The following is a 57,671-nucleotide window of genomic DNA, read 5'->3' as shown; positions in this document are numbered from 1 at the left end:
CATACTTCCGTAAAATGGAGGAGATGCGGACAATGGTATAAAGAATATAGGGGCCGGTATTTCCTTCAAAGGCAGTAAATTTCTCCAAGTCGAAGATATAATCCTTGGTGGCTTGGTTGGAAAGGTCACCGTACTTTAAAGCAGCTAAGGCTACGATTCCGGCGGTTTCCTCTTTTTCCTCTTGACTCAAGCCGTTGTCCTTGGATTCCTCCATGCGCTTTAGAACGGAATCTCTGGTCTCGGAAATCAAACGCTCCAGTCTTAAGACTCCACCCTCTCTGGTTTTAAAGGGCTTTCCGTCCTTTCCGTTCATAGTACCAAAGCCGATATAGCTTAACTCTGTTTCTTTTGGAAGAAGCTCCGCCCGTCTTGCCACACGGAAAAATTGCGTGTAGTGAAGGGCCTGACGACTATCTGCTATATAAAGATATAAATCCTTCGGATAATGCTCTTCTCTATCCATAATGGTTCCCAGATCAGAGGTGGCATATAGGCTTGCTCCGTCGGATTTCTGAATCATACAGGGAGGATATTCCTTACTGTCCCCCTCCTCCGTAATATCCACCACTAATGCTCCCTGAGAACGATAGGCTAATTTCTTCTCTTCCAGTAAAGAAATCAGCTTTGGAATATAGGGGTCCGCATCTGACTCCCCCTTCCACAGATCAAAGTGCACATCCAGAGCTTCATAGTTCTTCTTTAAATCCGCAACGGAAACTTCCATAATTCTTTCCCAAACCTTATGAAATACAGGATCTCCCTGCTGTAGCTTTAAGGTATTTTCCTTGGCACGGTTAGCATATTCCTCATTAAGCAGATTTCCGGCTTCATCCTTTTCCTTGGCTTTCTTGGAAGCAAAGGGGTAAATCTCTTCCAGCTCGGAAATCGTAAAGGGCTTTTCCAGCTCTCCTCTGTCCTCTAATTCTGTGATAATGAGTCCCATTTGCAGACCCCAGTCTCCAAGATGCACATCTCCTACCACATTATTTCCAAGTCTTTTTCCCATTCTTTTCAGGGCTTCTCCGATTACAGCAGAACGAAGGTGTCCTACATGAAGAGGCTTTGCCACATTGGCTCCGCCGTAGTCCAGTAAAATCTTTCTACCTTCCTTTTCATGAAGGCCATTCTGCTCTTCCGTCTGCATCCCCTGAAGATAAGCTCCTAAAAATTGTGGGGAAAGCTTCACATTTAAAAATCCCGGCTTTACCGCTTCAACAGAAGAAAATAAAGGAGTATCTTTATAGCTTTTCTTTTCCAAAAACCCCTTTACCTTCTCGGCCAAAGCAATGGGATTCTCCTGATATTTTTTTGCTCCCATCAAAGCCCCGTTACTTTGATAGTCGCAAAGGTCAGGACGGTTGGAAACACTGACCTTAGCTAAGTCCTTATCATACCCCGCCTCCACAAAGGCAGATTCCATAGCTTCCTGTAGTATTGCTTTTAAAGCCTGCATAGCGATCCTTTCTACAAAAAAAGGCTTCCTTTTAGGAAGCCTTAGTCTCAATTTTCTTCTAGGAGAAGCATTCTTCCCAGTGCTTATTCTCTACACCAGTCCTGCACTTATGCTCTGGACTCGTAGTCACCTGTCTGGGTAGAAATAATAATCTTATCTCCGATATTTACAAACAGAGGAACCTGTACTTCAACACCTGTCTCAACAGTAGCAGGCTTTGTTGCACCGGTGGTGGTATTACCCTTAATTCCCGGCTCTGTATGAGTAACCTCTAAGGTTACCTTCAAAGGAGGCTCTACAGAGAATACATTTCCCTGATAAGATACTACCTTAACGGTTTCGTTCTCTTTAACGAACTTCATGGAATCTGCAATCTGCTCATGAGACAAAGCAATCTGCTCAAAGGTCTCATTGTTCATGAAGTTGTACATCTCTCCGTCATCATAGAGATACTGCATATCTACACGGTCAATACGTGCTGCAGGAAACTTCTCTGTGGGACGGAAGGTCTTATCGGTTACACCACCGTTAATAACATTTCTTAACTTGGTACGAACGAAGGCAGCTCCCTTACCGGGCTTAACGTGCTGGAACTCCACGATCTGAACTACCTGTCCATCCATCTCAATTGTAACACCATTTCTGAAATCACCTGCAGAAACCATAAATCCTCCTAAATCACTTTTCTTTGGGAAAAACTCCCCCTTCTCTTAGGCACTTGGCCATTAACTCGGGAACAATTCTAATATAAAACAAATAAACATGCAAGCTTTCCTTCCGGAAAATCCGGCGAAAAAATCGGAATTTTCATAGAAAATCAACGGAAATGTCCTATTCTCTTCCTTCTAAAAACGATGTCCCCCACCGCCGGAGGAATGGCCTCCTCCACCGCTGAAACCTCCACCGCTAAAGCCGCCACCGCCACCGCTACTTCCCCCGGAGCTTCCGGAAGATCTGGGAACATAGAGCTTATTTTGTGAGATCAAATCCTTTCGCCGCTGGGCAATGATAAAGTCCGGAGCCATAGCCGCCAGGATAGCCCCCGCCGCAGCCGTTTCATTTCTCTTTCCTGTAATCAGCCAGAGGAAATTCAGAAGTAAGGCCAAAGCGGCAGCAAGAAACAAATTGCTAATCCATCGCATCGGCGTCTCCACAAAGCGTCCCTCCATCTTGGCATTCATCTGCCGGAAGGCCATAGTGGCAGTTTTTCCGAAATCCCCATTGGAGGCATAGCGATAAATGTTATCCGTAATGCTGTCTGCCACATGATTATTGATAGTTTTATACAAGGTTCCCGAACTTTGAATTCTGATTTCCCTATTATACATATCAATCAATAAGAGGCTGGCACTGCCGTTGGGAAAGGAATCCTCCAACAAATCCTTGGCAGTGGACGCCGCAGAGTAGCCGCCCTCTCCGGAAACAAAGGCAATATTCCCGTATTTTGTTAATGGGATCATCGCCTCCTTAACCTGCGTCTCCTCGGAAGAACTAAGTAGGTCACTTTCATCCAAAAGGTAGGCTTTATAACCGGAACTACTATTCGTATATACAGAAGCTTGTAACAGCTCATCGCTGCTTAAGGCAAAGCTCTGAAAAGAAAGTGTCAGCAAAAAACTGAAAAATAGAAAAACAGCAGAATACTTTTTCAGGAAACTTCTATTCATCACTTCACCCCCTTCTTGTCAAAAAATTCCGGTATGGAACGGGTGGATAAAATATTGAACTTCTTAATCATCAAACGCAGGGAAAGAATCGACATAATCCCGCTTACCGCACTGGCCAGATAGTAATATTCATCCTGTACCGGATGCCAAAGCATAATGCCTAAGGAAAAGAAAACGGAAATAAGAGCATATCCTGTTCCATTATGCCGAAGAAGCTTCGCCCTCTCTTCCTTGGACTTATTTTTGTTTCCCGTAAGACTGTCTTCTCTCTTTTTGATTTTTGAAATCTGTCCCTGAGCCAAAACAATCAAGAGGGTGGACAAAGCCATGGTGTACCAGGGAAGATTCTCCGCCTTGATTTGAAAAAATAAATTCAAAATCAGGAATATGGGAATGGCAATCATCATGGATGCGTTATGAAAACGACTTTCACTTATAGGAATATCACAGTAAACCTTACCGGTCTCTCCATTTACCACTGCATAGGCGATTCGATTGTCCTTTTTATAGCTCAAAAACCAAACCGGAAACATTCCCCGCTCTACAGTAACGGTTTTGGCACCGATTTTTGTTAAAGATCGAATGCTTTCATTGTTTAGCTGCATGTCGCTTTCCTGAAAGCCCTGCCTTCCCAAGACGGAGGACCAAAGTTGTTGTTCCACCATATGAAGGGCTTTGGGCTCATATTGCTTGGCATCCGCATCCGCCACATCACTGTAAAAGCCTAAAAGGAAGTTCGGACTGAATTCCTTTAAATTCTTCTCGGTAAAGGGAGCAATACAGCCGGCAATCGTATCATCAAAGCGGGTGGAGGCATCATAGGGGATGTTGTTAAACTTTCCCTGCAGCTGTCCGGAAAGGGCATAACGTTCCTGATATTGATAGCTTCCGCTTCTATATTCCTTTAGTCCCTCCAATGCCAAGGGCTCATCCACCTCAAAGCTATAAAGCCAGTAGGGAAGATAATACCCCACAAACCTTTCCAGATACTCCGGATTTTCCAGTTCCTTATCATGGTAGATAGCGGAACGAACCTTGTCTTGATAACGCTTTTTACAATCCTCCTTGGTAAGCTGGAAGGGAATGATTTTCTGAGGCATCTCCGCCTGCTTCATTCGACTGGTGAACACCACAGAGGAACCGCAGTAGGCACAAAAGCCTGTACCGGAGAAATCCGTACTCTCTATCTCTGCCCCGCATTGGGGGCAGGTAAATACCTGGGTATCGTAGTACTCCTGTACCACTCCTTCAACGGTCTTATCCTTATCGTAGGGATTAAAAACGGAGTCGCATTGTTGACATTTCAGGCTTTGTGTTTTGATATCAAAGAGTAATTCTCCTGCACAATTCGGGCAACGGGCCATTTTTCCTCCTGTCTATTCCAATCTACTGTTTCTTAGGCTTTCGTCAGTTTTTTCTTTTTAAATCTTTGGTGTTCTCAGTAGAATTTCTTCTCTCTTCGGGCCATTGGACACCATGGTAATGGGAACCTCCAACTCCTTCTCAATAAAGTCGATATAGTCTCTGCACTCCTGTGGGAGATCCTCATACTTACGAATTCCGCGGATATCCTGCTTCCAGCCCTTCAATACGGTATATACCGGCTTAGCCTTTCTTAATAAGGGAGTTACCGGAAAATCACGAATCACTTCTCCATCGATTTCATAGCCGGTACAGATGGGAATTTCATCCAGATATCCCAGAGGATCTAAAACAGTTAAAGCTACCTGGGTTGCTCCCTGTAATGCACAGCCATAACGGGAAGCTACCGCATCGTACCAGCCCACACGTCTGGGACGGCCTGTGGTTGCCCCGTACTCTCCCTTATCTCCGCCTCTCTTACGAAGCTCCTCTGCCGCTTCTCCGAAGAGCTCGCTGACAAACTCACCTGCTCCCACCGCAGAGGAATAGGCCTTGGTGACACAAACCACATCGGTAATGGCATAGGGCGGAATTCCTGTTCCTACAGCCGCATAGGAAGCCAGGGTATGGCTGGAGGTTACCATTGGGTAAATACCGTGATCAGGATCCTTCATGGTTCCCAGCTGTCCCTCCATTAAAATCTTCTTTCCTTCTTTAATGGCAGTTCTCAGGAATAAGGAAGTATCCTTTAAAAATGGCTTAATCTCTTCTCTTTGCTTCTTAAGCTCTGCTAAAACTGTATTAAAATCCAAAGGCTCCTTGCCATAGAGATTGATAAACATAGCATTTTTGATTTCCAAAATCTTCTTTAGACGTTCCTCTAAAATATCATCAAAGTACAGCTCATTAAACTGTAAACCGATCTTGGCATATTTATCGGAGAAAAATGGAGCAATACCGGACTTTGTGGAACCGAAGCTATTCTTTCCTAAACGCTCCTCCTCATAAGTATCCTGCAACACATGGTGGGGAAGCATTACCTGGGCGCGGTCGGAAATGTAAATCTTGGGCTTAGGAACACCTGCCTCTTCCAAAGACTTCAGCTCTGCCAGGAATTTTCCGATATCCACGGCAACGCCATTTCCCAAAACGCAGGTTACATTGGGGTTAAACACTCCGCTGGGCAGAAGATGCAAAGAAAAACGTCCATAAGGATTGATGATGGTATGTCCCGCATTGGCTCCTCCCTGAAAACGAACTACAATGTCCGCAGATTCTGCCAAATAGTCTGTAATCTTCCCCTTACCTTCATCTCCCCAGTTTGCACCGACAATTGCTTGAACCATACTTGTTCCCCTTTCTTACATTTGAATTGTATAATGCAGTGCGATTGCACCCTCAAACAGTTAATCTCTAAAATCTAATCTTTTTTAATCAATCTTGTAATCCACTGATACACATAAAAAAGACTGGGAAGAATCATGACACAGAACAATAAGGCCAGCATATACTCCTTTTTTCCCCCGGTGAAAGCCAGAAACAATAAGGCTATTAGGGCAAGACAAAAAAGTATTAAAGTGAAAATGGCTATTCCTCTCTTCATATCTTTTCCTTCCTCAGTATACAAAATTTAAAAATATCACACAAGATGCTTGTTTTAATTCTTAAAGCTTGATTTCTACTGAAAGATTTAAAAGCTCTTTATTCTTTTCCAGCAAAGGCGCGATATCTGTTGCAATAAAATCCTCAACCTGCTCCTTACAACGGCCGATGTATTTTTCCGGGATCAAAAGCTCCTCCAAGTCCGTTTTTTCCAATGGGAATTCCGGATCTTCCGCAATTCTTTGCAGTAAATCATTGTCCAGACCATCTCTTTTCACTCTTAAACCGGCCTCCATGGAATAGCTTCTGATTTTTTCATGAAGCTCCTGCCGGTCTCCCCCTCTTTTTACCCCGTCCATCAGGATGTTTTCCGTAGCCATAAAGGGAAGCTCTTCCCGAAGATGCTTTTCAATCATTTTAGGATAAACCACTAAAGCGGAGGCCACATTGTAATAGAGGTCCAAAAGTCCGTCTGTAGCCAGAAAAGCATGGGGTATAGAAAGTCTCTTATTAGCCGAGTCGTCCAAGGTTCTTTCAAACCACTGGGTTGCGGCGGTAATGGGAGGATTCTGGCTCTCCGCCATTACAAAATTGGCAAGGCCGGCAATTCTTTCACAGCGCATGGGGTTTCTCTTATAGGCCATGGCACTGGAACCGATTTGCTTTTTCTCAAAGGGCTCCTCCACTTCCTTCAAATGCTGTAAAAGCCGAATATCATTGGAAAACTTATGGGCGGATTGAGCAATTCCGGAGAGAATCGCCAGAATCTTGGAATCAATTTTTCTACTATAGGTTTGGCCGGATACGGGATAAACTCCGGGGAAATTCATTTTCCTTGCAATCTTTCTGTCCAACTCTCTACATTTTTCATGGTCTCCTTCGAAAAGCTCCAAGAAGGAGGCCTGAGTTCCGGTGGTACCCTTAGAACCTAAAAGCTTTAAGGAAGAAATGCATTCCTCCACATCCAGAAAATCCAGATACAAATCATGTAACCAAAGACTGGCTCTTTTCCCAAGAGTAACGGTCTGTGCTGCCTGAAAATGGGTATAGCCAAGCATGGGCAGTCCTCTATACTCCATGGCAAAGTCCACTAAGACCTTCATGCAGTTTAAAAGCTTTTTCCGAAGAAGCTTTAAGCCCTCCCGCATGGTAATCAGATCCGTATTGTCTCCCACATAGCAGGAGGTGGCTCCCAGATGAATGATTCCCTTTGCCTTTTCACACTGTACGCCATAAGCATAGACATGGCTCATCACATCATGGCGAACCTCTTTCTCTCTAGCCATGGCCACATCGTAATTGATATCCTCTGCATGCTCCTTTAATTCCTGAATCTGCTCTTCGGTAATGGGGAGCCCCAGTTCTTTTTCACTTTCCGCCAAAGCAATCCACAGCTTTCTCCAGGTTTTAAATTTAAAATCGAAAGAAAAGATTTCCTGCATCTCTTTGGAAGCATAACGACCGGACAATGGGCTTTCGTAGCTTTGATGACTCATGATTCCCCCCTTATTATTTCAAAACATCCGCCATACTATAGCTTCCCGGCTCCTGCTTTTCCAGGAAAAAGGCAGCGGTAATAGCTCCCTTTGCAAAGATTTTCCGACTATAGGCGGTATGATTTAAGCTAATGACCTCATCTTCACCGGCAAAAATCACCTCGTGGATTCCGGGAATGGTACCTCCCCGAAGAGAAGACATACCGATTTCTCTCTTCTCTCTTGCTGTATCTCTTCCGGAACGGTCATAAACCTTTACCAGTGCTTCTCCAATACCCTCTTCCACAGCCTTTTCCAGCATTAATGCTGTTCCGCTGGGGGCATCCTTTTTTCTACGATGATGCGCTTCCATAATTTCGATATCAAAGTCATTTTCATAAAGCTTTTTTGCGGCAATCCGTAAGAGCTCCTGTAAAAGATTAATGCCCAAAGACATATTACCGGAGCGAAGAATGGGAATCTGTTTGGAAGCCTCCTGAAGCTTCTTTTCCTGTGCTTCATTTAAACCTGTGGTGCAAAGCACAAGGGGCTTTTTTTTCTCCACTGCAAAATCCAGAAGAGCATCCACAGCCTCTTTTACGGAGAAATCAATAATACAGTCAAAATCTTCTTTCACTTCCGCTCCGCTTCCGTAAACCGGAAATCCGGGGTGCTTCAAATCTGTATGGGAATCCAGACCGGCTACAATCTCCATTCCCTCCGTCTTCTTCGCTACCTCCTGCACATTTTGTCCCATCACGCCCTTCGCACCATGTAATAATACCCTCATCTTTTCCTCCTTCAGCTCCGGAAAACCACTCTACTTTTTCTTGTTTATTCTATTTCATTTTTCCGCAGAAAAAAAGAGGGGCGGAAAAGAAGAAAATAAGAAACAGTTTATCCTGCATTTATTTTCTTTTCTTCACAGCCCCCTCTTCTCTATTAGGATAAAATCCCGTAGCGGCGCATTTCTTCTTTTAATACCTCTTGATGTGCTTCTTCCATCTCTGTCAGCGGAAGACGCATTCCTCCCACAGACTTCCCTTGTAAATTCATTCCTGCCTTTACCGGAATGGGGTTCACTTCCATAAAGAGGCTATGAATCAAAGGAAGCGCTCTCTTCTGCTCTTCCCAAGCCCCCTTCACATCTCCGGCAAACCACTTCTTGCAAATATCCGCTGTCTGTCTCGGTGCCACATTGGACAACACGGAAATAACGCCGGAACCTCCGATGGAAAGTAAGGGAACAATGATTCCATCCTCTCCTGAATAGAGTAAGAAATCTTCATCCACTAAACGCATCAGCTCTGCAGTGCCTCCTACATCTCCGGTAGCTTCCTTTACGCCTACAATATTTTTTACTTTATAGTAAAGATCTGCCATGGTCTTCGGCTCAATCTTCATACCGGTTCTGCCCGGCACATTGTACAGAATACAGGGAATGGAAACCGCATCCGCAATAGCCTTGTAGTGGGTATATAAGCCCTTCTGGGTTGCCTTATTATAATAAGGTGTCACCAAAAGCAGTCCGTCAGCTCCGGCCTTCTCTGCTCTTTGGGAAAGGTCAATGGCGGTTGCCGTACAGTTGGAGCCTGTACCTGCAATAACGGGAATACGGTGATTTACCACCTTCACGGTATGGGCAACCACTTCAATATGCTCATCCTCCGTAAGGGTTGCAGCCTCTCCCGTGGTTCCTACTGCTACAATGGCATCCGTACCTTCTGCAATCTGTTCTTCCAAAATCTCCGTCAGCTTCTCATAATTTACACTTCCATCCTCATGAAAGGGGGTAATCAAAGCAACGCCAGCTCCTTTAAATAATGCCATAGTCTCACTCAACCTTTCTTATTATTTTCTGTTAAATCCGGCTCTCTTTCTAGCGGTAGGATCCAGAATCTTCTTACGAATACGGAGATTTTCCGGTGTAACCTCCAAAAGCTCATCCGTATCGATAAAATCAATACACTGCTCCAAAGACATAATCTTCTTCGGTACCAGCTTCAATGCCTCATCAGAGCTGGAGGTTCTGGTATTACTTAAATGCTTGGTCTTACAAACATTTAACTCGATATCCTCAGACTTCGGACTCTGTCCGATAACCATACCGCTGTAAACCTTCTCTCCCGGGCCGATAAAGAGGGTTCCACGGTTCTGTGCCTGGAATAAGCCGTAGGTAACCGCCTCTCCCTGCTCGAAAGCAATAAGGGAGCCCTGATGACGATAGTTCAAATCCCCACGATATTCACCGTAGCCCTCAAACTCTGTATTCAAAATACCGTTACCCTTGGTGTCGGTAAGGAACTCTCCTCTGTAACCGATTAAACCTCTGGAGGGAATTTCAAACTCCAAACGGGTATAGCCGGAAGCCAAAGGGCTCATGCCGTTTAAGGTACCCTTTCTCTGGGTAAGTTTCTGGATTACAGAGCCGGTAGCATCCTCCGGCACATCGATATAAGCAATCTCCATAGGCTCCAGCTTTACGCCCTGCTCATTTTCCTTATAAATAACCTCTGCCTTGGAAACCGCAAACTCAAAGCCCTCTCTACGCATGGTCTCTACCAGTACGGAAAGGTGAAGCTCTCCACGGCCGGAAACCTTAAAGCAATCTGCGGATTCCGTCTCCTCTACTCTGAGGGAAACGTCCGTATTCAGCTCTCTGAAAAGACGATCACGGATATGTCTTGAGGTAACAAACTTTCCTTCCGTTCCTGCCAAAGGAGAATCATTAACCATGAAATCCATGGAAATAGTAGGCTCGGAAATCTTCTGGAAGGGCAATGGCTCCGGATTCTTCTCTGTACAAATGGTATCACCCACATGCAGGTCTTCAATACCGGAAACCGCAACGATATCTCCAAAGGAAGCTTCCTCCACATCCACTCTCTTTAAACCGTCAAAGGCATAGAGTTTGGTGATACGTACCTTTTTTCTCTTGTCCGGATTATGGTGGTTCACAACCAAGGCTTCCTGATTCACCTTAATCTTGCCGTTCTCCACCTTACCGATTCCGATTCTTCCCACGAATTCGTTGTAGTCAATAGTAGAAACCAGGAACTGGGTTTCCGCATCCGGATCTCCCTTCGGGGCCGGAATAAAGTCTACAATGGTTTCAAACAAAGGCTTCATATCCACATCCGGATCTTCCAGCTTAAGCTTTGCATAACCGTTTTTGGAAGAAGCAAAAAGGAAAGGACAATCCAGCTGTTCATCGGAAGCATTTAAATCCAGCATCAATTCCAGTACTTCATCCACCACATCATTGGGACGAGCCTGAGGCTTATCAATCTTATTCACTACCACAAGAACAGGAAGACGAAGATCCAAAGCTCTTTGTAAAACGAATCTGGTCTGGGGCATGGGACCTTCAAAGGCATCCACCAATAAGATAGCACCGTCCACCATTTTCAAAATACGCTCTACCTCACCGCCGAAATCTGCGTGTCCCGGAGTATCTACAATATTGATCTTGGTATCTCCATAGCTTACCGCGGTGTTTTTTGCCAGAATCGTAATGCCTCGTTCCCGCTCGATGGGGTTGGAATCCATCACTCTTACACCAACCTCCTGATTGTCACGAAAAACACCGGACTGCTTTAAAAGCTCATCCACTAAAGTCGTCTTACCATGGTCAACGTGGGCAATAATGGCAACATTACGTACATCTTCTCTATTCTTTAACATTTACTTCTCTTTCCCCTTAAAGAAACTTAAAAGCCTCTTTAAATGATTCATTTTTATCTACAGTTCATTAACTTAGGAAGTATACCACCGGCTATTTTTGATTGCAAGGAAAACCACCTCTTGTCCATACTCCCCAATGTGCTTTTCCAAGGACAGATACTGTTCCTCCTCCATTTGCAGGAAGAGCTCTACTCTATCCGTGTAGCTTTTTTCCAAAATCCGAATCCCCATTTCCTGAAAATCATATTCCAGTCTCCCCAGTAGTGTGTAGGGAATACTTAGCCGGATTTCTTTCCCCTCTTTTCGTTCCAAAAGCTGCGCTTCCGCAAGCACCTGCTCTGCCGCATCTCCATAGGCTCTGGATAAGCCCCCTGTTCCCAACAAGGTTCCTCCGAAAATACGGCTTACCACGCAGAGAACATTTTTCAGTTCTTTTCTTTCCAACCTTTGCAGAATAGGAGCTCCGGCGGTTTTCGCCGGCTCTCCGTCATCGCTTTGCTTTTTCTGCTCCTGCAAAAAGCCTTCCCGCTCTTCCAGGAAAATGTAAGCATAGCAGTGATGTCTTGCCTCGGGATAAGTCTTTTTACATTCCTGTAAATAAAAACTCACCTCTTCAAGACTTTGAAGTGGAAATAAAGAAGCATAAAATTTTGATTTTTTCACTTCCAGCATGGAGGTAAAACGATCTTGGATAAATTTCATGCTTCTTTTCCTTTCTCTTCTTAATCTTCTCGTTTTTGCTTTTCTTCCTTAGGCTTCTCTTCCTTCGTCTTTTTCTTGGAGGAGGGACCCTGTTCGGAAATAATTACCTCATCTCCGGAAGGTTCATCCTCATCCGAGGATTTTTCCTTTACCTTATAACGGAAATAACGATCATCCGTATCCAAATCCCGTAAATCCTCAGGCACCAACATAGCGCCCCAGGAGGTATGATAGGTACATTTGTCAGTGGGAACCGTACCTTTAGCAAAGAGCTCTGTAATCACTGCACTACCGCGATAATCCGCAAAGCAACCGGAAATGGGAAGCTTACCGGATTTTCTGCAAACCTGCTCCTCCACAATGTCCTCCGGTCTCTGGAAGCCCGGATCCGTCTTTCCTTCATGAATTCTTGTCATGATTTTCCGCCAGATATCCTTGTGGAAACCGGTACCGCCGTTATATTCCCCGGAATTACTATCCTTTAATACCTGATTATCATCGCAGCCCGCCCAGATTCCTCCTACATAATAAGGAGTAAAACCGATAAACCAGATATCTCTGTTGTCACTGGTGGTTCCGGACTTTCCCGCCTGGCTCATACCGTCAAAATGAGCTCTGGTGGAAGTGGAGCTTACCCGAACACTGGAAGAAAAGGCTCGATTGCTTTCCATGGACTCCCGCATGGCATCCGTTAAGAGATATGCTGTACTGGACTTCATCACCTGCTCCGGCTCATCCTCAGTGGTATCAATAATCACCTTTCCATTTTGGTCTTCAATCTTGGAGAAGAACTTAGCCTTCTGAAACCGTCCCTTATTAGCAATCACAGAGAAGGCTTGCGTCATTTCCAAATTGGAAACACCTCTGGTCAGACCGCCCAGTGCCAAGGCAGGATTGGCATCCTCCGGTACAAGGGAGGTAATGCCCAGGGATTCCGCATAGCGAAATCCGTTTTCCACCTTTACCGTATCCATAAGGCAACGAACTGCCACGATATTCAAGGAATAAACGATACCGTCTCTGATGCTCTGAAACCCAAGGTAACCTCCGGAATACCAGTTTTTAAAGGTTTTCTTTCCAACCGTATACTCGGAATCATAGTAGGTGGATGCCAATGTAGCGCCGTATAGATCGATAGCAGGCGCAAAGGAGGAAAGAATCTTAAAGGTGGAACCGGGCTGTCTAAGCACATTGGAGGCTCTATTTAATGTCTTACTCTGCTTCTTCTCTCCCCGACCTCCTGTTAAAGCCAGAACCTCTCCTGTGGAAGGATCCATTAAGACAAAGGATGCCTGAGGCTGTAAAACATAGTCAATACTTTCTCCCAAAATCTTATCCGAATCCACCACAACCTTATTCTTAAATTCCTCAACTCGCTTGTTGGCCTGATCCTTGGAACTGAACAAACCGTTAAAGTCCAGTCCTCTACCTTCTTTTAAGTATTTCTCTAAATCCTTTTCGCCGTAGTTAACAATGCTGCCATCCTCATGCTGGATGGTTAATCGCCAGGTAATGGAATATTTCGCCGTATCATAGTTGTCCGGATTATTAATTTCCTCATCCACAACAGCCTGTAAATCCGGATCCTGGTTGGCATAAATCCGTAAGCCGCCGGAATAAAGCAGCTTGGTAGCGTCTTCCTTACTGTAATTGAGACGCTCCATAAGGCTGTCCACCACCTGTTCCGTCAGCTCATCGGTATAATAGGAATAGGGCTTATCGTCTCCCTGGCTCACGGAATTCACATTCTGGATTCTTTCATAAACCGGATCCTGCAAAGCCTCCTGGTAGCGGGCATCATCAATATAGCCCTGCTTTAACATATTTTTTAAAACCTGCGCTCTACGGATTGCATTCTTATCAGGATGGGTAATGGGATTCAAGCCGGAAGGATTCTTGGTAATCGCCGCAATAACTGTACATTCCGAAAGATTAAGCTCCGTAACTTCTTTATTGAAATATCTTCTTGCGGCTACCTTTACCCCTAAGGTATTGGCGCCCAGATTAATAGTATTCAAATACTCCGTCAGAATACTCTTCTTCACTTCCTTCTTGCTTAAATTACTCTGATCCTCCAGCTCCAGGGCCAAATACTGCTCCTGAAACTTTCGAACATAACGCTCAAACTTTCCTTCATGCAAGCCTCCGCCGAAAACATTGTTTTTCAGAAGCTGCTGGGTGATGGTAGAGCCTCCACCGGCAGAACTGTCATCGGAAACCACACCCTTGATAGCACGCATAATGGAACGAAAATCGATACCGTTATGGCTCCAAAATCGCTCATCTTCTATGGCTACAAAGGCATTGATTAGATCCTTGGGAAGCTCCTCATAACTCACTCTTTCCCGGTTAGAGCCTTCCGTAACCAAGGTGGACATAAGATTTCCCTTTTTATCGTAAATCTTGGTAGCATATTCTGTAGGTCCTACGTGGATCTTATGAATATCCGGTGCGGAATCTAAAATTCCCCGGAACAAGCCATAGGAAAAGGAGGCTCCCAGGAAAAGACTTGCCAGCAAGAGAAATAGGCATAGACTCTTAATAATCCCTGTGAGTCTATGCCAAATACGAGCTCTTTTGCTCTTCATTTCATCTATGCGATTCTCTATATTATACCGTGTAAAATTCATAATCTTCCCTAAAATCACAAGCTCCGACGGGATGCTCCTTACATTTCCCATCCTAAAATATATACCGCTCTATTTTAGCATAAAGTATAGAAAGAAAACACAGTATTTTCCCTTAAGCCTTCCAAATTCTGTCCGGCATAACAAATTGCTGTTCTCCCTGAGCCATAGGAGCCACTTCTCCCTGAGGGAAAACCAAAACCAGCTTTCCTTCTCCATTAATATAGAAGCTTTGATCCTTCTTTACCTCAGTAAAGCCTTCATCATCCTCTCCGTCTTGGATAAAGTAGGGAAAGTCTCCCTTCTGATTATGAGCCTTCATCTGGGAAACCACTTCCTCGGACAGAAGCTTCTGATAATCCGTTCCTTTCGGAAACAGATCGGAAAGCTGCAAAAGTTTTCCGCTATGCTTATCCATAGTATAATAATGATTCTGGGTAAAGCTGTCTCCCTCCTGTTGCAAAGCGCTCAGAGCCAAGACATAATAATCCTCGGAATCCAAAATCACTTGAGAGGAAACGGACAAATTCTTATATTCACTGCTTTGAATTTCCTGCTTAAAAGAGGCAATCAGTTCGTCGGTTTTCTTCTCTATATCAAAATTAATAGCCTGAGCGGAATTAGCCTTTTCCGATTCCTTGGAAGCAACACTTCCGGCTTCCTTCCCATTAGAAGCGTTCGCCTCTCCGCTATTCTTAATCTCGCTTTCTTCGCTTCCCTGTTCCAGCTTCGGCACTACCACCTCTGCCTTATGATTTCCGTCCTCGAAGGAATATTTTCGGAAAGTAATCAGCTGAAAATAAGAGCCGATTCCCGGTATGCTTTGCAAAGCATAGGCAGTTTCTTTCGATAGATTAGGCAGTAACAAAAGCAGACAAAAGCAAGCCGCAATTGCAGAAGAAAAATATCGAATAGGAAATTTTTTTATTTTTTTCCTTGTTCTCTCATCTTCCGCTTCCTCTATGAAGCGCTCATCGATTTTAGAAAAGGCTTCTACAAAATCCCAGTCTTTCATGCGATTCCCTCGTCTTTTAAATACTTTGCCAAAGCTTGTCTGGTACGGTGCAGGCTAACTTTCACCTTGCTTTCCGTAACTTGAAAGGCTTTTGCTATTTCCTGTATCTCATCATGATAAAAATATCTTCTTACAAAGAAAACTCTCGTTTCCTTCTTTTGCTTTTCCAAAAACTGATTTAAGGCATCCACCAAAGCCTGTTGATTCACATGTTCTTCCACATTGTCCGATGAAAAATGCAAATCTTCTCCAAGCTCTTCTACGCTTTCCGTAAAGCCATCGGAAAAACGCTTTTTAGCCTTCAACATTTTTAGTTTATTAATAGAAGTATTCTTTACAATTTTTCCCAGATAAGCTCTGAGAAATTGAGGGCGTTCCGGAGGAATGGCCTGCCAGGCCTTCAGCCAGGTATCGTTGAGACACTCCTCCACATCCTCTCTTTGGGACAGCACCTGAGAAGCAATCTTTCCGCAGTAAGCTTTAAAATTCTCCTGCAGGGCTGTCAAGCCCTCTTCCTTTCTTTGCCATAATAAGTCTATAATTTCTTGCTCTTCCATAGTTCTCCTTTAGCTTTTTATGGGACTTAGAAAGGATAAGGCAAAATATTGATTTCTTTGTGAATTTTCTATTAGGCCTTCTTTACAGATAGGATGGTTCCGGTAAAGGAATCCACTTCAGATAATTCTCCGGTGTACTCTACGGTAACCTCATCTCCCTCTTTTACCTCACTAAGCCCTTCCGGAGCCTTATCAAAGTTCAGAGCATACTCCTTGCCATCATCGGTTTTAATGGAGAACATAAAGTCCTTTACTTCCAAAATGCTTCCTTTAATTTCCTTGGCATCCTTTGCTTTCTCTGCTCCTGCCTTCGCACTTTCCTGTGCTGCGGAAGACTCTGTCTTAGCGCCCTCAGACTGCTTTGTCTCTTTTCCTCCACAAGCCATCAGTCCAATACTCATCATTAAAGCTAATACAACAATTCCGGTCTTTTTCATAGTAATTCCTCCATCTTTATCAATGTTTCGGAAGCGAATTCTTCCGACATTTGGAAAGACAGAGGAAATCTCAAAAAGGTTACAAATTATTTTTATTTATTTTTATGACTGCTTTTTCCCCGCCGATTCGGCCGCTGCTTTGCAAGGTTTTCCCCCGAACCAGGGTTTCACAAAGACTGATATTATTTACGGTACGATCAAAGAGGCTTAAAGTCTCTTCCACCACAGTTTTCTTTTCCGTAGCAAGCTCTCTGTGAATGAAATCCGCCGCGTCCTTTTCCAAGGGACTAAGTAGTAAATCATCTCTTCTGGTTCCGGATTTTAAAATGTCTATAGCCGGGAAAATTCTTCTTTCCTGAAGTTCCCTATTCAACACCAGCTCCATATTTCCCGTACCCTTAAACTCCTCATAGATAACATCATCCATGCGGGAGCCGGTATCTACCAATGCGGTAGCTAAAATCGTTAAGCTGCCTCCCTCTCGGATATTTCTGGCTGCACCGAAGAAACGTTTGGGCATATGGAGAGCCGCAGAATCCATACCGCCGGACAAGACCTTTCCGGAGGATGGAACAATCAGGTTATAGGCTCTTGCCAGTCTGGTGATACTGTCCAAAAGAATACAAACATCCTGTCCCTGCTCTACCAGACGTTTTCCCCGTTCAATAGTCATCTCCGCCACTCTTTTATGATGCTCCGGCAACTCATCAAAGGTGGAGTAAATCACCTGCACCTTATCCCCCACAACTTCTTCCATCATGTCCGTCACTTCCTCGGGACGCTCATCAATCAGAAGAATCATCAAGGTCATATCCGGCTGATTTTTTAGAATAGACTGGGCAATCTGCTTTAAAAGAGTGGTTTTTCCTGCCTTGGGAGGAGAAACAATCATTCCTCTTTGTCCCTTTCCGATAGGCGCCAAGAGATCCAGCACTCTTAAAGAGGTAGGCACTCTTTTCCCTTCTCTTTCCATATAGATTCTTTCATCAGGGAAAATGGGAGTCAGCTTATCAAAATCCGGTCTTCTAAAAATGGCGGAAACCGGTAAATCATTCACCGTTTCAATATACAAAAGAGCATTGTATCTTTCCTGGGGATTTCTGGACTTGGCATAACCGTAAATCATATCCCCTGTTTTCAAATGAAAACGACGAATCATCAGAGAATTCACATAGACATCCTGCTCTCCCGGCATAAAGTTTTCGGAACGAATAAAACCATAGCCATCTGCCATAACCTCCAGGATTCCATGGGCTTCCTTGGCATCCGTGTCTCTGGGGCCTTCTCTACGAACTTCTTCTCTGGGCACATTGTCCCGGGAAGAAGTGTCAAAAGACTCTTCTCCCCCATCAGTGTTTTGGGAGCCTTCTTCATAAGTCTCATTAGAAACAATTTCTTTCACTTTCGTTGCTTCAATTTTCGCTGTTTCAGTTTTTTTTGCTTCTGTCTTCTCTTTATTCGCTACAGTCTTCTCTTTTTTTACTCTCCCCTTTTCCGCCTTCACTGCGTCCCGGTCTTCCTTCACTGTCGCCGTCTCTTCTGTGACAGACTCATCCTCCAAAGGGGACTTTTTCCTGCTTCTTGTTTTTTTCTCAACGGATTGCAGCTCCGTCTCCCTATCCGCTGATAAGGATGCATCTTTCTTTTTTGCAGAGACTTTGCGCGGTTTTGTGCCGGCTTTGCTCTCCTCTGTCACAGTCTGCAGCAGTTCTTCTTGAATCTCCGTGGATTTTTTTCTTGGCATAAATACTCCTTTGATGGAAAAAATGAAATATAATATAGAATTACTTTATTAAAATGAATAAGCTAGGAAGTTTGATTCAGGGGAAGCCCTGATAAGAAAAGAGGGACGGAAATCCGAGAAGATTTCCTCCCTATGTTTAGGATGGACCTGATGGGAGTCGAACCCATGTCCGAAAACGAATTCCCTCTCCTTCTACTATCATAGTACGCTTCAAGATTCCCCACTAGGATAAGATGCGCACGTCTTGTCCCAGCCGGTATCCTCTAAATACGCCCGGTTGCGGGAGGAACCGCAACAGTCGTTTCTCACAAAAATGAGGTCAGGATCTTCCCGTGTGAGTGCAGGAAGGCTGGCCAGCAGCGCTTAGGCTGCTAATGCGTAACTATCGTTAGCGTTTAAATTTAAGTTTGAAGTTTAACGCGACTTCTTTCGGATAGCTTCTAAAGCTGCATCATCCCCGTCGAAACCGGTACAAGCCCTAAAACAGTCTTATTGTACGAGGAAAATATCTATTTGTAAAGGATTAGCTTTATTTCTTTATCAACTGACAAAATCTTTACTCTATTCTTGATTCTCCATCATTTTGAAAGAAAAGAATACTGTTTAATGAGCGATTTTAGCAGATATTTTTCTATCCCCTCATAGAAGAAAGCAATAACTCCTCTATATTAGACAAATATACATTTTCTCCTTCTGTTTTTCCTCTTCCGTGCTACAATAAGATTGTTAAATAAATAACCATTCCTTTTCAGAACACTTTTCCCTAAAAGCTGTTCAAAAAGCTATGGACTAAGTTGTACAAAGAGTCTAGAAAAGAAATTGCTTGAAAGATGCCAAGGAGGTTCAAAATGAAAAAACTTAGAGAAATGAGAAATCCGTTGAAATATGTTCAGGGTAGAGACGCTTTGCTTTCCTTCTGTAAGGAAACAGAGTATATGGGAAAAAATTACCTCTTTGTCTGCTCTCATAGTGCCTATGAAGCCTGCCATGACAAATTAGAAAAAAGCTTCGAAGGAACGGATAAAGTTCGTCATTATGAAATCTTCGGAGGCATTTCCAGTGAATCGGAAATTTCCAGAATGCGGAAAATCGTAGAGGAACAGGGCATTGATACCGTGGTTGGTGTTGGTGGCGGTTCCGCCGTGGATACAGCGAAGGCAACAGCCTTTTATGAGAAGAAGCATATTGTCATTATCCCTACCGTTGTAGCCACCGATGCGCCCTGTACCGGTCTTTCCGTGATTTACCACGATGACGGCTCCTTCAAGGAGTACCTCTTCTATCCCACCAATCCGGACTGTGTTCTGGTAGACAGCACCGTAATCGCCAATGCACCGGTTCGCTACCTGATTGCCGGTATGGGAGATGCACTGGGAACCTATTTCGAAGGAAGAGCCTCTCTTCGTACCGAATCTCCCAGTTTGGAAAATGCAGGAATTCCCGGAGCAGGAATGGTGCTTGCCAAGTATTGCTACGATAACCTGAAGAAATACGGAGAAGCCGCTCTTCTGGCCTGTGAAAATCATGTAGTCACCAAGGCCTTGGAAAACATCATTGAAGCCTGTGTTTACCTCTCCGGCGTAGGAGCTGACAATGTAAATGTTGCCGCTGCCCATTCCTTCTACAACGGTCTTACTTCTTTAGGCGGTCACAGCGCTCCCCACGGAAATTGTGTAGCCTTCGGTACTCTGGTACAGCTTTGTCTGGAGGGTGTAAAGAAGGAGGAATTTGAGGAGGTTCAAGATTTCTGCGTTGCCGTAGGACTTCCCATTACCTTGGCAGAGCTGGGTGATTTTTCCGATGCAGACCTCCACACCATCGCCAAAAATGCCTGTGTTCCCGGAGAAACCATCCATAATCTGGCAGGAGATGTAACGGAAACAGAGCTTTATGATGCCATGATTGCGGCAGATGCCTTAGGTAAGAAGAAAAAGGGAAGCTGTTAAAAGATATAGAACTATTTTTTTCAATTCTTTATTATCAAATCTCCATAAGTACATGGATTATCACCGACATTATCGATAATCCATGTGTTTTTTTATCGCCGGCTATATCATATTCAATGTGCTTTTTTATCCCCATTTAAAATAGATTGTATAGCATCATTAATTGAGTCTGAAAATACATAAAATGCTCCATTTGGATAAGAAAAATCCTTTTCTATCCCCTTGAATCTCCACATTAAATATTGTAAATTGATAGAGAAAATTAAAAAATAAAATCAGGAGCTTTTATGAAACTTACAAAAATCGTCTGCCCTAATTGTAACGGTACCTTGGATATTCCGGAGGGAATGAAGGAAGGCTTTGTAACCTGTAAATTTTGTAATACCAAGATTTACCTGGAGCCTCACAAACCGGATATCACACAAAATATCCATATTGACAAAGTAAACTACAATACTCCCTATACAGCCCCCCCAAAAAAGGAATCTCCAAAATATCTATTAGGGATTCTTCTTGCGGTACTATTTTTACCAAGCATTATTATATGCCTTAGCTTAAGTCGAATTTTCTATCAAAGCTCCGACTCCTCCGCCCCAACTGCATTAGCTTCAAGCTACTGCACTACGCCGGAGGACAGTACTGTAATCAGCTTTGTGGAACAGGTCTTCGCTAAGCCTGTCTCGGAACTGACTCCTGAGGAATATGGTTCCATTCAATATTTGGATATCCGGAAAAAATCGGGAAAAAGTGACAATGCCGCTGAACAATGGGTATTTTCGTATGCTGAAAGCGTAGATGAAGCAGGAGAAGCTTTAGAAAAAAAGACCATTTTCCTCCCCTCTACAGACTCCATCGACGAATCCAGCCTTCAGGCTTTTACAGGCCTTGTGAGCCTGAAATTAGATGGAAATATAAGCTTCAGCTATGATAATACGAGCTATAGCCAAGATTTGAAAAATCTAGGCAATTTAAAGTATTATTCCGACCAATATATCTATGCCGCAGATTTAAAAAGGATTCTTCCCCATCCGGAGGAGATTTTAGGAATTTCCGGAGTGAATTTTTCTCATACTTTATCCACATATTGGTCTCAAGATAACGAAGAGATAAGCATTGAAAATATCTTGAGCGAATTCACTTCTTTGGAATCTCTTGGCGTTCGTGTAGATGAAGATTATGAGGGCGGGCTGCTTTTTCTAAGGAACCTTCCCTCTTTAAAAAGTCTCTCCCTTAATATTATAGGAAATGATGCGGTGGTTTTAGACCTTTCCCCCCTTTCTTCTCTTAGTAACTGTACCGATCTTTCCATTACCGGCCCCAATAATGAGCCTCTGGACAATGTTAGTGTTTTATCCGGTATGCCTCAGCTTGAAAATCTAAAGCTTAAGGATATAACAAGCCTAAAGGATTTAAGCTTTGTAAAAAACATGCCCAAGCTAAAGAGCTTGAGTTTAGATACCTTACCTATTCTTTCCTTAGACGGGCTGGCCAATCATCTATCCTTAAACAGCTTATATCTGGATTGCCATGATGTGGAAAACGTAAATGCTTTACCCACTCTGACTTCCTTACAAAAACTGTATATCAACTACCATACCTTTGACTTACCGGATTTACACGGCTTAACAGCTTTGGAAGAAGCGAATCTTTTGGTTTGGGATTTGGACAAGATTGCCCACATGCCCTCTTTAAAGAAGTTGACAATTCGAAACTATATGTCCGATTACAGTGCGGACGTTTTACGAGGAATGACATCCCTAAGCGACCTCTGCTTTGTAGGACGCGGAATCACCGGGCTGGTAGATACGGACTTGGGAAATGCATTGCGGGAGCTTCCCGCTTTGGAACGTCTTACCATGCTGGGAACCCCTATGGATCGCTATAAGGATTACACGAAAGCCCTTTCCAATATCGGGGTAAGGGAAATGTACTTTTATCCTGAGGATGACAGTAATGTAGCGGATGGTCCGGTTCTCAGTCTTTCCTTAAGTCGAATGGAAGAGGACAACAGCACGGAAATTCTAGCCCTGGAAAAGGCGGAGATTCACAATGTGGATGATGACAGCAGGAACTTTGATCAAAATGCCAAAGCTTATCTGTCTCATTTTAAGGCAGTAAAAAAACTGATGATTCCCGGAAACAAACTGCAAAGCCTGGATTGTCTGGAAGGATTAAATACTATTGAAGAGCTGGATATCTCCGACAATTACATTTCCGATATCAGTATGCTACGGAATCTTCCTAATTTAAAGAAGGTAAAGCTGTCCGGAAATTCCATCGCCAATATGGAGATCCTACCGGATACGGTAGAGGTTGTGGATTCCTTTGATTAGGAAAATTTGTGTACTGAAAGTTTAGAATGAGAACGTATCATTCAGGGCTATACGATTTCAAAAAAGGCAAAATTCTGTTTGATATCCATGGAAAATTCAAGGCAGAAAGAGGAAGCAAATGAAATTTTTTTACTATTTAATAGAAGGAAGTAGGAGTACATATCAATCCCCATTTTTAGTCCAACTTCTTCTCCTTTTCATAGGCCTTATTTGGCTGTTCCGACGTCTAATCATCTTAAGAACAGGGGGCAGTTTTTTTGCCCCCTACCATATCGTGGGAGATACTCTTTATATTCATGCAGGATTAATCTGTATCGGAAAACGGGCCATTCCCTTTTCCGAAATGCGTGCCGTCCATGTGGATCCTATCCATAACCGTCATGGAGAAAGATATTATGCTATTCAAATTCTGAGAAAGTCCGGACTGCATAAGTTCTTCACCATTACGAATAACGAACAGGGCAAGGTGTATCTGGAAGAATTGAAGGAAGCTTTGCGAAAGCATGGCGTAGGGGTGAGATATCTTTCCAAAGAATGATGAGGGAAAGACTACAATGATTGCAAATATTCGCTCTGATGCAGTATAGGGCTGTTAAGGGACACGCTCCCGCTAACCTCGCCTTCGTAGCAGTACTAACTTCAAGCTTCGCAATGCTCGCTTTCAGTAAGTACTGACGGGCTCAGATTGCCCCCATTGCAGCCTCCTACTGCATCATTCGCTTCATCTTTTTGACATTTGCAGTCCTTCACTTCGCTGAGCTTCTGCAAATACCGACGGGCTCAGATTGTTCCCATTACAGACTCTATTGCATTATTAGCTTCATCTTCTGAACCTTTACAGTCCTTTACTGTCCTGAATTACTGTAAGTTCCTGCCGTTACTTACTCAGGCTTTGTCTATATTTCGTAACGCTCTTCCCGGTCCATATTGTAAATGCTCTGAGGAAGGAGTTTTGCTCTGCATAGCCCAGCAAGTCAGGGTTGAAACTGAGAAAGCAAAATGACACCCTATGAAGCAATATCATAGAGTTCCAATATTTCATCAATTTACGCCATTTGTCATTTTAAGCAAATATCAAAAGAAACTCTTCTCTTTCGAATTCTTTCACCAATCGGAACTACAACTGCTATAAATTTTCCTCAACTATTCTTTTTTTGATTTTGCAAAACTTTATATGGTGCTAAATCTTCAGAAACCAATCTCCTTTCAAACATAGGAATACCATACTCTCGTTTCATGGCATCAACAGTCACCACCCATTGTTTTCCATATTTACAGGCATCAACACCATTAACCAGCTTTCCATAAGTAATAGCCTTACGAAGGGTACTCTCATTTAGTCCCCATAGCCTGGTAGCATCAGTAAATGCTATAATATTATCAAATGGAGTTTGTACAGATTTTCCATTTTCAAAAAGTTCATCACAAGATAAGTCTAATTCATCATTCCAAATGATTCCATACCCTCCCACGTCAACTTCCACAGCAGAGAATAACTTAGGGTTTTCTTGTAGCGCCTTAAAAGCTGCCCATTTTGAAAATAAGGGTTTTACGTCATATATTTTCGTAATCCCTTCTACAAATTGAATACTTAAGAAAAAATTTGGAAGTGCACTGATCGCTTTAACTTTATGCATCATTTAAACAACTCCTTACTCTAATGGAGCAAGAGATTTAAACTCCTGCGTATCCCACATTTGCAAAAGATCTATTTTATGTAGCTCAATCCATTCCTTAACCATAGTTAATGCCTTAGGGGGCAAATACCCCTCCAAAATCTCGCCAGTCTGGATTGTGATAGCTGCCATTTCTTCACCATACAATGCGTGAATATGAGGCGGATTATGTTCTGCCTGTTGAAAATACATTCTAATGATAATTCCATAAAATCTGGATAATACCGGCATGTTATAGCTCCTTTATATTCATAATATCCACTCTGAACAAAGTGTATTTTATACTGCTTATTGTATCACGTTTCCGTGATTTTTTGTAAATTAATTTCACAAAAGAAGACAGGGAATTCTCCCTGCCTTTTTATCTCTTAATTTCCTCTAGAAAGCTTTTCTGAAAACTATTACAGCTTTTCCTTACTAAGTTCCTTCTCGAACTCCCGCACATACTCCACAAAATACTCCACCCCAAGTTTTAAGACATTTTCATCTATAGCAAAATAGGGGCTGTGCTGGGGATAACGAAGTTCTTCCTCCGGGAAGCCGGCACCAAGGAAAAGAAGGCATTTTGGCGCCTTAAACTTGGCAAAGTCCTCTCCCCCCATCTGGGGCTCCCAATCCAGCACATTTTCTTCCCCAAAAACCTTCGCAGCTGCTCTTTTTCCCGTATCCACACAGGCTGTATCGTTAATCATGGGAGGCGGCCCAAGGTGGTAGTCAACGGTTATTTCCGTTCTCGTAGCCTCTGCCACACCCTTTGCTACACGATTTAGAATCTCCGGATACTGCTTACGAATCTCCGGGTTAAAGGTTCTGGCCGTTCCCTTTAAATGAGCCTCTCCGGGAATAACGTTGTAGGCATTGCCGGAGCTGAAAGAGGTGACACTGATCACTGCCGGCTCCAGGGGGCTGATTTCTCTGGATACGATGCGTTGCAAAGACATTACCAACTCCGAACCGGCAACAACGGGATCAACAGTCTGATGGGGCAGTGCGCCATGCCCTCCCTTTCCCTTTACGAAAATGCCAAAGGTGTCTGTAGCTGTCATCACCGCACCGTAACGAATGGAGGCTGTTCCTGCCGGAAGCTTACTCCAAATGTGCAAGGCTATCATTCGATCGCAGGATAATGCCTCAGGATCCTCCTTCATATAGCCGGCTCCGCTATCCTCAATGCACTCCTCTGCCGGTTGAAATAAAAGCTTTACAGTAACCGTAAGCTCCTCTTCCATTTGCTTTAAAAGCTTTGCCGTTCCCAGCAGGATGGTAATGTGAGTGTCATGACCGCAGGCATGCATCAAGCCCTCCGTCTTGGACTTCCAAGCACAGTCCGAAAGTTCCGTCACCGGAAGGGCATCAATATCCGCCCGAATCCCGATAACCTTTCCTGTTGACTTCTTTCCCTGAATGCTGGCAATAACACCGGTTTTACAGGACTTTTTATAGGGGATCCCCAGCTTATCCAGATATTCCATGATTTTTTCCTGAGTATGAAATTCCTGCCAGGACAGCTCCGGATGCTCGTGAAAATACCGGCGAAGCTTCACCAACTCTTCTTGAAAATCTTCCGGCCTAGCCGCTTGAATATCTTTTTCACTATCTGCTGGTTTATCTTCGTGGATATTTGCTTGGATATTTGCTTGGATATCCGCTTCGTTATTTACTTTATTATGAATGTCCATTGTTTTTGCCTCCGTCCTTACTCTTAGCTTGGATCTGTTTTCCTACAGTTCTTTCTTACTATTCTTTATTGCTATTCTTTATTGCTATTCTTTATTGCTATTCTTTTTTACTGACCTTTCTTACTATACTATCCTACTATTTTGTCTTGCCATTTTCCCATTCTATTCGCTTTGAAAAGCCATGACAATACGATTTTTTCCATGAATCCAGACAAAAACTCATATCCTTCAATATAATTATTTATTTTATAGCAATTTTATACAAATTTTAAGAGCTTTTCTCTCTACGATTTTCTGTCTTTTAGTTCCATTTCTCCATAAAATAGCATTGTAAAATAACGATATTATGATATCATTAATTTATTTAAACAATAAATTTTGCTTATCTTAGGAGGTATTTACAAATGAGGACAATTCCCCAATTCATTATGAAGAGGGTCCAGGGACGGGTTTTAGCTGTTGTGACATTTTTACTTGCACTTACCCTATCTCTTGGATTTATGCCATCCAACCTGCAGAGGGTATATGCCCAGGAAGAGAATCTCTATCTGGATGGTCAAAACGGTAACGACGAGAACGATGGAACTACACAGGAAACTGCCGTAAAATCCTTCGAAAAAGCAAAACAAATGGCAACGGAAAATCCTTATATCGAGGTTATTTACGTTGTAGACACTGTTCCTGTTGACGGTGAAGTAAGTCTGGACAATACCAATGCCATTCTTATGAGAAACCCGGGATTTTCAGGATATCTTTTAAGCATTTCAGCCGGAAAAGAAGCTACACTTCGAAATATTACCATCGACGGTGGCGGAGAAAATGACGGAAAAACCAGAGAATCTCTGATTAAGGTTTCCGGCAATTTAAATATTGAAGAGGATGCCATCTTAGAAAACAATTTTGTAACTGTTACTGAAGGAATCGATGCTAACGGAGGTGCCATCTACGCGATTTCCGATACCAAAAAGGTTGTTATTAATATGACCGGCGGAATTATCCGGAACAATAGCGCTTTCTTTGGCGGCGGAGTTTTTTTATTAGATAATACCACTTTCAATATGTCCGGGGGAGAAATCAGAGAAAACAAGGCCATTTCCCCAAATACTTTTAACGGCAATCCCTTTGTAAGTGGAGGCGGAATCTGCGCATACCGCAGTTCTACCATTAACCTAAGCGGCGATGCTTTGATTGCTGATAACTACTGTCATGAGTATGGAGGCGGTATTGCACTGGGCTCTATCATTGACGTTACCGAAGGGAATACCTTAAACATGACCGGCGGAACCATCAGCGGAAACAAAGCAGGAGCAAGCGGTGGCGGTATCTTTATCCAGTGCGGACTGTCTACCGGAAATTCCGTTGCCAACATTTCCGAAGGAAAGATTATTAACAATGCCATGACCGGTGAAGGCTATGGAAACAAGCACTTTGGCGGCGGCGGTATCTACGTAAACGGTAAGGCGGAAATCCTTCGCGGTAAGCAGGGTGTTTTAAACCTGACCAATGCTTTGATTACCGATAATACTGCAGAGACTGAAGGTGGCGGATATGCTTCCTGCCCCACTTCCAATACAGGAATCAATGTAAAGAACGGTGTTGCTATCTTCGGAAACCATTCTGAAAAGGCACAGGATATTTATATCGAGGCGGGTTACCGTTACGGTTATGTAAGTAGCGGTTCTCCCAAGTATGCTATCTCCTCCTTTATGCTGGGTGGAACTCCCTATAACTGGAAAAATGATGAAAATGAAGAGCTTCCCATCAACAAGTTAGAGGGTGAATTAAGCTCCGCTACAGGCGAAATCTTAGGATTACACTCTGACGTGACTGAAGACGCTGAGGCGGAAGGCTTGGCCAAGGTCATCATTTCCGGAAATACCTCTGCTACCCGTGGCGGCGGAATCGGCTCCAACGGAACCGTAAACACCGGAGAAAAGAAGGTCATTTCCATCAAGGTCAATAAGACCTGGAAATATGACAATCCGGAAACCCGTCCTACCAGCATTATCGTAGAACTTTATCGCGTAAATAAAGAAGATTCGGCAAATCCCATTTACATCGGCCAAGAGACCATGACAGAAGCCGATGATTGGAGCATCAGCTTTAAGAACCTTCCAAAGATTGATGAAAATGACGAACTTTATCAGTACACTATTAAGGAAAAAGGCACTGAGGGGTATTCTGTGAAAATGAGCGGAAATCAAACCAGCGGATTTAAGCTTGTAAATGTTCCCGGAATCATTCTTACCGTAGAAAAGAAGTGGAACGGCGAAAGTGCAAATCAGGTAGAGATTAAGCTTCTGGCAGATGGCGCCACCAAGGAGAAGGTAACTCTTACCGAAGCCGATCAGTGGAAGCACAGCTTTGTAAATCTTCCCAAGTTTGATGCCAATGACGGACACGAGATTGTTTACACCGTAGAAGAGGTGGCATTAAGCGGATATACATCAGAAATCAGCGGAGATGCAGCTAACGGATATATTGTTACCAATACAAAGACCATTACTCCTCCAAGCCCCACTCCTGAAACACCGCCAACACCATCACCAAGACCGAACAGACCTTCTACCCCCACACCATCCACTCCTACACCTTCTAATCCCACACCATCCACTCCTCCTACCCCGACGGTAGCCGGTGAGTCCAGACCTACACCTACTCCGGACTCCAGTGAAGTAACGGAAAATGAAGTAAAACCTGAGCTTGTTCCTCAGGTTTTAGGAGAATCCAGACCGGTAGCAGACAATAAGCGTGATACCCCAACCGGAGACAGCTCTAAGCTTCTCCTCTGGGCAGGCTTCTTCGGTCTATCCGTATTAGGACTTGCTTACTATGGATTAAAGAGAACAGTGAAGAGATAAGATTTCAAAAAAAGATGTCGTAGATTTTCTACGGCATCTTTTTTATATAAAAAGAGCTGCAATCGCTTTCAACTATATAATTTAATTTATACAGCTCTTTTTATTCTAATGATTGATTTGAAAAGTCTACGATATCTTATTTTGAAATTGCCTCTATGGAGGCTTTAAGCCCTCTTACAATCTCTGATAGTGCTAAGGATGGTTTGTCTTTTTTCTCTACTGTCTGTTCAGGGATATAGGGAACATGGATAAATCCTGCCTTGATGGGCAAAGCATTTATCTGAATAAAATACAGCACTGAATACAGCAAATGGTTACAAACATAGGTTCCCGCTGAATTGGATAGTACAGCGGGGAGTCCTTCTTTTTTGATAGCTTCCACCATGGCTTTTACCGGCAGAGTTGAAAAATAGGCATTTTTCCCATCGAGATAAATGGGCCTGTCCACCGGCTGATTGCCTTCGTTGTCCGGAATTCTGGCGTCATCTATGTTAATGGCAATTCTTTCCGGAGTAATCTCCGCCCTTCCTCCTGCCTGTCCTATGGAAAGGACAAAATCCGGCTTTTCTTTTTCTATGGTCTCTAGCACAAGTAGAGCAGACTTTCCAAAAACTGTTGGTACTTCTAACTTTAGAACTTCAAGATTTCCTATTTTATCCGGCAATAACTTCATGGCCTCCAGCGCCGGATTAATACTCTCCCCATCAAAGGGAGTAAAGGCTGTCAGTAATATTTTCAAGGATTAACCTCCGATTCTATTTCTTTTAAGAGCGTTTCATAAACATGACATGCGCTATTTACATTCTTTTCAAGGGAAGTTTAAGAGCCCTCTATCAAATATCTTTAAAACAAGAAATCCCCAACTCCTCTCCCGCTTTCTGAAGAGTTTCAAAGGGAATACTCCCCTCATCAAAGTATAGTTGATTTCCTGTTTCCGATAGTTGGGTAACAAGGATGGAGAGTTTGGGATGCTTGGGACGTTTTATTTCGTCCCTACGCTCTAAACAATTTAAGGAATCCCTATCCCTAAGTACCGGTGCAAAAAAGGCTTCCAAGCTCTCATGCTTTGCATAGCGTAAAGTTCCCTGCCATTCATTGGGCCGGTTGGTCAGATCCTCTCCCACTCCGGGAAGTTCAGAAGGGTCCACTTCACAGGGTAAAGGGCCATTTCCGTGACGGGTGACATAAGGGCGAGTCACATAGATAGCTTCCTCTAGGGATAAGCCTCGTTTTTCTAAAAAGACGGCCGAATTATGGATTCCGGTTTTGGAAGAAGTCAAATGAGGCGCATAAGCTTCATAGTCCTGATCCAAAAGTAAGCCCTGTCCTGTCTCAAAAATCAAATTTTGGAACTCCTCCAGCCATTTTCTATCCGCATCCACTAATTTCAGTAGCTTCACATTCTCCTTCACTTCTATCATAAAGTTTTCCAGTACCGTCTCATTATTTAGCATCTCATAGGATGGATTCGAGGGATATATTCCCAAGATTTTTGCTCTTCTTTCCGTATATTCTTTTCGAATCTGCTTTAAACGGTCTAATAAATCTTGCTTGCTCCATCCAGCAAGCTCTTCCACAGTAATTCCGTAACCGGCGGCATTTCGCTGCACACATTCCTCTATGCCCATACCGCAGGAACCGTGGCGATTCTTGCCTCTGGCCACCTCCGCTCCCATATTTAAAAGTACATCCTCTACAGTCGTTACTCGAACATTTTTTTCAGAATAAAGAATGGGCCGGAAGCCAAAGAGCTCCGTAAACTCTTTCACTTCCTTGCCCAGCTGAAATAAGTCCGGCATAAAGCTATCGGCAAATAAAGTAGGCACATGGTACTCCGCTCCGGCGCCAATCTGATGATGGACAAAACGCCATTTTCCTTTCGGATCTTCTACCGTGTGACCTGCCTGTCCGCCGCCATTATGTTTAATAATCAACGCATTCTTAAGGGATGAGGCAAGACGGCTACAAGTAAAGCCCTTTCCTTCATCCCCAAAATTCTTGCCGATAACCGCAATTGTTCTCATAAATTAATCTTGTTATCCTTTTGCTAATGACTGCTATTTCTTATAGGTATGAGTTCATTCCCTGCCATTAACTGCTATTTTCTCAAAGCTAAATATTCAGCCCTGTGCCTATGACAGTGATTATGCTTATAGGAAAATATCTTCATCCCTTTGCAAAGATAACTGTGCTAATGCCGCGCTAATCACAGGACGATTGATTTCATCCCAACGCCCAAGAACTTCCTCTAAAACAGCTCCCTTTTGCAGCTGAATGGCGCTGATAATGATTTCCGGAAGGCAGGAAATATCCTGTCTTTCCAGTACGATACAATGCCCCGGAAGCAGCTTCTCATTTTCCTGGTTGTGTCCGCCAATCATGATATGGAAAACATGGAAGGATTGCTTCACTTCATTCAATAAATCCTCTTTTGTGATACTCGTTCCGATATCATCTCCTATAACTCGGGCAATCGTTGCTCCCACCGAATCACTGCGAATCTCTGCCATATCTCCGATGGTAAAAAGAAAGCCCTTTTGCTGTCTCTTCTTCACCGCATCAATATTGGTATGGCGGGACAAGAATTCCCAAAGACAGGTCGGCACCACCTGACCATTTCCATGATTTTCAAAGTAAATGTCTAAGAGCTGCTCGGCAATACGAATATCCGACTCAAACTGGGTGACCTGCAATGGGGATGCATCCTGAAAATCCCCGTAAGCCGCACACATCAGAGCAGGATCCGCCACGGCGCCGGTGGAATACAGCTTGGTAATCAGCTCATTTAAGGCTCCCGTTGCCAGCTCCACCGCAAGATAGCCCATGGAGCCGGTCACATCCAAACCTACAACAATAGGAGTCGTATTGGGATGCTCCTCCGAGTCGAAACACTCTCTGGTTCCGATGAATTTCGGATTCATCTTGGGATTACATTCTCTTCTTGTAAATACTTCCTCTACTCTCTGCCCATTGGAGAGCTTTCTACTGCTTTTCAATTTCTGCCAATCTGATGCTGAATAACTGCCGTATCCCATATTTTCCTCCTATTTCATCTTCACAAACCGGTGACCGCCAAATCCCTCTTCGATCACCTTGTCCCATGTGCCGAAGTCCTGAAAGGCATCCCCTTCCGGCTCTGCCAATAAAAATTCCTCCATAAGAGCCGGACTATGGATATTTTCCGCCACGGATTTTGCGGTCTTTCGCAAATCCAGTAAATCCTGATTGCTGCGCTTCCTTTCCACATTTCTCCAATCCCCGAAGAGCATTCCCTCATGGGTAAGCGAATTCACAAAAAGACTGGACGCCGTAATATCCCCATGCTGAAGCTCCGAATACTCTAGGGCGCAACAGATATTTTCCATTCGGGAAATCACCCAACCCAAATGCTCGGAAGCAAAGGGGGCAAAGACCTCCGCGGGATAAAAGTAGGGCTTTCTGGTGAAGATCAGACAGTACTTTCCTCCATCTAAAGCAATCTTAGACTTTAGCATCGGAAAACACCTTGATAACTTTACATCCGCCTCCGGAAAGCTAAGACGAGCTAAGCCCTGTATAAAAGCATTTGCCCCATCCTCCCGGTCAAAGACATAGACCACCGACTCCCGACACAAATAGCAGACCATCTCCGGATAATGATAACGATCCATATAAGAGAGAGTTAAATTCTTGCCATTGGCCATAGGGTAGGTGGCTGTGCCCAGCTCTTCCCATAAAGTATCGCCGCTATAGTCATTTTCCTTCTCGCTGGCCTTCGCCTTGTAATAGGCCAAAAGCTTCTTTCGAAACTCTTGATTCCCTTTAAATTCCGCATCGGACAGGAAGGCTCTTGCCCCACAATAGGGACACTGAAATCCGCCGGCACTGCCTAGCTCCAACTGGGCGCCACATTGCTTACAACGATAGCAAATCATAGACCTCCTTTGATGAGCCATAACCATTAAGAACTTTCAATAAATAACAAAGTTTAATTACAGAGAAAGTATAGCATAAATGGAGGGGGAGGTCTATTTGAAGAGATAAAAATAGCTTCTTAGCAGAGTACATTTAAACTCTTGCCAGGAAGCTATGCTGTCCAAGATAAAAAGCACGAATAGAAGAATATTATTATACCACCAGCAATCTATACGGATTTCCGGCCAATTCCTCTTTTAAGATATCCAGGATAGATTCTCTGGATTCCAGATAAAGGTCTGTTTCTTCATCCATCAAGGCTGCATAAACAGTGGTTTTCATCAAAAATTCAACTGCCTCATCTCTTGAATATCCCTTATCTTTCATAATATATTCCACAAGAAATACGGCTATATTTCGCATAGCTTTTTTCTGATCTGCACTCGTAATCATTATTCAATCACCTGCCTTTTCACTTTATCATGTCTTTACTGCTTTCTCCGTTCTAAAAAAGCAAGCCCCCCTGCATCTCAATATAGTCTTGCAAATCATCGATAATCCCTTGATTGCCAGTAGAATTATAAGCTTCATAGCAAACATCAATGTAGCTCAATACATCATATTTCTTTAACAAATCTGATAGCTCAGAATAGGTTTTCTTCCATGCCTTCGCTAAAATTGGTATTAAGACTAGTTGCATATTAAGTACTTCTTTTTCCCTTATACTCATAGCAGAATACCTCCTTCGCTAACATAATAAATTACAATGTATGTGTACAAATATATTACTGCCTATACACTGTTGTCGCAATATAAAAACTTTATCGAATCTGAATTCAAATCATATCTATAATAAAATCAATTCTGTAATGAATAGGCATTCTCTAATCTTTTTCTAAATCTTATACTTCGTTCCTCTTCCGCTACCTACAATCGTAATGTAATGATTCTCCACCATTCTCTTTAACAGTGCTGCTGTCTTCGATTTCTTAAATGGCACTTCTTCCATAATCTCGCTAATGGATTTCGGATAGTTTTTCCTTAATACGGCATATACAAAAGCCTCATCTGCATTAAGATTTATACTGCTGATAACTGGCAAAGTGACTTTAATGGAATTCTCAAAGACCTCAAATACCGGCTTCTTTTGACTATCTTTATAAGCTTCTTTAATTCTAATAATTCCGGTGCCGAGGATTTCTACAATATGCAAACGATAAAATACATTGCCTAAAATAGGATTCCTGAGCATGGAGATATTTCCCTTTAAATACTCTTCCTCCGAAAGTCCTGCCGGCAATCCTCCCGGAGAGCTGACTTCAATTCTATCTTCAAACATCAGCACACGAATCTGAGCGTTGACATCCCAGGTTCTGTGAATCAAGGCATTGGCAATGGTTTCTCTGAATGCTTCCTCGGGAATCTTCTCTACCTTTACCCTATCCATTCCCCGAATTTCTTCATACTGATAATAATCTCGATAGATCTCGACCGCTTTCTCCAGTTCAGAAAGTATAGATTCTTTTTCCAATACTGCACGCTTCAAAATAATGCTGATATCTTCCCCAAATCTGGCCACATCAATTCCGGGAAAATGATTCTGATCCGCAAGGAGCTCTGCCGCATGGTTATAGCCTTCTCCATCATGATATAAATTCAAGGTCTTCAAAATGTCTTTATTTAAAGATTTTATTCCTATCTCCTGTTTAGCTCTCCGTTCCAACTCCGAAAAGGAAAGCTCTTTTGTATCCGCAGGAAGCTCTTCATAATGAATATTTCTGCCCTGCAGAATCAATCTGCTTAACTCCAGTTCATCCACTTCAATAGTCGCGGTATCATTTCTTCGATAAGCTTTGGATTTATAGGTATAAGGCTTAGCCGGTCCCGCCTCCACTGTAAGAGTTACGGTCTTATCTTTCTCATTCACCGATAGTTCATACTGAGGCTGTGGGCGAATGGCATCATTTATTTTATTCTCTATTGCAAGGCAGGTCTCCGCAGGTTCCTTTAGCCCGATTCTTTCTCCTGTATCTCCCACACCAAATATAATCTGTCCACCATCATAGTTGGCAAATGCACTCACCGTTTTTAAAAATGTATTGGAAATATCTGATTTAAATTCCAGCTGTCTAGTCTCTTTCATTCCCATTCCCTCCTTGTTGTTAGGACAATAGTAATTGAAAACAGCCGCAAATTCAATCGTAAAATTTTACGCTTGAATTTACGGCTGAAAAAAATCGATGAAATTGCTTTTCGATTGAATTAAATCCAAGATTGACTCTGTTTTGTAAGAAGCAGTTTCCATTTTTCGATTTATAATACATAGGAAAAAGCTAGAAGTACAAGAGGGAGACAAAAGCTAGAAATATAAGAGGGAGAGAAAATGAAAAAGAATCTTTTAAATCATACACTGGTCATCGCAGCACTATCCGCTCTAACCATTACCGCCTGCAGCAGCAAAACGGCAAAGGAAAGTAGCACAGTAAGTCCCACGGAAACTGCTAAGGAAAGCAGTTCCGAGGAGCTAAGTGACGCGAAGAAAGAAAGCAGTAATACTGATTCCGAAGAAGCGGAAAAAGAAAGCAGTGCTCCGAATCCTACAGAATCCGGAGCAACCGCAGAAGAAAAAGAAAAGGCTAAGAACAATACCGATGCTCCGCTCGTGGGCGCTTATAACACGAATCTTGCAAGCTTCTCTATAAAGGATAACCCCGATGCCATGAATGCATTTGAAGCGGCATTTCCAAATGGCTATAACTATACCCATTATGAGCCCATAGCCCTGCTGGGCACCCAAGTTGTTTCCGGCACAAACTACCTTTACCTATGTAAGAGTACTTGGACGGATTATCAGGAAAATGTCTCCTTTGTACTTTTACAGATTTATCAGGACCTTTCCGGAAAGTCCGAGGTAATGGGAAGTGCCATTCTCTTTCCCACAGAAGAATCCAGAGAGGAGGGAGAAGATTACATTGACAATACCGGCTCCTATCTCCCGGAAGATATTCCGGCAATCCAAAATGCCTTTACAGAGGCTGTACCGGATAACGAAAATGTATCCTATATTCCGCTAGCTTATATCGGGAAGCACACACAAGAAGGCAAGCCCGAAGAAGACGTGATTTTCACCGCCAAGAAGTCAAAAGGAAAAGATGCCAAAACAAGCTATGAGCTCCTTTACATCGGAAGCGGGAAAGGCGGAAAGGCAAAGCTTGTAAAGATGGAGGATGTGGTATTTCCGGATTTTTAGGAACTGAAAAGCTTTTTTACAGTTCCTCCGGATGGCTCTTAAAATACTGACGGAAATGTTCTTTGACCTCTGTCATATCTGTTACCGCTTCCAGGGTTCCCACATAGTTCTGCTCCTTGTCCCGAACAGCCATATAGCGCACCAGGAAGGGCTTTCCGCCTTTCTCCATCCAAATGGGAACTTCATCTTCCTTTCCATCCCGGAAGTTTCCGATAATCATACGCACCATAGGTTCCACTTTGGGAGGATGACAGGAAAATACTTCCCGATCAATGGCCATTTGCGGGCGTTTAAAGACCTTTGGCCCTTCATTAAAGAAACGGTTGATATTGTCCTTATCCACGAAGGTAATCTCCACCGGAATGGTATTTAACATGGCAATCAGCTCATTTTTCTTTAAATGTCCACCGGGCATGATGATTTCTCCATCCCTTGCAGAAGAGGACTCTCCGCTATTCCCGGCTTTTCCTTCCAATGATTCTACTCTACGAAGCAGATCCTCCAGCATTTTACCGGCTCCCTGAGAAAGTTCAGCAGCATGAAAATCTCCGGAACGCTCCTCAGAAGTTTCTTTCTCGGATTTTTCTCGTTCTGAATCTCCTGAAGCTTCGACCGCTCTCCACTTTTCCGGAGTATTGCCGTTTTCTTCCGCTTCCTTCCAACTTGCATTTTCAACGGAAAAACAAGCTTCATAGTCTTTGGAATCGAAGTAAATCTGTATCCACTCCTCTTTTTGAAATTGCAGGGCGCACATGGGGAAGAGAATATTTTCCTCCTTATAAATCATCTCCTCCATACGGTTTCGTACAGCAAGATAATTCTTTAAGAAAAAGCTGTTTAGGATACTTTCCGCAATCTCCGCTTTGCTTCTACTATACTCTTCTTCCTCATCATCCAAATCTTCCCCGGTGTACCGAAGGGCTCTCACACCCTTGCTCTTCTCAGTAAGCTCCCTTTTCAGCTCTCCCAGAGTATCACGGATCTCATCATCCACTGTCCACATGACTTGAGAAGGACCGGAAATGTCGTATTTCACTTTTAGAAGGGGATAGAGAAGGTCTCCCTTCTTCGCATAGTGCACGGTAAAGGAACGGAGTTTTGCAAGCTCCTCTGAAAATACAGCAAGCAAAGCTTCCCAATCCGGCTCGCCTTGTGCGTCATCTACTCCTTCTGCGCCTTGTGCTCCTTTTGATTTTTCTGCTATTTTTGCTTTATTTTTTCCGCCGGCTTTTCCGGAAAGGCTTTCTATCAAGCTTTCCCATCTTGCCTTCGTGTTTTCTAAATACTTCCCAAGGGCCTCATTTTCCTTGGTAAATGTCGAAAGAGGATGTCCAGGAATCTGAATCAAGCTTTCCGCCTCTACACTTTTATTGATGTAGTTTTTCTCCTCTTTTCCTGCCTGGTTCTTTAAAGAAGCCTGAACGGCTCTTTCCGCATTGGCAATCTTCTCTTCCCGGGTCTCTCCATGGAAGAGGGCCGAATGCACATCACAAAGCTTCTGTACTTTAGAAAGAGGCATGCCGGATTCCATGAGCCCCTGCTCCGCCCTCATGATTTCCGCGGGATCTACGTCCTTAAAATCCCGAACAAAATCTGCACGAACAGACTCCAGAGCCTCGCCCTCGGACAGACGATCCAAAAGTGAACGCAAGGCTTCTGCACGATCTACCGGGGCTTTCGCCGCTTCATTTGAATCAATGGCCCTAGCTATCTTTGCTACCTCAGATGAATCAGCTGATTCAACAGGAAATGGCTTACCTCCATCCGTAATCTCAAATCCCTTTTCTCGGAATGCACGAACAATCTCTTCCATAGGAATCTTCTTCATCTGAGAACCCTTCTTTAGATTCATAATCCGACCTACAGAAGCCAGCATGGCAGGATTTTTAATTTCCGTAAATCCTAAATCTGCCATGATGTCAACAACTTCCGAATACTCCTTTACAAGGGATGCTACACTTTTATTCAAATCCAAAATCTTTTCCATTTTCTTCTCCTTCCAATTCCACCGATTTCTTCTGACAATCTATGAGGCAGCTTTACTTTCTTTACTTGCCGGATAGAATCAGCTCAATTTATACGATATGAGTCTGCTGTATATACTATATTTCTTGTTAGTATATACTAATTATCGTTAAAGAAGAAAAAAATTTTGTTGCATAGGCAACAAACGGAATACTATCTTATATCTTCAACTGAAGCTGATCTCATTGTTAAACAATAGATAACAATTGATGATAAAAGTAAAGACAGAAATTTCTTGCAACATGCAAACTGTCTATTCCAAGAAAATTTCTGTCTTTCACATGATCCGAAAACTATTTCACTACCGATACCTGCTCCGGAGTAAATTCAATCTTAAGAATCATTCCCATTCCTTTTGCCAAGCGCTGAAGAGTCCTAATAGATGGATACTCCACATAGGCCTCGGTATATTCGACAATTTTGTCGTAATCAAAGCTGTCAAAGCACTTCCGAAAGATTTCACGCTTCTTGATCATCAGATCCCAGGAGAGGCCAGACTGCATGGCCTCCATCATCAGAAACTCAAACTGCTTCTGATCGTTATGCAGCGGGATGCCCCATTCGGTATCGTGATATGTTTTCATGGCTTCAAACCGGAAGCCCCAGTCACAACTGCTCATGACCACCACTCCGGCACCAGGTCATGCAGGGAAGCAACCTGTTTATTTTCATAATCCACCATGATCTCCACATCGCCAAATCTCCCAGGCACCAACTGCGCCATAAATTCTCTGCAAGCTCCGCATGGCGGTATGGTTTTACCTTCCGCATTGATCTCAATAACCTTTCGAATTTCATTTTCACCGCAAGTAAGCATATGAAACATTATATTCCGTTCTGCGCAAATACCTAAAGAGCAAGCTGTATCTACACAAACTCCGACGTAAATGTTTCCTGATTTGGCGAAACATCACGTTCATTGATAGTAGCTCTGGCTACCTCATATAGTTCCTTCTAGGTTCTCATATCTGACTAATTCCTTATAAACTGATGTTCTGACACCGGCATATTGTCATCGGATACATACCGTTCGACTTTCATGTGAAGATCATATTTCTTGCGTAATTCAGCAATTTTTCCCATCATAGGTGATGCATGGTGTACATCTATAGCCGACTGATCCGTCCAGCTGTCAATCAACAGAACTGTCTCAGGTTTATCCATGGGAAAGAAGTATTCATATCTCAGATTACCTAACTCTGCCCGGATATCATCAACAACTCCGGTTGATACCATTTCTTCCGCAAAGCGGCATGCACTGCCGCCCTTGCCAGAATAGTAGATGTTTACTGTTATAGCCATTACCCAGCCTCCTTCCTCGTCGTTATCCTTAATCTGCTATATATACTGGCTTCAAGTAAGGTACAACTATCGCCTCATATAACTTTGCTGTCCACTTAGCATGAAACCGAGCAATCACCGGCCAGTCTTCTTCTTTTCCAATCCCGACTCCATCAAGCGTGAAATATATCTTCGATGACTTCTTGTCATCGCCTCTATCCCATACCAGAGGTGCACCGATTGCAGCTTCAATTTCCGCTTTATGGGCGGCGACGATATCAAAGCCCTTCTTGTTTTCTTCCGAGCTGGCTTTCCCAAAGACAAGCTCTGCCCTTACCGCATCGAAATTTGCCACAGTACACAGGTAGAAGCCCTGGATGCCAAAGTATCCATTCATCCAGTTCTCTATAACCGGATTACAATTACTGAAAGCCCCGCTCTCTTTGTTGGCTTCCCTGATGATTTCAAGAGCATACGTCCAGAAGTTCTTCCGGAGTTCGTACCGTGTGCCGGCGATTTCTTCCTCTTCATCCGTCCCGTCTTCATCGCGAAGATAGAACACAAGGTCAGAAGCATCCAGCTTATAGAGGCTGAACAACCTTTTAAGGATCGAGAGCTTCGTCCATGTGCTGGTATTCCGCTCGACATAGATTCCGTTGTCTATTTCGATGTAACCACGGAGCGCATCCTTCTTGTAACTGACATAAGAAGAAAGATCAACACTTTCATCGGTTTCATAAGCAAGATTATTCAGTACGGATTTATCCTCAGAATGAAGGAGCCTGACAACGCTCTCAAACATCTCTGCCCAGTTCTTGACCGGCTGTTCCATTGTCAGGTATGCAAACCGGGCAATTTTTCTTCCTGTCAAATCAATTTCGTCATCCAACGTACACGAATCCAGCTGCTTTTCAATCGGGCGGAAACTAGTTACAGGTACTGCCCATATTTCCAGCGCACGCTGCTGGACATAATCATTCCGTTTCTCCAGTTCTTCCTCTGTCCACTGGGCTTGCGCCCCAATCCACTGGTTCATACGGATGCCGCTATCTTTGAACCCATTGGCCATATCTCGTTTTTCGATGAAAGTGTTATTGCTGTACTTGGAGTTGTATCCGGTCAACGTCAGGTTGGCCATCCTGTGCAGCCAGGTCTCATGAATGCGCTCGTAGTCATCACCAAGCACATCAGCCCAGGCTGGTGTAAGGTGCTGCGGCATAATATGCTCAATCGAGTAATCTCCGTCATCAAAATGCCGGTACACATCCTTGTCTTCGATGGTGCCAAAATTCTCGAACCGCTCCAGAATGTACATTTTGTTTTTGGCATTCATGGAATAAATCTGCTTCGCAGCAAAGGTATCCGCAAACTCCACATCTTCCGGGAATCTGGCACGTTCCTTCTTGGAAAGCAGCGCATATTTCAGCTTTTCAAGATAGTTATCTGCAGTGCCATCGTAACGGATGACCTCCTTATGCAGGAGAAGGAAAATTTTGTTCAACTGGTTTGTCGGCAATTCGCAGATTGTCCGACGGAACAAGTAATTCTCTGTCGTAAGGAACACATCCACAACGTCGTCCATTGAGAACGTACCCTCTTTGTTGAGGCGCAAAATTTCGAGGAAGAACGGGCGGGTAACGGTCGTTTCCAGTCGGTTCAAGCGGTAGATGCAAGAACCCAGCCTCTTATCGCCAACCTTTCCGGTCAAAAGGATTCTGTACAGCCGGGCGTAATCCAGAAGATCAATAAGAAGCGTCTCGGTATCAAGCTCATCATTCTCAACATACCCCTTGAAGGTGAAATAGATCTTGCTCAGCGAAGGTGTTGCCTGCTGCTTTACGCTTAGATAATCGCGAACAAACAGATCGACCTGATAGTTCGTGTTCTCCTCAATCTTGTTCCAGTATTTTTCGTAGAATACTTCCTGCTGCTTGGCCGGTAGCCCCATCAGGATATAGTTCCGGATTTTGTCGCCTTCCGAAAGGTCAAGCCCTGTAGAATTCAGGCTTTCAAATATCAGCTGCGGGTTATCATCCGTGTCGAGGCGGATGTTGATGATTTCTAGGCTACGGATCGCTTGGAATAGTTGGTCTATCGAGATTTCTTCTTTCTGGATGCGGTCGTAGAAGTAGTTGTAGTTCGTTGTCAGATTGGAACCTCCGATATGCTCTTCCTCATCATCGAACAGCTTTCCGAATGCCCTGCGGTCGTTCTTGATTGGCTTCAGCTTGATGCGGGTCTCTTCCGGCTGATACTTGTCTACCAGATAATCCTCATAGATACGGTCGCTGAGACGTTTATCTTCCGGCACCATTTTCCCCTGCTTGATCAGGTTGTACATAGCCAGAAGCAGCAGAGAGACCGTCGTCAGCCTTTGCTGACCGTCGATAATCTGGTATTCTTCATTATCACCGTCCGGATTAAATGTCGAAACGATGCTGCCGAAAAAATGGTTCTTTCTTCCATTCCTGACGACTTTGATCAGGTCATCATAAAGCTGTTTGCAGTTCTCAATCATCCAGTCGTAATTTCTCTGATAGACGGGGATAACAAACCGCTTGTCTGCTCCCTCCATATATTTAATCAGCTTGGATTCTGACCCTTTCATAATGTGCCTCCGATGCCGTACTCCTCACTCTACTTCTTCCAGATAGCGGACAGCTTTGCCGGTCGCTATCGCATAATCAATCTCTAATTGTGTGCTGGTGCCGATATAACCGCCTACATTAATGACATAAATCTCATCTGACATGTCAATCTTCCGTTTATGCATATCATCCAGCATTTCCTTTGTCCGCGTCAGCGTTCCCGCGTCAGCGTTCCCTCGTCCATGTTTTCCCAGACTTCGTTGTCTCCGGAATGGCCAAAGAGGCCGACACTGATTACTATATTCCCCTCCAGCGTCAGGCGCTTCTGTGCTTCCATGAAAGAATCTTTGAAGCGGGTACTGCCGCAGAGGGTGATGACTTTATACTTTTCTACCATAGCAACTTCTTGTTTTCAAGCCATTTAACAATTGTTTTTATTTGCAGTGTTCCTGATACCATTCATCCATAGAAGAATTAATAATGTTCCCCTCATATTTAGTCGTCCAATCAGCAGTAGAATCGAATGACGTCAATAAACCCTGATTGTGCTCATTGAGATTGCCATATATGCATGATGAAACAACAAGCGGTTTCCTTCCGTTTCGGCCTGCTTCGCCACTCAGATGACTTGCGGAATTAACAACGTCCCCCATCCAAATTACATCGTTTAAACCACTTCCAGAGTAACCAGCTTTCACCATCAACGCTCTTCCATAATCTATCCCTATTCCAACTGATATTTCCGAATATCCCTTTTTCTTTAGTTTATGGTTCAGTATTTTTATCAAGCTATTGAGTTGAGCAGAAACACTAAACACTGTATCAATATCAGATTTTTTAGGGGTCTCAAAAACGCCCCAGACACAATCACCGTTTATGTTGATCTCCATGCAAATATTTTCTGAATTCATTATGGCAGTACATTCAGAAATAAAGCTACGGTATGTCTTTGCAAGCACAGGTCTCTTATGTTCATCTGTCATATCAGAGGAACCGACTATATCGATGAAAAGCGCTGTAACATATACATAAAAGCCATTGGTATATGTAAGGCTACTCCGAGATGGAAGATATCCCTTATCTTCGAAATTACCATTGCCAGCGGAAAGAATATCGTCTATCCTTTCCGCACTCTTATCTATATCGTATAAAATATGATCTGTAACTTCCATGTTCAACCTCCTCAGAGAACGCCTATTCCCATACACGCAATGTACAAAACAGTCGCAACGAAAACGAATTTCACCCCAGAATTGTAGTATTTGCTTTTCTTCGTACATATTTCTGCATTGGTATGAATCTGTTCAAGGATATCTTTAATGAGTTCATCTTCTGTACGATTTAAAATTTTTGACTTATAGTCATTTAGAGACAGTTTGGATATTTCTCCAAAGAAAAGTAATGAGGGCTTATTTCCCTTGCCGTTAATACGTGCTGTTAGCGTTCCAAGTAAAAAAACAGCAGAAAGTATAAGTGAAAAATACAGTCCTATTGCGCAAATGATTTTCGCCCAATAGATCATCCCTAACGGCGCAGTGGGCGTAGTAGAAAATACTACTGGAACCCCATGAGAGACAACGAATCCCATTACCACTGATAAGTAAGCAAGCAAGAATGAAGCTTTCGTATCCAGATTTCCGATCCAACTATTGGTTATTTCCAACGATTTATATGCATCTTCTTTTTCGAACATCACTTCATGTCTTTCTTTTGATCCAGCCATATTACTCCACTCCTAGCGCCTTATACACCGCATCTTCAGCATTGCTATAAAAAATCAGATTAAAGCATCCCACCAGCTCCGCCGGTGCTGTGCCGAGATCTGCTGCAGACGTAATCGGCAGCAATACCTTCTTTGCGCCGGAATCCAAGCAGACCTGCAGCGCATTTGCAAGCTCATCTACCTTAATCATCGTGCCGCTGATGCTGATCTCACCTAATACCGCCAGACTGCTTACAGTCGGCTTTCCCAGGGCGATGGAGCTTAGAGCAATAAGCGTGGGAAGCGCCAGCTTTCCTGTCATACCGATGCCCTGTAAATCCTGATAATTTATGATGTAGTCCTTCGTGGTCGTGCTGATGGCTCCGCTGATCCTGTTTCCGTTTGCTTTCAGATAGCTTAAAGCAGTATTGGACGCCTCTCGGCATTCTCTGTCAGAGCCGAGGCCGGTTCTATCAAACTTTCCATTGCCGGGGAGCATTTGGCTCTCCAAGCGAAATACGCCAATCATGCCCGATTTTCCGCGGGAGACCGTATACACCTGACCCGGATTGCACATGCTCTCCGGGATCAGTTTGCCGCCGCCTTGCTCTGGGACGCTGACATAATGCTCTTCAAAGCTTTCATTGTCGATGTAGGAGAAATTCACATCATAGAATTCCATACCACCCAGCTTTTTCAACTGCTCCTTGACGCGGCGGCGCATCTCCAGCGCAAGCGTCAGGACTTCCGCCACTTCTTCCTTGCCGAACTGGCCGTCCGGATAGAGAAGCTTTAGATATCCATCCACCATCCTGCGAACAGCAATGGTGTCGCGCTGGTTCAAGTTCTTACCAAGGCGGAAATACTTGTCCAGCGAATCTCCGTATTGTTCTTTCCGCAGTTCACGGATAAACTCAGCCAGGTAATCCGTAATAAAGCCATAATCGTCCGTGAAATGCTCCGGCCGGAATTTCGGAATCTCCCAGCCTGGTAGGTAGCAGTGCATACGATCAAGGAAAGCCGTATCTGTACCCATTTCAGGTGGAAACGGGTCAAACAGGCTGGATGTCTTCAAAAGCACATCCACACTCTGGTTGATATTGCCCACAAAAACCATAGAAGCAGATGCCGCCTTCTCCTCTTTGCCACGGGCAAAGGAGCCGGATGCCATATAATCCTTCATGATTTGCACGCCGTCTTTATCTTTAAAGCGGATACCGGCAACCTCATCAAAGGCAACGCAATCCCAAAGTCCTACCAGACCAACGGTCTTTCTGCCCATGTTGTAGAACAGATTGGCAACGGTCGTCTGTCCGCCAGACACCAATATGCTGTTCGGCGAAATCTCCTTATACAGGTGAGACTTACCTGTGCTGCGGGGTCCAAGTTCACAGAAGTTAAAGTTGTTTTCAATCAGCGGCAGCATACGGGTGAGAAGAAGCCACTTTTCCCGGTATTCCAGTTCATCTGGCTCCATGCCGATGGAGCGCAGCAACACGTCAATCCATTCATCTTTGCTAAACGCTTTGCGCCCTGACTTTAATTCATCGATGTCCACATGGGGCATCTGGATCGGCGTCAGCTTGCGGATGTGAATCGGCGTCCTATTGCGTTCTTCCTCGACAAACTCATAATCCAGCTGCACGATGCACCAGATTCCGCCGCAGAGCAAGCGGTCGTATTTGGTCGGATAGTCCTCATCAATGGGGATGCCCGTTAATCCAAGGTTTGAAAAGGTAGCAAAATAGCAGTCGTGCTTAATATCCAGATTGACCGTGATCATGTCGATCACAGTATGGCTGCCGCACTGGCGCAGCAGGGAGAGGATTTTCTGTGCTTCATCCGGACGCACGAAATTGTCTGCCAGAATCCGCTTGACGTTATCCACGCCCTGCTCGATCACCTCCGGATCATCTGAACTGCAATACTGACCGAGAAGGAACTCCAGCACATAGACTGGTACATTCGCGCCTTCTTTGATCTTTTTTGTTAAATCCTTGCGGACGATCTTCCCATCGAAGTTCTGGCGTAGCTTACTCTTGATAACCTCTCGTCTGTCATCCGTAATCGAAAATTCTGACATATTCCCTTACCGGCCTTTCCTTCTATCAGATGCTGAAGCCAAAATCATCGGCAAACGCCAGATCCATGATCACAGGGTGACGGAATGCCTCGATGCCTGTCGCATCATCGTAAACGACAAGGTGATACTGCTTGTTCTTGTCGTATTTCTTATTCTTGAATGTGAACCGCATCCGGAAGATTCGTTTCTGCGGATCGGCATCACGGCTGTCTGCGATGTAGGTGTTCTCATTGGAAATTTTCTCATTATCCTCCGAGATAAAGTACATCTTATAGGTTGTCTTCTTGACCGTATCGCTGACCGCATCCGACTGGATGAAATCCATGGTGGTAATCAGGTTCGTGATTTTCTGCACGATACTCACCAATGCGATCTGCGCGGGACGGGTCTCCATATGTCCCTTTTCCATCCGGATGGTCAGAACGGGAACCAGCATTTCCTGCGGGGAGGAACCACCATGGACAAAGTTCTGTCCGCCCCCGGCCACCTTGAATACATTGCTGTTAACGGGGAAGGAGACCATCTTCTGATCATCGTTTCCGAGGATCCGCCCCATGGACATGTTATGAACACCTTCATCGACCACAGGCTCCTGTGCCACGATGAACCGGCGGTTGACGAACGCCTTCTTGTCATTGATCCCGCCGATCTTGTCGCTTTCGGAAAGCTTGTCGCGCTTGTATATAAAGCCATGGTCAGAAGTGACGATAAAGTGCGTGGTATTGGCGTTTCCAGTGAGCTTTCGAATCAGATCCATGATCTCCGTGATTGCCTCTTCACAGGCGACAAACACCTCATCCTCGGTATTGGCCTTGTCTCCACGGGCATCGATCTGATTATGATACACATACACGACCTGCTTCCCGGTGAAGATGTCCCGCAGATCGTTTTTCTTCAGACCTTTGATATCATCAAACTGCACGCAGCAGCTGTCCTTCTGATGTGCTTGCAGAACCGTCTGGCGACCGGCCAGGTCATTGCAGAGCACACCATCTGCCAGCACACGGAAATCGTCCTCCATAGTGAGAGTTCGGTGCGGCAGAAGCGCCGCCATCCCCAACCTTGTATAGGACGGCAGCACGGAGAGCTGCGCTTCCAGCTTCGCCGTGCATTTCGGGTCATCGCTCATACGGCGGTACAATTCCTGCCCCACCTCATAACGCATGGCATCGGAGATAATAACCACCGTACGTTCTTTGGTATTACGAAGATTTCCGCTATAGAAATTCCGCTGAAGGGGGATCTCCTGCAAAGCCTGTTCTTCCTGAATGCCCTCATTCCATTTGGGCATAATGGTCGCCAGGAACTCGTTGGTGTAGATGTTCTCCACCAGGGTACGTAGCCCTTCAAACGCGCCGGTGTCCTCCAAGGCGTCAAAACTGCTATAGAATTTCCGATATTCCTGATCGATCTTATAGTCTTCCTTCAGATACTGGCTGATAATATTCTTAAAGCCATCCGGGCAGGAATAGTTCGCAGCAGCAATCAGGTCATAGGCACTGTGAAGCAGGCTGTATGTTTTTTCTGTCCGTTTGACAAAATGCATCTTGCTCCGCTTCTCGCAGATTTCCGGAATAGAAAGCCTGTCCAGCTTTGCACCGGTATCTTCAGCGGAAAGACGCTCAACAATCCACTTTACGAGTATCTGATCAGCTGCGATAAACGCATCCACATCCACAAGTGCTTCCGGCTGTATGGAGGAAAAGGCTGCCATCACATTCAAGCCATCGGATACATGCTTGGAGAGCGCATCAAAGCGGTCTCCATACAGAACGCTGTTCATCAGATTATTCAGGAAAGCGATGATGTTGCCGGACTTATACGAACCAAAGCTCTTCCAGCTCTGTGGAACATCACATCCCAACTGTCGCGCGGTTGCTGTCACAAACATGGTGACCATGAGCTTTTCCAGTGTCGGCTTCACATCCGTATAGCCAAACTGCTGCTCGCAAAGCTTCCAGAAGGAATCCAGCAGGTCGTACTTCTCGATCTCGGCAAGGAACTTATTATCTTCCAGCTCACTGTCCGTGATCATAACCCGCAGCACCTCTTCAAAAGAGCAGGTACGTGTCTTACAGATAGCGCTGAGAAGGCCGACAAGGATGTTCTCCTCGTTAAAGTTCTCAATTTCCAGATCATAGAAGCGCTGGGTGCGCTCTTTATTGGCAAAGAACTTGATGTGTTTCTCGATGATCGGCTTATATTTCTCTTCAATGCCCAAATCCACGGACAGGAGGGAGGTACGGTCGGCAAAAAACCGCTTGGAGTACAGCATAGTGTCCTCCAGGTGGTTTTCACTCACATCCGGCTTTGGAAACGGCGCATAGATCAGGTAATTTGTGGTGGTATCTTCTCGCTCCAGAAAGCGCTTGGTCTGGAACTGATTATGCGGCTTCAAAATATATACCTTCGCATTTTCCAGTTCCACACCAGCGATATCTTCCTCAAACTCGGCTTTATCGTCATACCAGAAGACCAGCTTACGGGTATCGCCCGTAAACTCAGCTTTCAGCCGATCTATAATTTGTTTTAGGTTTAATTCAGCCATAACATTCAATCTCCAGAATCGACAACGATCCATTTGCCGCGCTTTTGTGCCCCTTCACGGCTCAGCTTTCCGCGCTTACGCAATGCATCTATCACATAGCGGATACCACTGACAGACATTCCGCATTGCAAAGCCATCTCTTTTATCGTAATCGATGGATTATGCTTAATCAGAGTAATAACCTTTTGTTCTGTGTTGGTTTCTGTGTTGGTTTCTGTGTTGGTTTCTGTGTTGGTTTCTGTGTTGGTTTCTATGTTGGTTTCTGTGCCAGTTTTTCTGCTAGTGTCAGTCTTTTCGCCTGCCTTACTGTCAGTTTCTAAGCCAGTATTGGATGGATTGGCTTCATGATTGGCATTAATGGCCTTATAAATCGTCACCTTGATCCCATCGCCGAACTCAGAAAATTTCGGTTCCGGCAGCCCCATTTCTGCACAAGCTTTATATAATCTGGGCACCCCGGTTCCCCAGCCTTCAATCAGATTCATATACTGAAATGCCTCGGCCAATGCCTTATTCCGACATTTAGATTTCCCGGAGAGCGCATCCGCCACACTTAAACCAGCACACAGCATACCCGGAGAATCGATCTCGACTCTGTCATCGTAGATAGAAACCTGAATATTTGCAGGATCTACATAGCTGCGGTGCAAAACCGCATTTGTGATGATCTCACGGATAGAACTGACCGGAAGCTCATAGACATCCTGCCGGTAAAGTCCCTCTATGATGGCACCCTTATTTGTGTGACGCAGCACAAACTGATGTGCCTGCTCGATCTGTTCCTGTACCGGTCCACGGAATTCCTTGCGGTCGATAAAATCCACTTTTTCAGTTCCTTTGAACAGGGCACACTGGATTTTGACATAACGCTCTCTCGGCTTGGTCAGAAGCGTAAAGGCTCTGGAAGGAACAAGTTCGCCCTCTTTTCGGAGCAGAATACCAAAGTCCTCCAGTTTTTCGGTCGTAAGCTTATGAACCGCATTTTGGGCATCGGTACCTCTGTATTCTGACAACGCAGTCTGATACATGCTTTCCATCAGAGCTTCGACCGCTTCTTCGTCATAGGAATCACCGATCTCCCACAGGGTATCATAGGACATCCGCGCACCTTCCAGCTCCAGTTCCTTCAAAATGAACTCACCACAGGGGCGGCTGGTTCCATTGATCCGCACATATGCAGACGCTTCTTTTCCGGCAGACTTCAGGTAATACGGCCGGTTAGTGCCCGGGAATACTTCTACTTCAAGAATCGTCTTTCCCTCCAGTGTTTTAGCGGTAATATCTGTAAAGATCTGGGGTGTACAGGCATCAGAGATCATATTGGAGATTGCATCAGAAAGTTTGAACGGATTCTGTTCCCCTAATCCTTTCACCTCACCTGTTTCATCCTCTATGCCTATCACAACTTTGCCGCCGCTGGTGTTGGCGAAGGCAATGATGTCCTTCAGAAACTTCTCATGCTTCTTCGGGATCTCCTCTTTGAACTCCACATATTTTCCTTCACCGAAGTATTCTTTGGAAACTGCCATGCCATCACCCCCTTACTTCTTCGTCATGATATTCTTGGAATCCGCCAACACTTCGTAGAATTTGCCGTCGTTTGCAGTCTGAATCTTGCGATAGTTGACCTTCACGCCGTCATCCAGATCCAGCTCGATGCGGGAAAGTGCCAGATGCGCCAGACGCTCATCATATTCCCGGCATTCCTTCAGCTGCTTCTGCAGCTTCTCCCGGCGTTTGGTAGACTGTGCTACTTCCCGGGCACTGGTACTGTGGTCGATCATATCCTGCATCCGGCTGATTTCACTCTCATAAATACGCTGCATCCGGTGCAGGTAGTCTATACGCAGGTTTCCTATGGTGTCAGCGTTGTAGCGATGCAAGTAGATCAGAGCCTTAAAACCGTTCTGCTTACCGGAATCAAAGAGCCAGTAGATCGGGCGCTTGCCGGAACCTGTCACAGAATAGGTCTGGCAATGATCCTTGAAGAAATCATTCAGGAAGTAATTCCGGATGACTTCACGGGACGAATCACCCTTGTTTCCCAGTGCCTTAGCGATGAAATCAAGGTTTGCCTCCAGTGTGGACTCTCCAAACACCACCTTCAGCCATGTGCAGAGTCGGAAAACGATGTCGTCTTCCAGATACTCTTCATCAGTAATCGGGATCACATTATCTGTATCAGGCAGGAACGTGGAATACTTTGATGCATCCCAAGTGCCACCAGCATAGGCCAAACCCTGATAATTCAAAGAATAGCGGCCGAACATACAGCCCACGGCATACGAAAGTAAAGACTTAATGTCTCGCTGAAGATCCGCATGACGGACAGTTACAGCCTTATCCTCTACCTCTGACTCCAACTCATTCTGCAAGCCGTAGATATCAATAAATAACTTATTTATTCTTTCTTCGTTTTCTTTTAGTTGATTGAATCGATCATCGTAATCTTGTGCCACATAGCTAAATACGTACTCTATTGTTATGTCCTCATCATTCCCCCAATGTGAACGACTCCTTGCTTTTTTAACAATGGGATTTACCTTGAATGACCAAGAGCTCTCACTTTCTTCAAATTCACTTGAAACTAACTTGTAGTTATCTTTTGCATAGCTAGCTATTGTAGCCTCGTCATAATCTGACAGATGGAGATAAGGAATTTTAGGAATTTGACCTGTACTATAATGCAGGCCTTGGCAAATAACATCTGCAAAGTGTTGAAAAACAACGGAATTAAAGTATCCTAATGAACTCCATACCCTTTCTGGTGCGCCAAAGAAACAGGGACTTGCATCAGCGAAAATATATCCTTCTGGTGTAAATCTCGCATTAAAGCGATCTCCAGCAACATCATTCCATGTGATACCTTCATGGAAATACCACTCTGTGTTCTTTACGACAAATCCCGGATTATTAAGATACGAATACTTTGACATTACCGATTTTTTAATATCTGCCCCGTCATTCTGATAATTAACTACAAAATCTTCTCTTTGATACCACCGTTGGAAATCGCCCCCCTTAATAAACGGATACCATTTGACATCCGTATTTTGCGTCTGTTCAACGCTCTTCAAGCCAAAGCCAATTTTTTCAAACTGAACTTCATACCAGTTCCTTAGGAAGGTATTATTATCGGATGTTGTAAGTCCTTGTCTTGCTTTTCCAACGTTATCTAAGCAATCGTCACTACTAAAATATTCAAATGTTTTTTCTGAAACAGAATATGCTACAGGAGCATCCGGAAGCAGGTTGAATTCCTGTTGATTGAAGATGTGTCTGTTCTCCAAATTGAAAAACTCGGTTTGCTTTTCATCTCGGCGACTATAGCAGAATTCTGTTAAATCAATGGCTATGCCCTTTTTATGAGGCGACCTTTTTCTTAATACCCATGCGCCAATATATAAATGTCCTATCTTGCCATCAAATAGTTCTGTCCCACAGTCAACAATTGATTCAAATTGATACTTCTGAATAATGATTTCTCTAATTTTCTTGAACTTTGCTGAAAACATCCATGATGTCGGCATAATGAAGGAAATAAAGCCGTCTTGCAAAGCGTTTTTATTGGATACTGCTTGCAGCATTATGGTACTGATATCCTGTTTGGATTCTTTGTAATTCTTAGCAGCAAATGTGGTTAATGCGCTATCCATACGGTTCGCATTTAAGTAAGGAGGATTTGTAACTGTTGCCAAGTACTTATTTGCCATAGCCTCAGCAATATCAATGATCTCCTGCAGCCTATTCGCCGCAGGCTCCGTAGCATTCATATCCAGACTGAGCTGACCGATACCCATATTCGGTACAGCAAAACAACGCAACAGATCCCAGTCACGCTTTTCGATGTTCAGGATGCTGCCATACTCTTTGGCATCCTTGAACTCTGCAATCAAAGCCCTGATCTCTTTAAGAGCCTTCTGGCGCTCGTCTTCAGAAAGGTTGCCGCCCATGTCCCCAAGAGCAGCATCGGTAATGCCATTGCTCTCCTGAATCGCATAGACCTTGCAGGTGTTCTCACCATTCAGGATGCGGCGGTTATACTCCCTTGCCTTCATCATGACGGCAAAGTATGCCATCTGATAAGCACGGTCATCAATGTCCAGACCGAACAAATTGTGCTCCAAGATACTCTTGGCAGCGTCACGTTGACCGTAGCCAGCACTCTCATAGATCTGCATAAGAACCGAGAATCCATAGACCAATATATGGCCGCTGCCCATGCAAGGGTCGATCATGGTGATCTGCTCCGGTTTCAGCGCAGCGCGCTCCTTGCGGAGTTCGCGAAGTTTTTCTTCTACCTCCGGTTCCTGCTTTGCTTCCGGGAGGTAATACTTCCATCCGAATTCCGCAGCCAGAGCTGCCTCATCTTTGGATTCATCCACTGCTCTCATATGCTCAATCCAGGTACGTCCAACAGAGTTTTCGACCATGTAACGGACGATCCAGTCAGGTGTGAATAATTGAGTTGCATATCCTATTTCTTCTTTGTTTACTTTCTCGGTCGCTTTGTCGCCATCGTACAGCTGTTCAAAGGGTTCAACATTGTAATACTGATACAGCCAGCCGATGATCTCCACCTGACCGCCCAGCTCAACATTGAAGTCTTCTTCCGGGATGTCATGTACCAGATGCCAGACCACGCCGTCCTGATCAATAACGGAGAGACTCAGAAGAAATTCTGTATAATCGGCAGTCTTCTCAAACAGGGCAGGCAGGATCTCATTCAGCGCATCGCACTGCTTGACAAAGAGGATGCGGAAGACTTCATCCACCTTGTTTTCCTGCTTCAGACGGTAGATTTCCTGCTCCTCGTCTGCAGAAAAGGATAGTTCCGCGTCAAAGGGTGTTGTGACCAAATCCGGCTCCATTTTACCGGAATCGGAGGACAGCACTCGGATATGGGAGGGCAGATAATCGTTGACCTCCATAAAACGCACGGCAATCAGGCGGTTAAACCAGGTATAGGCAACCTCCTCGATCACGTACTTATAGGCAGTTTGGTAGTTTGACTCTCTTTCCTTACTGCGGATTTTCTCCACCAGTGACCGGCGCTGCTTCACCGCATCCCCATCAATGGAATACGGTTCCGCCATGCCGATGTCGTAAAATTCAGTCGTCCCGGTAGACTGCGGAAGGGCTTTCTGGATGCCCTCTGTCGTAATGCCCATCAGACCGGCACGGTAGCTAATATCCGCAATCAGCTTGTTCCTTGCCCAGATGGCAAAGTTCTTAATGGCAGTCTTATTCATGAGCCACCCCTTCTAAAAATCCAAGTACACGATTACCAATTTTTTCGACAATATCTGTATATTTCAGAACGTCGCTTTGCTTAACGATGATATGTTGCCCAATGCGATAATGAGTGTCTCCGCTTTTTGCAATATAATCCTGATCAACTATTCCATCTTGGTGCTGAAATAAATGTCTTTGCTGGAAAAGTACCTTCAAAGCCTGCATCTCATGATCATCTATCCAGTCTTCATAACCATTACCAACCAGTTCTTTCCACAACACAGACCCATCATTAAGCCTCTGAAACACATTCCGCTTCAAAGGTTTTGCGTTTTCCAACTGAGGATAGACGCATTCACATACCCTTTGGAACGCCACAACCAGGTCGGGAATAGAGCTTTCAAGCAGCGATGAGCATGCTCTTGCAGCTTCGTCCTTGCTATACTGTGAAATTGTCTGGCTAATCAAATCCAAATTTTTGATTTTTGCTCTGACTTTATCAATGGTATTGTTGAAAGTGAGTTTTGCGGAATTCTGTCCACAGCAAGGGCAATAAAATGCCGACCCGACAACCGCATATCTCGCGCCACAGTTATCACATTGGATTTTTTGTTCCATCTCCTCAAGTGCTTCCGCAGGGAGATTCACGAAGTGTGTCGGTCCTTTATACTTCATGGACATTCTTACAAAGCTTTTCCGAGGCTGGGATCGGTTAAAGTCCTTAGCATCCCGACTTAAAGCCTGGCCTAATTTTGCAGATATCATCTGTGTAGCCTGTTCTTCCGCCTGCTCTAATTGCTCAGTTGTCCACCAACTATTAGCCGACGCTGTATGTCCACAAAACGGACAATAAACCGCTTCATCAGAGAATAGGTTCTCCCAATCCTCCGCATTGACTTTGAACTGCGAAAGACAATCCTCATTTGGACACTCCTTATCGAAATATCCATCGTCATCAGGGAGTATCGGCATAGAATAAGTCGTTGTCCTGTTCAGCTCTTCTAAAGCTTTGATTGTATGTCTAAAATAATCTCTACTCATTAAAACTCCACATTCACTATGTCGTTGGTCTCCAGCTCCGTCAGCAGTGATTTCCGCAGGGCCGAGAGCACCTGTTCAACATCATCCGCACTCTCCAGACGCCACGAGGAAGCATGTGTCATGTTCTTAATCGTGACGTTCTTTGTCTTCTTGACATAATACGTAACTTCAGGATCAGCCACTCTGTCAGGAAGCGTCTTTCCCTCTTCCTTTGCTTTCCGTGCAGCCTCTTCCGCTACTTTTCTTGCTGCCTCTGCTTTCTGTTCTGCAATCCGGCGATCCATCGCATCCATCTCGTTCAGGAGACGGATCTTCAGTGCTTCCGCTTTATCTACAAAACTCCGAAGGGTAGAGACATTGTTGCAATGCTCTGCACCGTCATGGATCTCTCGGAACAGGTCAATGTACCGAGACCGTTTTTCGCCGGCATATTCTTTGGTGTTCAGAACTTCTAGTACGCGTGTCTGCGCCTGATCAATGGAATCAATGACCGGCTTCTCCTCACGAGTGAGGATCTGCATATACACTTCCATAAAGCGCTTGCGCAGCTCCGGAAGTTTGGGGATATTCTGATACGGTTTTTCCTGCCCGGTGATCTGCCGCATTTCATGAACGACTTTTTCCAGTTCTTCATCTACGATGTAAGTCTTGGAGTCGTCATAAATCGCCAGAATATCCAGCGCACGGGTGAATATCTGCTGCTGTTCTCCATTAAAGAATGCTTTGACCGGTTCGTAGTCCTCCATAAAGTCATAGTAGTCTTCCCGGTTTTTCGATACATACTGGAAGAATTCCAACGGAGACTGGATCTGCAGTACGGACTGCATGATTCGCTTGCCGGTTTCTAGTGCTTTCTTGCCTGGGAAGGTGTAGCGCTGGTACTGCGGTTCCAGACGGAGGATCTCATTGATGGTATTTTGGGCATACCGCTGGAAGTTCTTCATGATGCTGTCTTCATCCTCGGCTACGCCGGAGGTTCCGAAGACTTCCTTCATCACGTCACGAACTGCTTTCTTGTCCTTTTCGTTTACGCGGACACGTTCCTCCATCAGGAGCTTTTCCACAAACGTTTTCTTTGTGATAAAGCTGATCAGCTCTTCTTCAGTCTTGTTATTCTGGTTGACACTGGCACCGTTCACCGTAAAGGCAAGGTCTCCTCGCTTAAAGAGCCGTGCCACCAGCCAGTGCACATCGTCCTCCACAAAACCATAGGGAGCTTTCATGAAACGATCCTTGATCGTCTTCATGGAGGTCTTCATGTGCATATGGGTATTCTGAGCGATGAAGGCCAGCACATCATCCAGCGCATGGGTGTTGGGCTCCGTCGTGCCTTCCAATCCCAGTGTCAGCTGGTTAGTGGAATGGAACATTTTCCGGATCTCTGCCTCGCCGCATGCAACGTCAATATAGGAAAGTTTGTTGTAAACGATCTGTACCAGGCGGCCGATGGATTCGCTGATCCTGCCGGTCACTTCCTTGGCAGATGTGCGGACGGTATCGCCGTTCACATAGATGGTAGCTTCCTTCAGGCTCTCGGTCAGATACAGCTTCGCGTTGGCATTGCGTTCGCGCATCTCCACGCGCTTTGCCTCTTTGATGGTCTCGTACTTGGCAAGCTGCGTAGATGTATTCAGACGCAGGAATTTTTCGATCTTCAGATACTGCCGGATCTCATCCAGGAATGCGGCATCGTTAGGGAGAACGACAAGCACCTCCCGTCCCTGGCCGGACATCATGCGGAGCGTCGTGTCATCGTTTCCTCCCTCATACCACGGTGTCAGGATACGCAGACCGAAGTCATAACCCTGCCCGGATTTGTAGGGACGATCATCCACTGCCTGATTAAAGCCAAAGGAATACCTTCCGTTAAAGGTCGGGTAGCGGTATTTCTTGTCGGTGAAGATGTCCTCGAAAATCATCTCGGAAACCTTGTTGATGACCTCCGCCATCTCCACGTTCTGGCTGTCGATCTCGCGGTTAATCTCCTGCTCCTCATCAGTCAGGAAAACATAGAGGCTGCCGTTTTTCTGCACCAGCATCTGACGCATGAGCACCTTCAGGGATTCTTCCACCTTCTCCTTGATGGTGATACGGTCATCGTCGATATTTTCGACCATGAGGCTTACGATGTTGTCGATGTTGGATTCGATCTCCAACACGTATTTGATCATGAAGAGAGCTTTTAGCACGTTGATGGTGAAGACATCGCTCTCCTTGTGATCCGGGTTGATATAGTTGTTATCATACGCCTTCATGATCACGCCCTTATGGCTGTGATCCAGGAAGTTTTCCAGCGCATCATAGAAGCGATGGAACGGCACGATCGCGCCGACTTCTTTCTCTTTGATCGCCTCGGCAGATTCCTTGAAGAGTGCCAGCATGGAGCGCTCGCCCTCGGATAGATGCTTTCCGGATGCACCATGAGTGCGGATGGATGTCAGCACGCTGGCAAGGAGGTTGAACTGATAGGGGATGAAGGGATAGACCTCCGCAAAATCCCGGTCGTTTGCATATAATTTTTTCTCCACGCCATCGTTGAACACGATCAGATTCTTGATGATGGTAGATTTCTGCTCGTAAAGCAGGCGCAGTGTCTGCGCTGCGGTCTCATTCTTATCCAGAATTCTCTTCTTGATGACGGTATCGACATTGGCGGAGGACAGGGACAGACGGGTATCAAAGCGACCCTGAATCTTGGAAAAGTCGTTGCCCTTGACCTTTGTAATGGAGTCGATATCCTGCTGGCTGGTCACGATGACCCATGCCTTGCCCATGCACTCACGGCCCAGTTCTTCCGTCACGGTCTGGAGATTCAACATCAGCTTAGAATCGTCGCCGATGTACTGGCCGATCTCATCCACGAGGAAGACAACATGATGGTTGTTTCCCATGCTGTCAATATAGGCCTTTACGCGCTTTGCAAAGTCTTCAATGCTGATCTGATAATCTCCGATCGCAGCATCACACCAGTTCCAGGCTGCCTTCTCGCTCATATATCCCATATCAACCAGAGCATTCACTACGCGATCTTGCTTGGAGAGAAATTCGTGGCGTTCTTCATACCAGTCATGGGCGGTGACTTTCTGGTAGGATGCTTTGAACTCCTCGTACTTTCCGTCCTCGGTAAGCTTCCGCTCCAGATCGGCGATATAGGGGATCGCGCCGCAAAAGCCCAGGGAGTTGTTAAACACCTTCAGGAAAACA

At 44.5% G+C, this 57,671-nt stretch carries 45 protein-coding genes and 1 other RNA gene (1 of these 46 running past the window's edge); 5 read left to right on the top strand and 41 right to left on the bottom strand.

Going from position 1 to position 57,671, the window contains the following annotated elements:
• The 17 genes from argS to ssrA form a co-directional block, all read right to left on the bottom strand.
• Nucleotides 1-1,453: the 5' portion of an arginine--tRNA ligase gene (gene argS, locus RYL27_RS00800; RefSeq protein ID WP_314964504.1), read on the bottom strand. 350 nt of this gene lie to the left of the window's left edge; the window shows 1,453 of its 1,803 coding nt (coding positions 1-1,453); its start codon is at nt 1,451-1,453; its stop codon lies off the left edge, out of view.
• A gap of 107 nt (nt 1,454-1,560) precedes the next feature.
• Entirely contained in the window at nt 1,561-2,118 is a 558-nt protein-coding gene (gene efp, locus RYL27_RS00795; RefSeq protein ID WP_007156011.1) for an elongation factor P, read from the bottom strand.
• A 180-nt stretch (nt 2,119-2,298) separates the two neighbouring features.
• Nucleotides 2,299-3,120 (bottom strand): TPM domain-containing protein, encoded by an 822-nt coding sequence (locus tag RYL27_RS00790; protein WP_007156010.1) that lies wholly within the window; start codon nt 3,118-3,120, stop codon nt 2,299-2,301.
• On the bottom strand, nt 3,120-4,484 hold the full coding sequence (locus tag RYL27_RS00785) for a zinc ribbon domain-containing protein (protein ID WP_314964502.1): 1,365 nt from the start codon (nt 4,482-4,484) through the stop codon (nt 3,120-3,122). Before RYL27_RS00785 ends, RYL27_RS00790 begins: the two co-directional genes overlap by 1 nt.
• Before the next feature lie 57 nt (nt 4,485-4,541).
• Nucleotides 4,542-5,828, bottom strand: a complete 1,287-nt coding sequence (locus RYL27_RS00780) for an adenylosuccinate synthase (RefSeq protein ID WP_183684840.1) — start codon at nt 5,826-5,828, stop codon at nt 4,542-4,544.
• A gap of 74 nt (nt 5,829-5,902) precedes the next feature.
• Nucleotides 5,903-6,085 (bottom strand): hypothetical protein, encoded by a 183-nt coding sequence (locus RYL27_RS00775; RefSeq protein ID WP_040648282.1) that lies wholly within the window; start codon nt 6,083-6,085, stop codon nt 5,903-5,905.
• Nucleotides 6,086-6,146: 61 nt separating this feature from the next.
• On the bottom strand, nt 6,147-7,583 hold the full coding sequence (gene purB / locus RYL27_RS00770; RefSeq protein ID WP_442945740.1) for an adenylosuccinate lyase: 1,437 nt from the start codon (nt 7,581-7,583) through the stop codon (nt 6,147-6,149).
• Nucleotides 7,584-7,593: 10 nt separating this feature from the next.
• The gene (gene dapB / locus RYL27_RS00765; protein ID WP_308580183.1) at nt 7,594-8,349 is read right to left on the bottom strand and encodes a 4-hydroxy-tetrahydrodipicolinate reductase; all 756 of its coding nucleotides are present in this window, start codon (nt 8,347-8,349) and stop codon (nt 7,594-7,596) included.
• 152 nt (nt 8,350-8,501) lie between these two features.
• Entirely contained in the window at nt 8,502-9,389 is an 888-nt protein-coding gene (dapA, locus tag RYL27_RS00760; RefSeq protein WP_314964495.1) for a 4-hydroxy-tetrahydrodipicolinate synthase, read from the bottom strand.
• 21 nt (nt 9,390-9,410) lie between these two features.
• The gene (gene typA, locus RYL27_RS00755; RefSeq protein WP_007156003.1) at nt 9,411-11,243 is read right to left on the bottom strand and encodes a translational GTPase TypA; all 1,833 of its coding nucleotides are present in this window, start codon (nt 11,241-11,243) and stop codon (nt 9,411-9,413) included.
• A 72-nt stretch (nt 11,244-11,315) separates the two neighbouring features.
• The gene (locus RYL27_RS00750; RefSeq protein ID WP_314964492.1) at nt 11,316-11,945 is read right to left on the bottom strand and encodes an IMPACT family protein; all 630 of its coding nucleotides are present in this window, start codon (nt 11,943-11,945) and stop codon (nt 11,316-11,318) included.
• 20 nt (nt 11,946-11,965) lie between these two features.
• Nucleotides 11,966-14,575: a transglycosylase domain-containing protein gene (locus tag RYL27_RS00745; protein WP_314964489.1), complete on the bottom strand. Its 2,610-nt coding sequence runs from the start codon at nt 14,573-14,575 to the stop codon at nt 11,966-11,968.
• Between the two features lie 112 nt (nt 14,576-14,687).
• Nucleotides 14,688-15,587, bottom strand: a complete 900-nt coding sequence (locus tag RYL27_RS00740) for an RsiV family protein (protein WP_314964485.1) — start codon at nt 15,585-15,587, stop codon at nt 14,688-14,690.
• A complete protein-coding gene (locus tag RYL27_RS00735) occupies nt 15,584-16,144 on the bottom strand; it encodes an RNA polymerase sigma factor (RefSeq protein ID WP_183684849.1) in 561 nt (186 codons plus the stop codon). The genes RYL27_RS00740 and RYL27_RS00735 overlap by 4 nt, the downstream gene beginning before the upstream one ends.
• 71 nt (nt 16,145-16,215) lie before the next feature.
• Nucleotides 16,216-16,581: a hypothetical protein gene (locus RYL27_RS00730; RefSeq protein WP_007155998.1), complete on the bottom strand. Its 366-nt coding sequence runs from the start codon at nt 16,579-16,581 to the stop codon at nt 16,216-16,218.
• 79 nt (nt 16,582-16,660) lie between these two features.
• Complete coding sequence (rho, locus tag RYL27_RS00725) at nt 16,661-18,325, bottom strand: transcription termination factor Rho (protein WP_314964481.1); 1,665 nt, start codon at nt 18,323-18,325, stop codon at nt 16,661-16,663.
• A 139-nt stretch (nt 18,326-18,464) separates the two neighbouring features.
• Nucleotides 18,465-18,804: a transfer-messenger RNA gene (ssrA, locus tag RYL27_RS00720) on the bottom strand.
• Between the two features lie 369 nt (nt 18,805-19,173).
• Between ssrA and RYL27_RS00715 the strand changes: the two genes are divergently transcribed.
• From RYL27_RS00715 to RYL27_RS00705, 3 genes are all read left to right on the top strand, one after another.
• The gene (locus RYL27_RS00715) at nt 19,174-20,271 is read left to right on the top strand and encodes a glycerol dehydrogenase (protein ID WP_314964478.1); all 1,098 of its coding nucleotides are present in this window, start codon (nt 19,174-19,176) and stop codon (nt 20,269-20,271) included.
• Between the two features lie 287 nt (nt 20,272-20,558).
• Nucleotides 20,559-22,604, top strand: a complete 2,046-nt coding sequence (locus RYL27_RS00710; protein WP_314964475.1) for a leucine-rich repeat domain-containing protein — start codon at nt 20,559-20,561, stop codon at nt 22,602-22,604.
• A 118-nt stretch (nt 22,605-22,722) separates the two neighbouring features.
• Nucleotides 22,723-23,142 (top strand): hypothetical protein, encoded by a 420-nt coding sequence (locus tag RYL27_RS00705; protein ID WP_314344654.1) that lies wholly within the window; start codon nt 22,723-22,725, stop codon nt 23,140-23,142.
• A gap of 601 nt (nt 23,143-23,743) precedes the next feature.
• On the opposite strand, the gene RYL27_RS00700 is transcribed toward RYL27_RS00705, so the two are convergent.
• From RYL27_RS00700 to RYL27_RS00690, 3 genes are all read right to left on the bottom strand, one after another.
• Nucleotides 23,744-24,244, bottom strand: a complete 501-nt coding sequence (locus RYL27_RS00700) for a DUF2442 domain-containing protein (RefSeq protein WP_183684855.1) — start codon at nt 24,242-24,244, stop codon at nt 23,744-23,746.
• A gap of 12 nt (nt 24,245-24,256) precedes the next feature.
• Nucleotides 24,257-24,511, bottom strand: coding sequence for a DUF4160 domain-containing protein (locus tag RYL27_RS00695; RefSeq protein WP_183684856.1), 255 nt, complete (start codon nt 24,509-24,511; stop codon nt 24,257-24,259).
• 170 nt (nt 24,512-24,681) lie between these two features.
• Nucleotides 24,682-25,959 carry a M20 metallopeptidase family protein gene (locus tag RYL27_RS00690; RefSeq protein WP_314964469.1) on the bottom strand — a complete coding sequence of 426 codons (1,278 nt, stop codon included), beginning with the start codon at nt 25,957-25,959 and terminating at the stop codon, nt 24,682-24,684.
• A 404-nt stretch (nt 25,960-26,363) separates the two neighbouring features.
• On the opposite strand from RYL27_RS00690, the gene RYL27_RS00685 reads away from it, so the two are divergent.
• Nucleotides 26,364-28,820 (top strand): Cna B-type domain-containing protein, encoded by a 2,457-nt coding sequence (locus RYL27_RS00685; RefSeq protein WP_314964466.1) that lies wholly within the window; start codon nt 26,364-26,366, stop codon nt 28,818-28,820.
• 136 nt (nt 28,821-28,956) lie between these two features.
• On the opposite strand, the gene pcp is transcribed toward RYL27_RS00685, so the two are convergent.
• From pcp to RYL27_RS00650, 7 genes are all read right to left on the bottom strand, one after another.
• Nucleotides 28,957-29,559 carry a pyroglutamyl-peptidase I gene (gene pcp, locus RYL27_RS00680; protein WP_314964463.1) on the bottom strand — a complete coding sequence of 201 codons (603 nt, stop codon included), beginning with the start codon at nt 29,557-29,559 and terminating at the stop codon, nt 28,957-28,959.
• 94 nt (nt 29,560-29,653) lie between these two features.
• Entirely contained in the window at nt 29,654-30,844 is a 1,191-nt protein-coding gene (locus tag RYL27_RS00675; protein WP_314964460.1) for an adenylosuccinate synthetase, read from the bottom strand.
• A 126-nt stretch (nt 30,845-30,970) separates the two neighbouring features.
• On the bottom strand, nt 30,971-31,855 hold the full coding sequence (locus RYL27_RS00670) for a hypothetical protein (RefSeq protein ID WP_314964457.1): 885 nt from the start codon (nt 31,853-31,855) through the stop codon (nt 30,971-30,973).
• Between the two features lie 9 nt (nt 31,856-31,864).
• Nucleotides 31,865-32,734: a hypothetical protein gene (locus RYL27_RS00665; protein ID WP_314964454.1), complete on the bottom strand. Its 870-nt coding sequence runs from the start codon at nt 32,732-32,734 to the stop codon at nt 31,865-31,867.
• Nucleotides 32,735-32,927: 193 nt separating this feature from the next.
• A complete protein-coding gene (locus RYL27_RS00660; RefSeq protein WP_314834385.1) occupies nt 32,928-33,167 on the bottom strand; it encodes a hypothetical protein in 240 nt (79 codons plus the stop codon).
• Nucleotides 33,168-33,219: 52 nt separating this feature from the next.
• Nucleotides 33,220-33,444: a DUF3791 domain-containing protein gene (locus RYL27_RS00655; protein ID WP_304073113.1), complete on the bottom strand. Its 225-nt coding sequence runs from the start codon at nt 33,442-33,444 to the stop codon at nt 33,220-33,222.
• Nucleotides 33,445-33,609: 165 nt separating this feature from the next.
• The gene (locus RYL27_RS00650) at nt 33,610-34,857 is read right to left on the bottom strand and encodes an ATP-binding protein (RefSeq protein WP_314964448.1); all 1,248 of its coding nucleotides are present in this window, start codon (nt 34,855-34,857) and stop codon (nt 33,610-33,612) included.
• Nucleotides 34,858-35,097: 240 nt separating this feature from the next.
• Between RYL27_RS00650 and RYL27_RS00645 the strand changes: the two genes are divergently transcribed.
• Nucleotides 35,098-35,964 (top strand): hypothetical protein, encoded by an 867-nt coding sequence (locus RYL27_RS00645; RefSeq protein WP_314964443.1) that lies wholly within the window; start codon nt 35,098-35,100, stop codon nt 35,962-35,964.
• Nucleotides 35,965-35,980: 16 nt separating this feature from the next.
• Here RYL27_RS00645 and RYL27_RS00640 read toward each other — a convergent pair whose 3' ends face one another.
• From RYL27_RS00640 to brxC, 14 genes are all read right to left on the bottom strand, one after another.
• Complete coding sequence (locus RYL27_RS00640) at nt 35,981-37,951, bottom strand: DUF438 domain-containing protein (RefSeq protein ID WP_314964440.1); 1,971 nt, start codon at nt 37,949-37,951, stop codon at nt 35,981-35,983.
• A 331-nt stretch (nt 37,952-38,282) separates the two neighbouring features.
• Nucleotides 38,283-38,609 carry a DNA-3-methyladenine glycosylase I gene (locus tag RYL27_RS00635; protein ID WP_331656974.1) on the bottom strand — a complete coding sequence of 109 codons (327 nt, stop codon included), beginning with the start codon at nt 38,607-38,609 and terminating at the stop codon, nt 38,283-38,285.
• Entirely contained in the window at nt 38,606-38,806 is a 201-nt protein-coding gene (locus tag RYL27_RS00630) for a hypothetical protein (protein WP_314344627.1), read from the bottom strand. The genes RYL27_RS00635 and RYL27_RS00630 overlap by 4 nt, the downstream gene beginning before the upstream one ends.
• Before the next feature lie 155 nt (nt 38,807-38,961).
• A complete protein-coding gene (locus tag RYL27_RS00625; RefSeq protein ID WP_314344624.1) occupies nt 38,962-39,291 on the bottom strand; it encodes a putative quinol monooxygenase in 330 nt (109 codons plus the stop codon).
• A 28-nt stretch (nt 39,292-39,319) separates the two neighbouring features.
• Entirely contained in the window at nt 39,320-41,878 is a 2,559-nt protein-coding gene (locus RYL27_RS00620; protein ID WP_314964435.1) for a DUF4268 domain-containing protein, read from the bottom strand.
• Between the two features lie 191 nt (nt 41,879-42,069).
• Nucleotides 42,070-42,255: a hypothetical protein gene (locus tag RYL27_RS00615; RefSeq protein ID WP_314344618.1), complete on the bottom strand. Its 186-nt coding sequence runs from the start codon at nt 42,253-42,255 to the stop codon at nt 42,070-42,072.
• A 37-nt stretch (nt 42,256-42,292) separates the two neighbouring features.
• Entirely contained in the window at nt 42,293-43,030 is a 738-nt protein-coding gene (locus tag RYL27_RS00610) for an adenylate/guanylate cyclase domain-containing protein (RefSeq protein ID WP_314344616.1), read from the bottom strand.
• 11 nt (nt 43,031-43,041) lie between these two features.
• Nucleotides 43,042-43,581: a Pycsar system effector family protein gene (locus RYL27_RS00605; protein WP_314344613.1), complete on the bottom strand. Its 540-nt coding sequence runs from the start codon at nt 43,579-43,581 to the stop codon at nt 43,042-43,044.
• A gap of 1 nt (nt 43,582) precedes the next feature.
• Nucleotides 43,583-45,643 carry a protease Lon-related BREX system protein BrxL gene (brxL, locus tag RYL27_RS00600; RefSeq protein WP_314964430.1) on the bottom strand — a complete coding sequence of 687 codons (2,061 nt, stop codon included), beginning with the start codon at nt 45,641-45,643 and terminating at the stop codon, nt 43,583-43,585.
• 25 nt (nt 45,644-45,668) lie between these two features.
• The gene (gene pglZ, locus RYL27_RS00595; protein WP_314964427.1) at nt 45,669-48,191 is read right to left on the bottom strand and encodes a BREX-1 system phosphatase PglZ type A; all 2,523 of its coding nucleotides are present in this window, start codon (nt 48,189-48,191) and stop codon (nt 45,669-45,671) included.
• Nucleotides 48,192-48,196: 5 nt separating this feature from the next.
• Nucleotides 48,197-49,720, bottom strand: a complete 1,524-nt coding sequence (locus RYL27_RS00590) for an RNA-binding domain-containing protein (RefSeq protein ID WP_314964425.1) — start codon at nt 49,718-49,720, stop codon at nt 48,197-48,199.
• 12 nt (nt 49,721-49,732) lie between these two features.
• Entirely contained in the window at nt 49,733-53,443 is a 3,711-nt protein-coding gene (gene pglX / locus RYL27_RS00585; RefSeq protein WP_314964423.1) for a BREX-1 system adenine-specific DNA-methyltransferase PglX, read from the bottom strand.
• Nucleotides 53,436-54,467 carry a hypothetical protein gene (locus RYL27_RS00580; RefSeq protein WP_314964420.1) on the bottom strand — a complete coding sequence of 344 codons (1,032 nt, stop codon included), beginning with the start codon at nt 54,465-54,467 and terminating at the stop codon, nt 53,436-53,438. Before RYL27_RS00580 ends, pglX begins: the two co-directional genes overlap by 8 nt.
• On the bottom strand, nt 54,467-57,671 hold a 3,205-nt coding region (gene brxC, locus RYL27_RS00575; protein WP_314964418.1), incomplete at its 5' end, for a BREX system P-loop protein BrxC. The genes brxC and RYL27_RS00580, both read right to left, overlap by 1 nt.

The organism is Oribacterium sinus (assembly GCF_963537195.1).
Taxonomy (GTDB): domain Bacteria; phylum Bacillota; class Clostridia; order Lachnospirales; family Lachnospiraceae; genus Oribacterium; species Oribacterium sinus_A.
This window is presented reverse-complemented; position numbering and strand designations above follow the sequence as displayed.

Excerpts from the sequence above, each read along its gene's own strand:
- efp (WP_007156011.1), bottom strand. The coding sequence starts at position 2,118 with ATGGTTTCTGCAGGTGATTTCAGAAATGGTGTTACAATTGAGATGGAT.
- RYL27_RS00790 (WP_007156010.1), bottom strand. The coding sequence starts at position 3,120 with ATGAATAGAAGTTTCCTGAAAAAGTATTCTGCTGTTTTTCTATTTTTC.
- RYL27_RS00785 (WP_314964502.1), bottom strand. The coding sequence starts at position 4,484 with ATGGCCCGTTGCCCGAATTGTGCAGGAGAATTACTCTTTGATATCAAA.
- RYL27_RS00780 (WP_183684840.1), bottom strand. The coding sequence starts at position 5,828 with ATGGTTCAAGCAATTGTCGGTGCAAACTGGGGAGATGAAGGTAAGGGG.
- RYL27_RS00775 (WP_040648282.1), bottom strand. The coding sequence starts at position 6,085 with ATGAAGAGAGGAATAGCCATTTTCACTTTAATACTTTTTTGTCTTGCC.
- dapB (WP_308580183.1), bottom strand. The coding sequence starts at position 8,349 with ATGAGGGTATTATTACATGGTGCGAAGGGCGTGATGGGACAAAATGTG.
- dapA (WP_314964495.1), bottom strand. The coding sequence starts at position 9,389 with ATGGCATTATTTAAAGGAGCTGGCGTTGCTTTGATTACCCCCTTTCAT.
- typA (WP_007156003.1), bottom strand. The coding sequence starts at position 11,243 with ATGTTAAAGAATAGAGAAGATGTACGTAATGTTGCCATTATTGCCCAC.
- RYL27_RS00750 (WP_314964492.1), bottom strand. The coding sequence starts at position 11,945 with ATGAAATTTATCCAAGATCGTTTTACCTCCATGCTGGAAGTGAAAAAA.
- RYL27_RS00745 (WP_314964489.1), bottom strand. The coding sequence starts at position 14,575 with ATGAATTTTACACGGTATAATATAGAGAATCGCATAGATGAAATGAAG.
- RYL27_RS00740 (WP_314964485.1), bottom strand. The coding sequence starts at position 15,587 with ATGAAAGACTGGGATTTTGTAGAAGCCTTTTCTAAAATCGATGAGCGC.
- RYL27_RS00735 (WP_183684849.1), bottom strand. The coding sequence starts at position 16,144 with ATGGAAGAGCAAGAAATTATAGACTTATTATGGCAAAGAAAGGAAGAG.
- RYL27_RS00730 (WP_007155998.1), bottom strand. The coding sequence starts at position 16,581 with ATGAAAAAGACCGGAATTGTTGTATTAGCTTTAATGATGAGTATTGGA.
- rho (WP_314964481.1), bottom strand. The coding sequence starts at position 18,325 with ATGCCAAGAAAAAAATCCACGGAGATTCAAGAAGAACTGCTGCAGACT.
- RYL27_RS00715 (WP_314964478.1), top strand. The coding sequence starts at position 19,174 with ATGAAAAAACTTAGAGAAATGAGAAATCCGTTGAAATATGTTCAGGGT.
- RYL27_RS00710 (WP_314964475.1), top strand. The coding sequence starts at position 20,559 with ATGAAACTTACAAAAATCGTCTGCCCTAATTGTAACGGTACCTTGGAT.
- RYL27_RS00705 (WP_314344654.1), top strand. The coding sequence starts at position 22,723 with ATGAAATTTTTTTACTATTTAATAGAAGGAAGTAGGAGTACATATCAA.
- RYL27_RS00700 (WP_183684855.1), bottom strand. The coding sequence starts at position 24,244 with ATGATGCATAAAGTTAAAGCGATCAGTGCACTTCCAAATTTTTTCTTA.
- RYL27_RS00695 (WP_183684856.1), bottom strand. The coding sequence starts at position 24,511 with ATGCCGGTATTATCCAGATTTTATGGAATTATCATTAGAATGTATTTT.
- RYL27_RS00690 (WP_314964469.1), bottom strand. The coding sequence starts at position 25,959 with ATGGACATTCATAATAAAGTAAATAACGAAGCGGATATCCAAGCAAAT.
- RYL27_RS00685 (WP_314964466.1), top strand. The coding sequence starts at position 26,364 with ATGAGGACAATTCCCCAATTCATTATGAAGAGGGTCCAGGGACGGGTT.
- RYL27_RS00675 (WP_314964460.1), bottom strand. The coding sequence starts at position 30,844 with ATGAGAACAATTGCGGTTATCGGCAAGAATTTTGGGGATGAAGGAAAG.
- RYL27_RS00670 (WP_314964457.1), bottom strand. The coding sequence starts at position 31,855 with ATGGGATACGGCAGTTATTCAGCATCAGATTGGCAGAAATTGAAAAGC.
- RYL27_RS00665 (WP_314964454.1), bottom strand. The coding sequence starts at position 32,734 with ATGATTTGCTATCGTTGTAAGCAATGTGGCGCCCAGTTGGAGCTAGGC.
- RYL27_RS00660 (WP_314834385.1), bottom strand. The coding sequence starts at position 33,167 with ATGATTACGAGTGCAGATCAGAAAAAAGCTATGCGAAATATAGCCGTA.
- RYL27_RS00655 (WP_304073113.1), bottom strand. The coding sequence starts at position 33,444 with ATGAGTATAAGGGAAAAAGAAGTACTTAATATGCAACTAGTCTTAATA.
- RYL27_RS00650 (WP_314964448.1), bottom strand. The coding sequence starts at position 34,857 with ATGAAAGAGACTAGACAGCTGGAATTTAAATCAGATATTTCCAATACA.
- RYL27_RS00645 (WP_314964443.1), top strand. The coding sequence starts at position 35,098 with ATGAAAAAGAATCTTTTAAATCATACACTGGTCATCGCAGCACTATCC.
- RYL27_RS00640 (WP_314964440.1), bottom strand. The coding sequence starts at position 37,951 with ATGGAAAAGATTTTGGATTTGAATAAAAGTGTAGCATCCCTTGTAAAG.
- RYL27_RS00635 (WP_331656974.1), bottom strand. The coding sequence starts at position 38,609 with ATGAGCAGTTGTGACTGGGGCTTCCGGTTTGAAGCCATGAAAACATAT.
- RYL27_RS00630 (WP_314344627.1), bottom strand. The coding sequence starts at position 38,806 with ATGCTTACTTGCGGTGAAAATGAAATTCGAAAGGTTATTGAGATCAAT.
- RYL27_RS00625 (WP_314344624.1), bottom strand. The coding sequence starts at position 39,291 with ATGGCTATAACAGTAAACATCTACTATTCTGGCAAGGGCGGCAGTGCA.
- RYL27_RS00620 (WP_314964435.1), bottom strand. The coding sequence starts at position 41,878 with ATGAAAGGGTCAGAATCCAAGCTGATTAAATATATGGAGGGAGCAGAC.
- RYL27_RS00615 (WP_314344618.1), bottom strand. The coding sequence starts at position 42,255 with ATGGTAGAAAAGTATAAAGTCATCACCCTCTGCGGCAGTACCCGCTTC.
- RYL27_RS00610 (WP_314344616.1), bottom strand. The coding sequence starts at position 43,030 with ATGGAAGTTACAGATCATATTTTATACGATATAGATAAGAGTGCGGAA.
- RYL27_RS00605 (WP_314344613.1), bottom strand. The coding sequence starts at position 43,581 with ATGGCTGGATCAAAAGAAAGACATGAAGTGATGTTCGAAAAAGAAGAT.
- brxL (WP_314964430.1), bottom strand. The coding sequence starts at position 45,643 with ATGTCAGAATTTTCGATTACGGATGACAGACGAGAGGTTATCAAGAGT.
- pglZ (WP_314964427.1), bottom strand. The coding sequence starts at position 48,191 with ATGGCTGAATTAAACCTAAAACAAATTATAGATCGGCTGAAAGCTGAG.
- RYL27_RS00590 (WP_314964425.1), bottom strand. The coding sequence starts at position 49,720 with ATGGCAGTTTCCAAAGAATACTTCGGTGAAGGAAAATATGTGGAGTTC.
- pglX (WP_314964423.1), bottom strand. The coding sequence starts at position 53,443 with ATGAATAAGACTGCCATTAAGAACTTTGCCATCTGGGCAAGGAACAAG.
- RYL27_RS00580 (WP_314964420.1), bottom strand. The coding sequence starts at position 54,467 with ATGAGTAGAGATTATTTTAGACATACAATCAAAGCTTTAGAAGAGCTG.